We start from the raw sequence: 56,414 nt of genomic DNA on the forward strand, positions 1-56,414 counted from the left end.
CAATCAACCAGTAAGTCCAGGTCCAACCCCCCCCCCCCCCCCCCCCCCCCCCCCCCCCCCCCCCGTCCCCCCCCCCCCCCCCCCCCCCCCCCCCCCCACGCCGCCCAGCCTGGGCAGCTGGCGCAGGCGGCGCGCCAGCTCGTTGCCGTCCATGCCGGGCAGGCCGATGTCGAGCAGACAGATGTGCGGCTCGACCAGGCGCGCCCGCTCCAGCGCGGCGCTGGCGCTGAATTCCACGCTCACCTCGTAGCCCAGCAGTTGCAGGAACATCGCGACCAGCTCGGCCGCATCGACATTGTCGTCCACCACCAGCACCCGCAGCCTGCCGGGCGCGCCCTGCACCGCCGCCGCGCCGGCGCCGGCGGCAATGCTGTCGGCGCCGTTGCGCAGCGGCAGCGTCACGGTAAAGGTGCTGCCGCGCCCCTCCCCCTCGCTGGCGGCGACCACCTTGCCGCCATGCAGCTGCACCAGGCTGCGCACCAGGGCCAGGCCCACGCCGAGGCCGCCCTGCGAGCGGTCCGGGCTGCGCTGGCCCTGGTGGAACAGCTCGAAGGCGCTGGCCGCCAGTTCCGGCGCCATGCCGATGCCGTTGTCGCGCACCGCCACCAGGGCGGCGCCGTCGGCGATGCGGGCGTCCAGCACGATGTGGCCGCGCGCCGGGGTGTACTTGGCGGCATTGCCGAGGATATTGGCCAGCACCTGCACCAGGCGCTTGCGGTCGCCCGTCACGCTGGCGGCGCCGACGCTGTTGCGCACTTCCAGGTGGTGGCCGCGGCTCTCGACCAGCGGACGCGCCTGCTCGATGGCGTCGTCGATCACGCCCGCCAGCGCTACGGCGTCCTGCTCCAGCGTCACCAGCCCGCGGGTCACCCGCGAGACATCCATCAGGTCGTCGATCAGCCCGGTCATGTGGCTGGCCTGGCGCGAAATCACTTTGGCGATCTGCTGCACCCGCGCCGGCTCGCCGGTGGCCAGCGCCAGCAGCGAGGCGGCGGTGACGATCGGCGCCAGCGGGTTGCGCAGCTCGTGCGCCAGCATCGCCAGGAACTCGTCCTTGCGGCGGTCGGTCTCCAGCAGCGCCTGCTGCGTCAGCTTGTGCTCGTGGATGTCGGTGCAGGTGCCCATCCAGCGGATGATGGCGCCCTCCTCGCCGTACACGGGCAGCGCCCGGCCCAGCACCCAGCGGTAGTGGCCGGTGTGGTGGCGCAGCCGGTACTCGATCTCGTAGGGTTCGCCCGTCTGCAGCGAGTGGCGCCACCTGTCCCAGGCCAGCGGCTGGTCGTCCGGGTGGAACAAACCGTTCCAGCCGTCGCCGTCGGTCGAGCCGTAGGGCATGCCGGTAAAGCGGTACCACTGGTCGTTGTAGTAGTCGTGGAAGCCGTCCGGCCGCGTCGACCACACCGCCTGGGGCAGCGCGTTGGCGATCACGCGAAAGCGCGCCTCGCTTTCGCGCAGGGCGCGCTCGGCCGCGCGGATGCCGGAGATGTCGAGGACATAGGCGATGCCCTCGTCCTGTCTGCCCTCGGCATTGGCCGCGCCCAGGTAGACCGGCACCCGGCTGCCGTCGGCGCGCAGGAATTCCTTTTCATAAGGCGCGGTGGCGCCCTGCGCGCGCAACTGGGCCCAGGCGTGTTCGTCGGCCTCAAGCCATTCGGGCGGCGTCAGCGCGCGCCAGGACAGGCCGGTCGCTTCATACTCGGCGCGGGTGAGCTGCAGCAGGTCGAGGAAGGCGTCGTTCGGTTCGACCAGCGCGCCGTCGGCGCGGTACTGGTAGATGCCCAGCACGTTCGACTCGGCCAGGCGCCGGAAGCGCGCTTCGCTGCTGCGCAGCCGGTCTTCCGCTTCGCGCTGGGCGGTGACGTCGAGGGCCACCCCAGGCAGCCATTCGGGCCGGCCGTCTTCTCCCATGCGCACCCTGCCGCGCGCCTCGATGTAGCGGTAGCTGCCGTCGGCGCCGCGCACCCGGTAGCTGTCGCTGAAGGCCTCGCCGCTGGCCAGCGCGCCTTCGATGCGCGCTCCCACCTGCGCGACGTCGTCCGGGTGGATCGCAGCCAGGTAGGCGTCGATCGGGCCGCCGTCGGCATCCGCCGCCGACACGCCGTAGAGCTGGGCCAGGTTGGCGTCGGCATACACGCGGTTCTCGCGGATATTCCAGGTCCAGGTAGCCACCTGGGCCGCGCTCAGCGCGCCTTCCAGGCGCAGCCGGGCGTCGCGCAGCAGCTGGGCCGTGCGGTCGGCCCGCTCCTCGGCCTCGACGTGGTCGGTAACGTCCACGCCCTCGAGCAGCAGCGCCTGCCCGGCGCCGGCCGCGCCGTCGTACAGCGGCTGGATCGAAAAGTCCAGGTAGCGGACCTGCGCCGCGCCGCCCGGGCCGCGTCCCAGGGTCACGCGTGTCTTGCGGCGCGCCATCGGCGTGCCGCTCGCCAGCACGCCGGCCAGGTGGTCCAGGTAGCCCTGCTCCGCCAGCTCCGGCAGCGCTTCGCCCAGCGGCAGCCCGATCACGTCGCGCGCGCCGACCAGCGACAGGTAGGCGGCATTGACGCGCTCGTGCACGAAGTGGGGGCCGGACAGCACGGCGATGAAACTGGACGACTGCTCGAACAGCGCCGAGATGCGTCCCACCTCGTTGGACCGGCGCTGCTCTTCGCGCATGCGCGCGGTGGTTTCGGCCACGATGCAGTGCAGGCCAAGCACTTCGCCATCGAGGCGCCGCAGCGGCGAGTACGAGTAGGTGAACCAGGATTGCTCCTCGACGCCGTTGCGGGTGAGGGTGAAGGGCACGTTCTCGAAACTGAGCGACCGGCCTGCCATTACCTTCGCGACCGCCGGCTTCACGGCCGGGTAGGCATCCGGCCAGGCCGCCTCGAAGGATTGCCCCAGCGCCGCAGGATGGCGCCGGCCGAGGATGGGCACGTAGGCGTCGTTGTACAGGAAGGTCTCGCCGCTGCCCCAGGCCATGAATACCGGGGTGGCCGAGTCGAGCATCTGGCGCACCGCGTGCTGCAGCGCCGGCTCCCATCCGGCGCTCGCTCCCAGGGGCGTGGCGGCCCAATCGCGGGTGGCCATCAGGGATTCGAGGGAAGCTGGCGCGGGGGCGGCAAGAAAGATCACGGAGTCGGCATGGGTCGGAAGCGTCGGGCGCTGCCGGACAGGTCGTATTCGGGAGCGGAGGTCGAACCCTGCGCAGGCGCGCCAGCGGATCGAAGGCAGCAGTATAGCCGAGCTGATGAAAAAATATCGCCCGGACGGGCACAGGGATGGTGTCGCCAGCAGGAATCGAACCTGCATCTAAGTCTTAGGAGGACCTTGTACTATCCATTGTACTATGGCGACACTTTGCAAGACCGGGTCTTGCAGCCCGCTATTGTACCAGCGGTCCAGCCAAAGCAGAACAGCCGCCCCCGCTCCGGACAGTCGCCGTTTTTTTCCTGTCGAAAATCTTTACAGGCGTCTCCAAGGCCAACGGACGCCTTCCGCCAAGCCCTTGTATTTGCAACACTTATTTCCGCTGGCACACATTATGCTAGATAAGCAATACTTGTTGCTAAATGGGAAAATGTAATGACTTTTACTCAATCCGCTCCGCGCCTGGCTTCCTTGCTCTGCGCCCTCGCCATGGCGGCGGTGCCGACTGCGGCGCTGGCTGCGCCGATCGTCACTGACGTCAAGGTCGGCGAAGCGAAAATGGCCAACTCGTCCGACTCGGCAGAACTCGACATGCTGCGCCGGCTGTCGGGTGACAGCAGCCTGGTGCTGGACGACAAAGTCTCCGCCGGCAGCGGCGAAGCCGTGGCGACCGCGGTTGCCGGCATGCCCGGCACCTGGATGCTGACCGACCTGTCCGGTCCCGGCTATTTCGCCCTGAAATTCGGCACCGGCGGGACCAATGCCAGCGCCACTACCTTCTTCTTCCGCAACGCCGGCGACCTGACCCAGCTGGTCTGGACCAATGCCCAGGTCCAGTTCCTGACCGGCGGCGCCTGCGCCAGCAACCAGAACAAGTGCAATATCGGGCGCCTGAGCCACTATACGACCGCCGCGGTGGTCGACGATACGCCGCGTCCACCGGTGAAGGTGCCGGAGCCAGGCAGCATCGCGCTGCTGGGATTGGGTTTGCTGGCGGCGGGGGCGAACCGGGTGCGCAAGCTGCGTCGCCGCTGACCTGTAGGGTGGGCAAATTTTGCCCACGCGTTCACATCACGGTGCTGCAGCCTGCGCGCCTGTTCACACGATGACCGCGTGGGCGAGGAACTTGCCCACCCTACGAGGCGGCGCCCTGCCAGCTTGACTCACTAAGCGCCGGCACTTCCCTCGTCGATCTTCAGGCGCCGCTTCATCGACGCCAGTTGCGCTATCAGCTCCGCCTTGTCCTCGGCCGGGATATCCCCCAGCATCTCGTCGATCCAGCGCTCGTGCACGGCCGCCATCTCGGCAAAGGCGAACCGTCCCTCCGGGGTCAGGCGCACCGCCCAGGCGCGCCGGTCGCTTGGATCGGGCACCCGCACCACCAGCTTCTCGCGTTCGAGCTGGTCGGTGATGCCGGTGACATTGCCGCCGGTGACCATCATGCGCCTGGACAGCTCGCCCATGCGCAGCCCGTCCGGATAGCGCTCGAGCTGGGCCATCAGGTCGAAACGCGGCAGCGTGATGTTGAAGGTGGCGCGCAGCCGGCTGCGGATCTCGTTCTCGATGCGCACGGTGCACGACAGCATGCGCAGCCACAGCTTGAGCGACTGGTGGTGCTCGCTCGTCAGCCTGCTCGCCAGGTCCAGCCCGGCCACGCGCTCCTGCTCCGTGGGTGGGCTGCCCGGCTCCCGCCCCTTGCCGTGGTCCTGCTCGTCCAGATCCGCCATAGTTTCCTCACCCTGCATCGTTACGAAGTTTAAACCGCTGCAGTTTACCGGTTTCGGTGCGCGGCAGTTGTTCGCGGAAGCGCACCACGCGCGGATACTTGTAGGGGGCGATCGAGGCCTTGACGAATTCCTGCAGCGCCAGCGCCGTGTCGCCCGATGCTTCCACGCCGGGTTTCAGGACCACGTGGGCCTCGACCACCTGGCCGCGCTCCGGGTCCTGGCGCCCCACTACCCCGCACTCGGCCACCGCCGGATGGTGCAGCAGCGCTTCCTCGACCTCGGCGCCGGCGATGTTGTAGCCGGCCGAGATGATCATGTCGTCCAGCCGCGAGCGGTAATAGAAATAGCCGTCCGCATCCATCTCGTAGGCGTCGCCGGTGAGGTTCCAGCCGCCGTGCACGTAGTCGCGCTGGCGCGGGTCGTCCAGGTAGCGGCAGCCGGTCGGTCCCTTCACCGCCAGGCGCCCGATGGTCCCGGGCCCTACCGGCTGGTCGTCTTCGTCCAGGATGCAGGCCACATAGCCCGGCACCGGCTTGCCGGTGGCGCCTGGGCGCACCTCGCTGCCGGCGGCCGAAATGAAGATGTGCAGCATCTCGGTGGCGCCGATCCCGTCGATCATCGCCAGCCCGGTGGCCTCCTGCCAGGCTTCGCGCGTGGCCAGCGGCAGCGCCTCGCCGGCCGACACCGTGCGGGTAAGGCTGGCGAGGTCGAAGCGCGGCGCCAGCTGCGCCATCTGGCGATAGAAGGTCGGCGCCGTGAAGCACACCGTGGCGCGGTGCTGCTCGATGGCCGCGAGCAGGGTTTCCGGACCGAGTTTTTCGATGAGCACGGCGCGCGCGCCCACCCGCAGCGGGAACAGCAGCAGCCCGCCCAGCCCGAAGGTGAAGGCCAGCGGCGGGGTGCCGATGAAGATGTCGTCGCCCCGGGACTGCAGGGTATGGCGCGGGAAGCAGTCGCAGATCGCCAGCAGGTCGCGGTGGAAGTGCATCGTCCCCTTGGGCACGCCGGTGGTGCCCGAGGTAAAACTGATCAGGCAAACGTCGTCGGCGGCGGTGTCGGGCGCCGCGAACGGGGCGTCGTGGGCGGCCATGCGCGCTTCCAGCGAATCGGCCGCGCCGGGGTCGTCGAACAGCAGCAGCGGCAGGCCGGGACGCTCCATGGCGTCGATCTCGGCGCGCAGCGGGGCGGCGCACAGCACGGCGTCGACCTGCGCGCGCTGCGCGATCGTGCCCAGCTCGCGCGCGCGCAGCAGCGGCATGGTCGGCACCGCGATGCAGCCGGCCTTGATGACCGCCAGGATGCAGGCCGCCATCGTCGGGCAGTTGGCGCCGCGCACCAGCACCCGGTTGCCGGTGGCCAGGCCCAGGTCGCGGCGCAGCACGTGGGCGATGCGGTCGACCCGCGCGCGCAGCTGCGCATAGGTGAGGCTTTCGCGCGCCCCGACCAGGGCCGTGCGCGCGTCCCAGCCGCGCGGCGCGGCGCCGTCCAGCAGTTCGGCGGCGCAGTTCAGGCGCGGCGGATACTGCAGCTCGGGCAGCCCGAACAGGAATTCCGGCCATTCGCCCGGGGGCGGCAGCATGGCGCGGGCAAAGCCGTCGGCGTAGCCGGAGGGCTGGAGTGCTACGGATGCGGTCATCTCGGGTTCCTGTAGATATTCAGGCAACAGTCCGCAGGTACTTTAAATCTAAAGTAATCGACCGGCAAGCGGAATTCTCCTCAAGCCTGCGCGCGCGCCTGCAGCGCTTGCGCGGCGTCCAGGGCATGGCGCAGCGCGGCCCCGGCGGCCTGCAGGCCGGGCTGCGCGGCGGCTGCGCGCAGGCGCGCGGCGCTGGCATGCATGCCGAGCGTGGCGCAGCCTTCGGCCAGGCGCGCCAAGGGAGCGCCGGCGGGCTGCTGCCGCGCCTCGGCGAGCTGGCGCTGCAGGCCTGCAATGTAGACCAGCAGGCGTTCGGGCGCGATGCCCAGGCGCCGCGCCACCGCGTCGGGCGCTTCCTCGGCACCGGCCTGCGTGAGCCGCGCCAGCTGGGAGCGCACCTGCTCCAGTGCGAAGGGCTTCACGATATAGCCGTCGGCCCCCAGGCGCCCGGCTTCGGCCATGGTCCCGGCGTCCGACGCGGCCGACACCAGCACGAAGGGCATGGCTGCCAGCGCCGCATCGGCGCGCACGCGCGCCAGCAGCTCCATGCCGGAGAGCTTCGGCATGCGCAGGTCGCAGAACACCATGGCCGGCTTCGGGCCGACCGCGAGCTGGCGCCAGGCGTCCTCGCCGTCCTCCGCTTCCGCGATGAGGTATTGCCCGCAGCTGTCGACCAGATGCATCAGCATCATGCGCGAAACCACGTCGTCGTCCACCACCAGCACGCCCAGGTTCATGTCACCGCCCTTGCCAGTATCATGCCGCCATTATATGCAGGAGCGCAATCATGCTCCGGACGCCTGGAATGGAGCCAGCAGCATGCGCAGGCGCGCCATCCCGGCCAGCACCCGGGCGCGCTCGCCGGCATCGGCCGCCACCTCGAGGTCGCCGCACAGGGCTTCCAGCGCCGTGTCGCCCAGGTGGGCGGCGCTGCCGCGCAGGCCGTGCAGCACCCTGCCCGCGGCCTCCATGTCGCCCGCCGCCAGCGCCGCGTCGAGCTCGACCCGGCGGCGCGGCAGGTCGGCGCTGAAGGCTGCCTGCAGGCGCGCCTTCAGGTCGTCGGCGCGGCGGCCCGGGTTGCCCGGCGCCGCTGCGTCGTCGGCCGGAGCCACGCCGAACATCGCGTCCAGCGCCGCCATCGGCGCCTGCTCGGCATCCACGCCGGCGGGCGCCGGCGGCATCGGCGCCAGCGGCACGCCACGCTGGAGCTGGCGCTCGATGGCGCGCGAGATCTGCTGGTGCAGCGCATCCTCGTCGATCGGCTTGGTCAGGAAGGCGTCCATGCCGCAGGCCAGGTAGCGCGCCCGGTCTTCGTCGCTGGCATTGGCCGTGAGCGCAACGATCATCAGGTGCTGGTCGAGCACGCGCGCGTCCGGCGTGCCGCCGGCGCGGATCAGGCGCGTCGCGGTGGCGCCGTCCATCTCGGGCATGCGGCCGTCCATCAACACCAGGTCGTAGCGCGTGCGCGCGCAGGCCGCCACCGCTTCGAGGCCGTTGTCGGCGATATCGACCTGGTGGCCCATTTCCTCGATCATCACGCGCGCGATGATCTGGTTGGTCGGGTAGTCTTCCGCGCACAGGATGCGCAGCCTGTGGGTATGCGGGGCCAGCGCCGCATGCTCGAGGTGGGGCGGCTCGGCGCCGTCGGCCAGCGGCAGCACCACGCTGAAGGTGCTGCCCTTGCCTTCGACGCTGTTGACGGCGATCGACCCGCCCATGAGGGCGACCAGCTGGCGGCAGATCGCCAGTCCCAGCCCGGTGCCGCCGTAGCGGCGGGTGGTGGTGGTGTCGGCCTGCTCGAATTTCTGGAACAGGCGCGGCAGCGCATTGGCCGGGATGCCGATGCCGGTATCGCGCACCGTGAAGCGCACCATGTTCCAGCCGTCGCCGCGCACCTGGTCCTCCAGGCGCAGCTCCACCTCGACCGAGATGCTGCCCGAGCGGGTGAACTTGAAGGCATTGCCGACCAGGTTGACCAGGACCTGGCGCACCCGCGTCGGGTCGCCCAGCACGTAGCGCGGCAGGTTGCCGGCCAGGCTGACGTCGAAATCCACGCTCTTGCCCGCCGCCTGCTCTTCGAACAGGCTGGCCACGCCGCGGATGGCGCCGTGCAGGTCGAAGTCGATGTTCTCGATACTGAGCTTGCCCGCCTCGATCTTGGAGAAGTCGAGCAGGTCGTTGATGATCGCCAGCAGGGCCTGGGCATTGGCCTGGCCGCGCACGATCTGGTCGCGCGTGCTCTCGCGCAGCGCACTATCGCGCAGCGCGAAACCGAGCATGCCGATCACGCCGGCCAGCGGGGTGCGCATCTCGTGGCTCATGTTGGCCAGGAACTCGGACTTCTGGCGGGTCGCATCCTCGGCGCGCTGCTTGGCCTGGCGCAGGAATTCCTCGTTCTCCTGCAGCGCGCGGTAGGCGCGCGCCAGCTCGTTGGACTGCTGGCGCACCCGCATTTCCTGTTCGCGCAGCTCCTGGGTCTGGCGCTCGAGCACGCGGTTCTGCTGCTCGACCTGCTCGGTGCGCGCTCCTACCTGGCGCGCCAGCTGTTCCTTCTGGCGGCGCAGGCCCGACATGCGCATGCGCACCCCGGCATATACCGAGGTAATCAGGAGCAGCGCGGCGATGGCGCGGAACCAGGGCGTGCCCCAGGGCGGCGGCTCGATCGTGATCGCCAGCGCCGCGGCCTGCTCGCTCCAGACGCCGTCCTTGTTGGCGGCGCGCACCCGGAACACATAGGTGCCGGGATCGAGGTTGGTATAGGTGGCGAAGCGCTTGCCGGCGTCGGCCTGGACCCAGTCCTTGTCGAAGCCATCGAGGCGGTAGGCAAAGCGGTTGCGCTCGGGCGCGGCAAAGTGCAGCGCCGAGAATTCGAGCGAGAACACCGAGGCCCCGGCCGGCAGCGTGATCGCCTCGGCGTGCTCGATCGGGCCCGTGAGCAGGCCGGGCAGCTCCTGCTCGATCGGGCGGTTGAAGACCTGCAGCCCCGTAATGACCGGCCGCGGCGGCACCCGGTTGTTGCGGATCGCGCGCGGGTCAAAAGCCGTGATGCCGTTGAAGCCGCCGAAATACAGCGTGCCATCACGCCCGCGCAGGGCCGAGCCGTCGAAGAAGGCGCCTTCCGTGATGCCGTCGGCCGCCGCATAGCTGCGCCAGCGGCTGTTGACCGGGTCGAAGCTGGACAGGCCATTGGTGGTGCTGATCCACAGGCGGCCATCGCCGTCTTCCTGGATCCCGGCCACGGCATCGTCGACCAGGCCGTCGCGGGAGGTATAGCGCACGAAGCTCACCGAGCCGTCGGCGGCAGTCACCATGCGGTTCAGGCCGACCGCGGTGCCGACCCAGACGTCGCCGCGGCTGTCCTCGAACAGGTAATGGACTTCGTCGTGGCTCAGGCTGGCCGCGTCGAAGGGATCGTGGCGGAAGTGGCGGAAGCGCCCGCTGGCGCGGTCCATCAGGTCCAGGCCGTCGAAGGTGCCGACCCACATCCGGCCGCGGCGGTCGTGCAGCACCGGGCGCACGGTGTCGTCGGCCAGGCTGGTGGACTTGGCCGGGTCGTGGCGGTAGCTCTCGACCTTGCGCGTGAGCGGGTCGAGCCGGTGCAGGCCGCCGCGCGTGGCGATCCACATGAAGCCGTCCGGCCCGGCCGTCACCCCGCGCACGTGGTTGGCGTCGGCGTCGCCCGGCAGCAGCTGGCGCACGAAGCGGCGCGTTAGCGGATCGAAGGAAGTGATGCCGGTACGGCTGCCGATCCACAGCAGGCCGTTGCGGTCGCGCGCCAGCGCGGTGGCCGGCCTGTCGACCAGGCTGTTGGGATTGTCGGGATCGTGGCGGTAGACGGTGGCCTGGCCGGTGGCCGGGTCGACGTGGTTCAGCGCGGTGCCGGTGCCCACCCACAGCTTGTCGCCGTCGGCCAGCAGGGCCTGCGCCTTGTTGTCGGCCAGCGCGTCCGGGGCGTCGTCGCGCCGCACGATGCGGGCGAAGCCGCCGCTGCCCAGGTCCACGCGCGAGACGCCCGCGTACCAGGTGCCGACCCAGAAGGTGCCGAGGCGGTCGCGGTACAGCGCCGAGACCTGGTTGTCGCCCAGGCTGTGGCGGTCGGTGACGGCGCGCCGGTGGCTCTCGAAGCTATCCTCGGGGCCGCGCCAGCGCAGCAGGCCGTTGTCGTGGGTGCCGATCCAGATCTCGTTGCCCGCGTCCTGGTACAGCGCCGTGATCCACCACGGGCCGACGCCGTCGGCCTGGCCGAAGCGGCGCACGGTGCCGGCCGCCTTGCCGGCCAGCTCGCGCCGTTCCAGTCCGCCCAGGCGGCCCACCCACAGGCGCTGCGCGCCGTCGATCATCAGCGCGCGTACCGGGTTCTCGCGCGGGCCCAGGCTGGAGGGATGGCGCTCGAAGCGCTCGCGCCCGGGTCCCATGCTGTCCAGGCCCGCGCCGGTGCCGATCCACAGGCGCCCGGCGGCATCCAGCGCCAGTGCGTTGACGCTGTCGTCGCTCAGGCTGCGCTCGTTGCCCTTTTCATGGTGCCAGGTCGTGAAGCGGCGCAGCACCATGTCGAAATGCTGCAGGCCGTCGCTGGTGCCGATCCACAGGCCGTCGCGGCCGTCGCCGACGATGGACGTGATATGGCGGTTGCCGTTGCCGCGGCGCGCGGTTTCCTGCGGCACGAACAGGGTGAAGCTGCGCGTGACCGGGTCGTACAGGTTCAGCCCCCCGTCCGTGCCCAGCCACAGGCGGCCATGGCGGTCGAGGTGCAGCACGCGCACCCAGTTGTTCGACAGGGTGCGCGCCTTGCCCGGCACGCTGCGGTAATTGATGAAGCGGTAGCCGTCGAAGCGCGACAGCCCGTTCTGGGTGCCGAACCACATGAAGCCGTCGCGGTCCTGGACCACGGCCAGCACCGATTCCTGGGTCAGGCCCTCGGCCACCGACAGGTGCTCGAAGCGTAGCGTCAGGCGCGGCGTGGCGGCAAAGGCGTTCGCGCACAGGGCCAGCAGCAGCGCTGCCGCCAGCATCCGCGTCAAGGCCCTCATTGCGGGAAGAACGCCAGCACGTCGTCGCGCCGGGCCAGGGTATCGTGTTCGCCGAGCCGGATCAGCTCGCGCGTATAGCTGCCCTCGAACAGCAGGTAGGACGCCAGCGCCGAGCCGCGCGATTCCAGCGCGCCGATCCCGGCCAGCAGCGTGCGCACCGGCGCCGGCAGGCTGTGGACATGGCGGCTGGCGATGTCGTCGAGCCGCTCGGAGGGAGAAATCACCAGCAATTCCATGCGCCGCAGCGGCAGCGCGGCGCGCGCTTCCAGCGGTATGCGCTCGAGGGTCTGGTTCACGCGCTGCAGGCGCTCGATGTCGGCCGCCAGGCTGTCCAGGAAGATCGAGGACAGCGCGTGGCCGGCGATCTGCGCCAGGCTCGGGTAGCCGGAATTGGGCGCCGGGTCGTTGGCCGCCTCGCTCATGCGCCCTCCCCCCACCACCAGCACGCGCGTGGCGCCCAGGTGGATGGCCGGCGCGATCGGCGCCAGCTGGCGCATCGAGCCGTCGCCGCAATATTCGCGGCGTCCGCCCAGGTAGAGCGGCACGGCCGGGAAGATGAAGGGGATCGCGCTCGAGGCCAGCAGGTGCTCGACGCTGATCTGGGTCGACAGCGCCACGCGCTGGGGCCGGGTCCAGGGCGCAATCTCGCGCGCCGACTGGTAGAAAGTGATGTGGTGGCCGCTGCTGTACGAGGACGCCGTGATCGCCAGCGCATGCAGCACGCCGTCGGCCAGCGCGGCATCGAGGCGCGGCAGGTCGAGCGCCCGGTGCAGCAGGCCGGCCAGCGGAGTGTTGTCGAGCAGGGACTGGGGCGGCGCCGCATGCCATTTGCGCAGCAGCCAGCCGAACGAGAGCAGCGACATCCAGCGCGCGCCAGAGCGCAGCACGGACAGCGAATCGGCGCGGTAGACCTGGTGCGCCGCCATCCCTTCCCACACGCCGAGCAAGCCGCGCACGGCGCTGGAAAAGTCGTCGGCGCGGCAAGCCAGCGCGGTCGCGTTCAGGGCGCCGGCGGAAGTGCCGCAGATGATGTCGAAGGGGGAACGCAGGGCCGGACGGCCCGCGTCGGCAAGAATGCGCGCGATCGCATGCATCACGCCGGCCTGGTAGGCGGCGCGTGCTCCACCGCCTGTGAGGACCAGGCCTGTTTTCTCTTTACTGTCCACCTGCCAAGCTTAGCAAAAACCGAGGTTCTCTAGGGAAATAAATACGGTGGAGTTGCGTTTGTGCCGACAAGCGCTACGGACGCGGTGTGCGGAATTGTCCCGCTAATGTTGTCGAACAGCAAGAAGTTACTTTGAAGAAAAAGTAGCTGCTGCTATAACGATGGACTGTACTACTCACCCCACCAGGCAGCTTGCCTACCCTAATTCACGGATACCACATGTCGATCAACCAACTCGTCTACGTCAGCCAAGCAACCCGGAAAATGTCGGAAGAGGACCTGCGCGCCATCCATGCCACCGCGCGTTCGAACAATGAGCACATCGACGTAACCGGCAGCCTGTTCTACAACGGCGGCTGGTTCCTGCAGGTGCTCGAGGGTCCGGCCCCAACCCTGGCCGCGCTGTACAAGAAAATCGAGCTCGATCCGCGCCACAAGAATTCGCGGGTGCTCTACAACGAGCCGGCCAGCTTCCGCACTTTCCCGCGCTGGAACATGAACATGACCAACCTGGACGACCGCCAGGCCGACAAGTACGCGGAACTGGTCGAGGTGATCGACGCCGCCCGGGGCAACCGCAAGATCGGCAGCGCCTCTCCCGCGGTCACCCTGCTGAAGATCTTCAAGGCTTGAACTAGTCGCCCTTGGCCACGCCCTCGCGCCGCGGATCGGCCCCGCCATACCACAAGGGCACGCCATGCACTTCGATGCGCTGGATCCCGTGCAGGCCCGAGGTCTGCTCCCCAAGTCGCAGCTTGTGCCCGCGCGCGCTGAGCGCCTCGATCGTGGTCGACGGGAAGCGCCCCGCTTCCAGCTCGGTCGGGCCGTTGCGGCTGCCGAAGTTGGGCAGCGCAATCGCCTGCTGCACGTTCAAGCCCCAGTCGAGCGTCCCGACCAGCACCTTGGCGACGTAGTTGATGATGGCCGGCCCGCCGGGCGAACCCACCGTCAGCACCAGCCTGCCGGTTTTCTTGTCGAACACCACGGTCGGCGACATCGCGCTGCGCGGGCGCTTGTTCGCTTCGACGCGGTTGGCGACCGGGCCGTCGGCGTCGCGCGAGGCAAACGAGAAATCGGTGAGCTGGTTGTTCAGGATGAAGCCGTCGACCATCTGGCGCGAGCCGAAGGCGTCCTCGATGGTGGTGGTCATGGCCAGGCCCATGCCGTAGCCGTCCACCACCGCGACGTGCGAGGTGGACGCGGTTTCGATGGCATTGTCCGTGCCCCATGCGACGTCCATGCCGGGCGGCTTGCCGGCCGGGGCTTCGCCCATCGAACGCTGGCCGACCAGCCTGGCGCGCTGGGCCAGGTAGCCCTTGTCGAGCAGGCTCGGGATGCCGCGGCCCGGCAGCGGCACGAAATCGGTGTCGGCGGCATAGCGGTTGCGGTCGGCATAGGCCAGGCGCCCTACTTCGCTGAACACATGCAGGGCGTCGGGCCCGGGCACGCCGTTCGCTGGGGCCAGTGCGCGCATGTCGAGGGTCTCGAACATGCCCAGCATCTGGGCCACGGCGATGCCGCCGGACGATGGCGGCGGCATGCCGCAGACCGTGTAGCTGCGGTAGTCGCTGCAGACCGGCGTGCGGACCTTGGGCTGGTAGGCGGCAATGTCGGCGGCGCTGAGCAGGCCCGGATTGGTCGGGTGGCCGGCTACCTTGGCCGCGATGTCGCGCGCGATACGGCCGGTGTAGAACACCTCGGCGCCGCCTTCGGCGATCTCGCGCAGGGTCGTGGCCAGCGCCGGATTCTTCAACAGGTGGCCGACCGGCCAGGGCTGGCCGCCGTTGCCGTAGAAATAGCGCGCCGCTTCCGCATCCTTGCGCAAGTGTACGTCGCCGGACAACAGCGCATGCAGGCGCGGGCTGACCTTGAAGCCGTGTTCGGACAGGCGGATGGCGGGTGCGAACAGGGTTTTCCAGGGCAGCTTGCCGTGCTGCTGGTGGGCCAGCGCCAGCATGCGCAGCACGCCGGGCGCGCCGGTCGAGCGCCCGCCCACCACCCCTTCAGTGCGCGACACCGGGCTGCCGTCCGGGCGCTGGAACAGGCGCTCGTCGGCCTTCGAAGGCGCGGTCTCGCGGCCATCGAAGGCCTGGGTCTGCTTACCGTCGTAATGCACCAGGAAGGCGCCGCCGCCGATGCCGGACGATTGCGGCTCGACCAGGGTCAGCACCAGCTGGGTGGCGATTGCGGCGTCGATGGCGCTGCCGCCTTTTTGAAGGATCTGGTAGCCCGCTTCCACCGCCAGCGGGTTGGCCGCGGCCACCATGTAGTTCCTGGCCGGCCAGCCGGCTTTTTCGGCATACCCGGTGGCCGCTTCGGGGGCGGCCTGGCGCGTGTCCTGCGCGTACAGGGCCGGGGCGGCGGCAAGGGCCAGCGCCAGCGCCAGCGCGAGGACAGCGCCACGCATCGTCGTATTGTTCAATCGTTTCTCCAGAAAGCAAAACGGGCACGCGGCTTGCGCCGCGCGCCCGACTACTAGCCATCGTACAACAATTGGTCAGCGCTTTCAGGAATGGCTTATTTCGGCTGCATGCGGATCGCGCCGTCCAGGCGGATCGTCTCGCCATTGAGCATGACGTTTTCGATGATGGCCTTGGCCAGGTGCGCGTATTCCTTCGGCATGCCAAGGCGCGGCGGGAACGGGACCATCTTGCCCAGCGACTCGCGCACCTCTTCCGGCATGCCCATCAGCATCGGGGTCTCGAAGATGCCCGGGGCGATGGTCATGACGCGGATGCCGCTGCGCGCCAGGTCGCGCGCCATCGGCAGGGTCATGCCGGCGACCGCGGCTTTCGAGGAACCGTAGGCGGCCTGGCCGATCTGGCCGTCGAAGGCTGCCACCGATGCGGTATTGATGATGATGCCGCGCTCGCCGTATTCGGCGCCCTCGAGCTTGCCCATGGCGTCTGCAGCCAGGCGGCACATGTTGAAGGTGCCGACCAGGTTGATGTTCACCGCGCGCTGGAAGGCTTCCAGCGGGTGCGGGCCGTCCTTGCCGACGGTCTTGATGGCCGGCGCGACGCCGGCGCAGTTGACCAGGCCACGCAGCGTGCCCAGCTTGGCTGCCGCCGCGACGGCCGCCAGGCCATCGGCCTCAAGGGTGACATCGCACTTGACGAATTCGCCCTTGAGTTTAGCCGCCAGCGCGGTGCCGGCCTCGACTTGCACGTCGGCGATGACGACCTTGCCGCCCGCTTCGGCGAGCATGCGTGCCGTGGCTGCTCCAAGCCCCGACGCGCCACCGGTCACGATGAACACATTGTTCTGAATTTGCATGGTTTTCCCTTATAGAAGTTCTAGTAACCGTTGTTCATGACGTTAACGTAAACGTCAAACAGCGGCATTGTAGCGAACTTTTCGCGAGAAAAACCAGGCTGGCGCCAAGGCGCCGTCAAAAGCACTGCATGGTGGCGCCGCTGCGGGTGCAGAGCTGGCCGCTGCTGCTCACCGCCGCATTCCCGGGTCCGGCGGCGTTATAGCCGGCGCCGCTCGTGTCGGTGCAATTGCCGCCGATGCAGCCCACAACCTGGGTGGACGAGGGACCGACCGGCCGCGGCGCCGCCTGGGGCTCGGCGCGCGGCGCCGGCGCGGGCGTCGGGGCCGCGATGCGCGGCGTGCTCTCGATGCGCTGGTCTACCGAACGCCGCAGCGCCTGCTTGCCCTTCCTGGTGGGCGGCTTGCGCTTGGCCGCGTCCTGGCTTTGCTGGCCCTGCTGGGGCTGGGCGGCTTGCGGCGCGGGACGGGCCGAGGGATCGACCTCGAGATGCTTGCTGGCCGGCGGCTGGCCGGCGCGCTCTTCCTGCGCCTGCGGCCGCGCCTCGCCGGAGGGCTGCGGCGCGGCGGCCGGCGCCGGGGCCGGGGCTGCCTGCGGGTTGAGCACCGGGCCATAGGTGGCGCTGTCGGCCGGCTTGCTCGGCGTCGGCGTCAGGCTCGGCTGGTTCTGGGCCAGCGCGCTCGCGGAACCGAGCGCGAACAGCAGGGCAATGGTGGACTGGATGGGACTCATGGCGCACCTCGGGCAATTCGAATGGTCAGGCGTTCATTATCGGCCTGCGCTTTCGAGGAGGGCGCACACGACGGCTTGTCTACCGGTAACGCGCGGCAGCCAGCCGGGAGCGCATGCGAAGATTGGCACATCGATCATGAGGAGAGCAAGGATGAACCAGGTGCAGATCCAGGACGACGACCATGTGCGCGGCAACCGCGATGCCGATGTCGTCATTGTCGAGTATGGCGATTTCCAGTGCCCGTATTGCGCGCGGGCCCGCACGACCCTGCTCGAGCTGCAGCAGCGCCACGGCGAGCGCGTCGCCCTGGTCTACCGCCACCTGCCGCTCGGGATGCACCCCAATGCCGAGCCCGCCGCCGAGGCCGCGGAAGCCGCCGGCGCGCAGGGCAAGTTCTGGGAAATGCACGATGCGCTGTTCGAGCACCAGGCCCAGGTGACGCCGGGGCAGCTGCCGCTGCTGGCGCGCGAGGTCGGCGTGGATGCGGCGCGCCTCGAGGAGGAACTGGCGCAGCGGCGCTACCGCGAACGCATCGCGGCGCAGGCGTCCGAAGGCAAGTCGCTGGGGGCGCGCGGGACGCCGAGTTTCTTCATCAACGGCGAGCGCTATGAAGGGGATTCGGACCGCGAGTCGCTTACCGCAGCGGTCGAAGGGTATTTGTAGGATGGATGGCGTCGCGGTCCGTGCGGTCGGATCGACGATGAACGATGCTGCGTGACTTCGTCCAGTCCACACGGCCGCGCAGGAGAGACGATGAGCAACTGGATTAGCGCCTGTCAGCGCGGATATATCGGCGGTAGCGTCGCCAGCATCCTGTCGACTGCCGCGCTTGCAGCGCTGGGAAAGTGGGAAACCGGCTCCGGCTACGCGCCGACCAACGCCATCAGCCACTGGTTTCATGGCGACAAGGCGGCCTTGCAGGACGGGCCGTCCATGAAATACACCGTGACCGGCTTCGCGATCCACCATGGCAGTTCGCTGTTCTGGGCGGTACTAGCCGAACGCTTCCTTGGCAAGGTGCTCGACCGTGGAGAGCCGCTGACCACGCTCCAGGTCGGGGCCGCCACCGCTGCGGTGGCGTGCTTTACCGATTACCAGTTGACGCCCCGGCGTCTGCATCCCGGATATGAAATGCGGCTATCGAAACCATCGCTGGCAGTCGTTTACGCGACGTTCGGCCTGGGGCTTGCGCTGGGAGCGATGCTGTGCCGGCGCAAGTCCTGACATCAGCCGCCCGGGATACGGGATCGAGGCCCGGGCGAGCGCATGTGCGCCGCGTGACCGGGGTCATGCAATGAGCCCTTGGGTGTACGCGCTGATCGTCCATGGGGTGCTCGGCGGCCTCGATATCGTCATCAACCATGAAATCATTGCGCGCCTGCCGAAGCAAGCTTCCTTGTGGCTGGAAGTACGCCTGCACAGCATTCGCGAACTGATCTTCGCCACGGTCTTCCTCGGCCTGGCATGGTTCGAGTGGCATGGCGCCTGGGCCGTCGTGCTTGGCCTGCTGTTCGTGGGCGAAATCCTTGTCTCGACAGTGGACACCGTGCTGGAACCCGATGTGCGCCAGTTGCCTGTCACCGAGCGCATCATGCACCTGCTCATGTTTGTCAACCTGGGCGTCGTCATGACCCTGCTGGCCCCCGTTGCAGGCGCCTGGCTCGACCAGCCCACGGCCCTGGTGCCTGCCGATCATTCCCTGCTCAGCTATGTCCTTTGCGGGCAGGGGATCCTGGCGCTAGGCTGGAGCATCCGCGATGCCCGCGCCCAGCACCGCCTGCACCAGGCGCATCGAAGGGTGATTCGGCACGCGTAGTGCGCTGCCGCATACACGAGCCGGGCTCGACCTTTACTGAGGATCGGAGGGACCCGGCGCGGTAAGGCAAGCCCGGCGAATCACCTGCATAGGCCCAGACGGCCTGCCCGATGACCGCGCAAACCTGGCAGCGCAGTGTCGCCATCGCCGATGGCGAACGGCCGAAGCAGCCCAGTCCGTGCCCTTGCCTTGTTCAAGGCAACCGAGGGTTTGCCGGACCTTCTCATCGAGGTTAACGAAAAACGGCCCCTCGGGGCCGTCTCGCTTTGATGCTGAGCTGAAGGATTACTCCGACAGCGCCGCGAAGGCGGCATCGCGCACCTGCTCGACCGGGCCAACGCCGGTGATCTTGCGGTATTTCGGCGCGCCAGGCAGGCCGGACTGGGCCCACTTGTTGTAGTAGCCGAGCAGCACTTCAGTCTGGTTGTGGTAGACCGTAAGGCGCTTGACGACGGTTTCTTCCTTGTCGTCGTCGCGCTGCACCAGCGGCTCGCCGGTGACGTCGTCGATGCCCTCGACCTTCGGCGGGTTGAACTTGACGTGGTAGACGCGGCCCGAGCCCGGGTGGGTGCGGCGGCCCGACATGCGCTCGACGATCAGGTCGTCCGGCACGTCGATTTCGAGCACGTAGTCGATGGTCACGCCGCTGTCCTTCATGGCGTCGGCCTGCGCCACGGTGCGCGGGAAACCGTCGAACAGGTAGCCGTTGGCGCAATCGGTTTCTTTCAGGCGCTCTTTCACCAGGCCGATGATGATGTCGTCCGACACCAGCTGGCCCGCATCCATCACCTTCTTGGCAGCCAGGCCCAGTTCAGTCCCGGCCTTGATCGCGGCGCGCAGCATGTCGCCGGTGGAGATCTGGGGGATGTTGAACTTTTCCTTGATGAAGTTAGCCTGGGTGCCCTTACCGGCTCCCGGTGCTCCTAGCAGAATGAGACGCATGAGTTTCCTAGATTCCTAGAGGATGTTGATGATTATTATGTTTGCCGACGGTCGGGCTTGATGCATATCTGGTTACCTTGACACGAAAGTTACCACAAAAGTTGGCATTAACGCCAATCCAAAGGCCGCCTGAGAGCAACTTTTGATCTGGCGCAGAAGGCCTGGAATGTGACTTTCCGCGCGGTCAGCTTGGGTAGTGGCGGCGCACCCGCGCCAGGTCGTTCGGCGTGTCCACGCCGCCCGGCGGCGCGCTGTCGGTGACATGCACGGCGATCGGATAACCGTGCCACAGCACACGCAATTGTTCGAGCGCCTCGATGGTTTCGAGCGGCGCAATTTCCAAAGCCGGATATGCCTGGAGGAAGGCATTGCCATAGGCGTACAGGCCGATATGGCGCAGGGGTGCGTAACCCTGGGGCAGTGAATCCTGCGTCGCGGCGAAGGCGTCGCGGTGCCAGGGAATCGTGGCGCGCGAGAAATACAGCGCCCTCCCCGCCTTGTCGAGCACGACTTTCACGACGTTCGGGTTGAACACATCGGCCACGTCAAGGATCGGATGGGCGCAGGTGGCCATCGGCACGCCGTCGCGAATGCGTGCGGCGCAGGCCGCCAGCAGGCCTGGATCGATCAGCGGTTCGTCGCCCTGCAGGTTGACCACGACCTCGTCCGGCCCCAGGCCAAGGGCCAGTGCGACTTCGGCGATGCGGTCGGTGCCGGACGGGTGGTCGGCGCGCGTCATGCGGGCGTCGATGCCGTGCGCGGCGCAGGCCGCCAAGATATCAGGATGATCGGTGGCGACGACGATGCGCGCGGCACCGGATTCGCGCGCGCGCTCGGCCACGCGCACGACCATCGGCTTGCCGCCCAGGTCGGCCAGCGGCTTGTTCGGCAGGCGGGTCGAGGCCAGCCGGGCCGGGATGATGACGGTGAAGCTCATGCCGGCCGCTTAGACCGGCTCGATCTTGCGCGCCTGGTCGGCCCACATGATCGGGATACCATCGCGAATGGGGTAAGCCAGGCGGTCCGGGCTGCAGATGAGTTCCTGCGCCTTCTTTTCGTACTGGAGGGGGCCCTTGCACAGCGGGCAGACCAGGATATCAAGCAGTCGAGCGTCCACGACATTTCTCCACGATTTGTTCGGCCAGCGCAGGATCGATCCGCGCCGTCACCGGTACGACCCACAAGCGCGGATCGTCCTTCAGGTTATCAAGTTGCCGACATTTTACTGCATCCTTCTCCGTGATCAGGATGACATCGGCGTCCAGCGCGTCGAAGGGACGGTCGAGGAAGTCGTGGTGATCGGGCAGCGGCAGCTCGTCGACCGTCAATCCGGCCGCGCGCAGCATGGCGAAGAAGCGCCCCGGATTGCCGATGCCGGCGGCCGCGACGATGCGCTTGCCGATCAATTGCGTCAAAGGCAGCCGTTCGCCCGGACGGCCCAGCGGTTCGGCAAACCCGCCCGCCAGCTGCATCTGGAAGGGCTGGCCGCCGACCGACTGCGCCAGCGCCGGCGTGATCGTTGGGGCATTGATGACGGTAAAATCGCGGCGCCGCGCAGGCGGCTCGCGCAAGGGCCCGGCCGGAAGCAGCCAGCCATTGCCGACGCCGCGGCCGTCGAACAGGACGATCTCGATGTCGCGCGCCAGGGCGTAATGCTGCAGCCCGTCATCGGTGATCAGGACGTCGACTTCGGGGTGAAGCGCCAGCAGCGCCCTGCCCGCTTCGACACGCTTGCGTCCGACCACCACCGGACAGCCGGTGCGCGCGGCGATCAGCAGCGGCTCGTCGCCCACGTCAAGCGGGCTCGACATTGGCCTGACCTCGCGCGGATTGGACTGCGCACCGCCGTGGCCGCGCGAAATCACGCCCGGTCGCATGCCGGCCGCACGCAGCGCCTCGGCCAGCCAGATCGTCAGCGGCGTCTTGCCGGTGCCGCCAATAAAGATATTGCCGACCACGATGACGGGCACTGGCAGCCGCGCACTTTCCTTGATGCCGAGGCGGTAGAGCAGCGCGCGGATGGCGGACAGCAGCCGGAAGACGAGCGCCAGCGGCAGCAAGGCGAGCGCCAGCGGGCCGCGGCGCAGCCAGGCGCGGGTCAGGGTCGATTCGAGGAAGGGTGATGCCATGCTGGAGGCGGCGGGCGCGCGTCAGGCGCGCCCGGCCCGCTTACTTCTTGGCGCCGGTCTGGGCGGCGAAGGTCAGCTTCTCGAAGCCGGCCACGCGCGCCGCTTCCAGCACGTTGATCACCATCTGGTGCATCGCGAACTGGTCGGCGTTGACGATGACGACCGGGTCCGTTGCCGGCTGGCCGCCGGGGCCGCTGCTGGCGGCGGTCTTCAAGTCTTCGGCCAGGCCGGCGACGCTGTGGAAAGACACCGGGACATTGTTCACCGTGTAGTTACCCTTGGCGTCGATGGTGACATTGATCTCGAAGGGGCGCTGCTCGACCTTGGCCGCGTCCGCCGTCGGCAGCGTGATCTGCAGCTCGGTGAATTTGCTGTAGGTGGTCGAGACCATCAGGAAGATCAGGACGACCAGCAGCACGTCGATGAACGGGATCAGGTTGATCTCCGGTTCCTCGCGCTGGCGGCCGCGGCGGAAATTCATCATTTGCGGGTCCCGTGGACGACGTCGACGAATTTCACCGATTGCAGCTCCATCTCGACGATGAAGCTGTCGACCAGCGCGCGGAAGTGGCGATAGAACACCAGCGCCGGCATGGCGATGGCCAGGCCGAAACCGGTGTTATACAAGGCCACCGAAATGCCGTGCGCCAGTTGCGCCGGGTTGTTGCCGCCGGTCGGGCTCTGGGCGCCGAAGATCTCGATCATGCCGACCACCGTGCCGAACAGGCCCATCAGCGGCGCAAGCGAAGCGATGGTGCCGAGCGTGGTGAGGAAGCGTTCCAGGCCGTGGGCGACGCCGCGGCCGGCCTCCTCGATGGATTCCTTCATGACGTCGCGCGGGGCGTCGACATTGCGCAGCGCCGCGGCCAGCACGGTGCCGAGCGGCGAATTGTGTTCGAGCTTGTCCACGACGTCGGGCGTGACCTTGCCGGCGCGGTAGACGCGAATGACTTCGTCCAGCAGTTGTTTAGGGAGGATCTTTTCGCGGCGCAGGTAGATCAGGCGTTCCACGATCAGGGCGACAGCGACGATCGAGGCGATCAGCAAGAGCCAGATTGGCCAACCTGCAGCTTGGAAGATAGCGAGCAAAACGAACTCCTGGACGGTGAGAAAGCAATTCAGCAATGTAACTTGTTGCTAGCACTGCGGCAAGTGCATTACGCCTGAGGTTCTGCACATCTTCTGTGGATAAAAATGTGTGCAAGGCTCTGCGTTCGACCAAAGAACCTTGATTTCAAACGGTATTTCAGGCGTGCGCAAGAAAACGGCATGGGTCGGAGCGGGTCGCTTCCTCTCAACTCTACTGACGAGCGAGCGTATTGAGCCAGCTCAAACATCTGTAGTTACGAACACATTCTGTGGACAAAATTGTGCGCAATGGGCTTTTGCACCCCTTAAGCCATTGATTATTAAAGACAAATCTCCCTAGCACAAAAAATGAGCATGGCTGAGCTTTGCGTTCTCCACGACGACTCTGTGAGCTTCCTCACACTTTTTGTGGACAATAATGTGATCAACCCGCTTTTCTAAGCATTAAGCCATTGATTTTTAACGAAAAAATGATACTGCACGAAATTTAATCACTCAGCCATTCGACCGGTGTTTCAATGCAAAAACAGCGATCCATGCATCAGTTGTTCAGCGCTTCAGTGCTGGATGCAGAGAAAGTTCAGCTCTGCACAGATTTTGTGGATAACAATGTGATGAAGGAACTGGACTCTCCCTTAAGTACTTGATTCTAAACGAGCTAAGCTGTCCTGCCACGCAAACGGGCAAACCCAAGAAAACGCGCCGTTCGACTTGTGCCGCCGGGGCCGGCTGTCCTTTCCCTGCGTTGCGACTTGTTCCCCGGAACCTCGTCCTCCACCCGCCTAGCATCGACAGGCGCTTGTGCACAATTTGTGTGGACAAAATTGTGAGCAAGCCAGCGCCCGATCGATTAAGTCCTTGATCTAGAACAATATACTTTCCTAGCAACATTTTTAAGCAAGACGAACGCCATGTCGCCGGATCCCACAGTTTGTTGTTTGGCTACTTCCTATACACAGCTTCTGTGGACAACAATGTGATCAAACGCCGCGTATGCATGCCAAGTGCTTGACGCATAAGGAAAGAATGCAGCAAGCCACAAAATGTCGCAGTCTTGTGTCTTATGGATGAGTTGCCCACAGATTGTGTGGATAAGATCAAGGTTCAGAGGCGGTTCGCGCTTGCAAGTCCTTGATTCCACAGTACTTCAATAGAATGCATTGAAAAAAGGCAACATCGGCGTCTTGAAGATAATCTGCACCCATGCATGCGCACGGCTGCCGCCGGCACTTGTCGTTTTCGACCAGATGTGACATAAGCATCACCTTTGTCCGTTATCCCTCGCACCCCATGGAACGTCCAGCTGACGCCGACCCCGCCTACACCGCACCGCCCGTCATGACCGTGACGGCCCTGAACCAGCAGGTTGCCCGCCTGCTCGAGCGGAGTTTTCCACTGGCCTGGATTAGCGGCGAGATTTCCAACTTCACCCGGGCCAGCTCGGGCCACTGGTATTTCACGCTGAAGGACGATGCGGCCCAGGTCCGGGCCGTGATGTTCCGCAGCCGCGCGCAATATGTCGGGTTTAATCCGCGCGAAGGCGACAAGGTGGAAGTGCGCGCGCTGGTGACGCTGTACGGCGCGCGTGGCGACTACCAGATCAATGTGGAGACGATCCGCCGCGCCGGCGTCGGCGCCCTGTACGACGCCTTCGTGCGCCTGAAGGAAAAGCTCTCCAGCCAGGGCCTGTTCGACCAGGACCGCAAGCGCGCGTTGCCGCTGTTCCCGCGCACGATCGGCATCGTCACCAGCCCGCAGGCCGCCGCCCTGCGCGACGTGCTCACCGCCCTGCGCCGCCGGGCGCCGCATGTACGCGTCATCCTCTACCCTGCCCCCGTGCAGGGACAGTTCGCCGCCGACAAGATCGCCGAAGCCATCATGACCGCTTCCCGCCGCGGCGAAGCCGACGTGCTGCTGGTCTGCCGCGGCGGCGGCTCGATCGAAGACCTGTGGAGCTTCAACGAGGAATGCGTGGCGCGCGCGATCGACGCCTGCACCATCCCCGTGATCTCGGGCGTGGGCCACGAAACCGACTTCACCATTGCCGACTTCGCCGCCGACGTGCGCGCCGCCACGCCGACCGCCGCCGCCGAACTGGCGGCCACCCCGCGCGCCGATTGGCTCGGGTCGCTGGCGAGCGACGCCCAGGACCTGCGGCGCGCGATGCGGCGCAGCCTGTCGGAAGCGAGCCAGGGCCTGGACAGCACCAGCCGCCGCCTGCTCAGCCCCTCGGCCCAGATCCGCCACCAGCGCGTGAAACTGCTGTCGGTGGCCGCCGCCATGACCCACGCCGTGCGCACGCCCTTGAACCGCCAGAGCCTGGTGCTGTCCCAGCTGCAGCAGCGCTGGGGGCGCTACCGGCCCGACCTGCGTACCCTGCGCGCCCAGCTGCTGTCCGAGGGACGCCACCTGAACGCCAGCCTGGCCAATGCGGTCAAAGGAAGGCGCGACGCGCTGGGCGCCCTGGCGGCCCAGCTCGAGCTGCTGAACCCGCAACGCACGCTCGAGCGCGGCTATGCGATCGTACGCAATGCCAAGGGCGAGGTGCTGCGCGACCCGGCCCAGATCAAGGCGCGCAACAAGCTGACCGTGCGCCTGGCCGGCGGCAGCGCCGAGATTGGCGTGTCCAGCGTGCAAGCCGTGCTCGACAATGCGCCTGAGTGACATGCCAAGCCTGCAACAACGCGCCATCCGGTTTAGAATAACGGCGCTCTGGAACAAAACCCGTCCAACCCAATAAGGAAGAAAACATGGAACATACCCTGCCGCCACTGCCATACGCCAAAGACGCCCTGCAGCCGCACATCTCGGCCGAGACGCTCGAATACCACCACGGCAAGCACCACCAGACCTATGTCACCAACCTGAACAACATGATCAAGGGGACCGAGTTCGAGAACATGTCCCTCGAAGAGATCATCAAGAAGTCGTCGGGCGGCATCTTCAACAATTCGGCCCAGGTGTGGAACCACACCTTCTTCTGGAACTGCATGACCCCGAACGGCTCGGGCGCGCCAAGCGGCAAGGTCGCGGACGCGATCAACGCCAAGTGGGGCTCGTTCGACAAGTTCAAGGAAGAGTTCAACAAGGCCGCGCTGGGCAACTTCGGTTCCGGCTGGACCTGGCTGGTGCAAAAGGCCGACGGCGGCGTCGACATCGTCAACACCTCGAACGCCGGCACCCCCTTGACCACTTCGGACAAGGCCCTGCTCACCGCCGACGTCTGGGAACACGCCTACTACATCGACTACCGCAACGCCCGCGCTAAGTTCCTGGAAGCCTTCTGGAACGTGGCCAACTGGGAGTTCGCCGACAAGAACATGGCCTGAGCCATACGCTTGCCGTCTTGACCGGTTCGATACCGGCCAGGCCCGAAGCCCGCTTGTGAGCGGGCTTTTTATTTGTCTCGCCAGGACCACGGGGCGCGATCCCGGCGCCGGGCCGCGCTGCTATAATCCCCGCATTCCCCGGGGTCGACTCTTGCGCCGAATCTTCTACCTTCTCCTGCTGCTCTGTTTGCCCCTGTATGGCCTCGCCATGCAGGACGGCCTGCCGCATGCGGATGCGTCCGCATCGCTCGCGCACGCGCTGGAGCACGAGAAGGGTGTCTACCACCATCACGACCAGGACGGGTCCGTGCACTACGACCTGTCCGACGAGTCGATCGAGCACGTGCAGGACCATTCCTGCTCCTCCCAGCCGGCCGGCTCCAGCATGGCCGCGCTGGCCGTCCCTCCCGAACAGCAGATCGTGGGACGCACGCCTTTCCTCGCCCAGGCGGTCAGCGAACCCTACCTGGACGGACCGCGAAAACCGCCTCGCCACGCCCTCGGCCACGCCGCCGGGGGAACATCGCACACCTGATCCAGTCCTGAAGGCGCGACACAGTCGCGTCCGTGCGCCCTCCCGGTGAATCGCTACCTCACCCGATGGAGAAACCATGCGCACCTGCCGCCTGTCCTTTTACCTTGTCGGCGCCCTCCTTTGCCTGCCATGCCAGGCCGAAGCGGCGCCGCCAGCCACACTGCCACACGCCGTCGAACAAGCCTGGCTGCGGGCGCCTGCCGCCCGTACCGTCGAAGCGCGCCAGGACGAAGCCGCCGCGGCGCGTGCGCTGGCCGGCTCGTGGCTGGCATCCAATCCCACGCTGGGCCTGTCGCAGCGCACCGACCAGGGCGCCTCCCAGCGCGAGCAACGCGAATCCGAGCTGTCGGTGTCGTCCTCGTTCTGGCTCCCGGGCCAGAAGTCGGCACGCGAAGCAATGGCCGCGCGCAGCGGCGACGAAGCCGCGGCCCAGCTGGGCGCCACCCGCCTTGCGGTTGCAGGACTGGTGCGCACCCGCATGTGGGAAGCGGCCGCCGCGCGGGTGACGCTGGACGAAAAGCGCGACCACCTGCATCACCTCGAGGGCTTGGCCGACGAAGTGCAGCGCCGCGTGAAGGCGGGCGACCTGGCGCGCAGCGACGGGCTGCTCGCCCAGCAGGAAGTGCTGGCGGCGCGGATCGAGGTCGGCAAGGCCCGCACGGCCGCCGCCGAGGCACTGGCCCGCTATCAGGTCCTGACGGGCTTGCCGGAACTGCCCGCGCTCGAGCCGGAGCGCTTGCGCGAACCCGCGGCGCCCGCCAATCCCCGCCTGGCCGCCGCGCAGGCGTCCGAGCAGCGCGCCCGCGCCGCCCTGCGCCTGTTTGCAGCCACGCGCGCGGCGCCGCCCACCATCGCCATGTCGGTGCGCCGCGAAGACGAGCGCACGCTGCGCGAACCGGTACGCAGCATCGGCCTCGCGCTGCAGGTGCCGCTCGGCAGCGCGGCGCGCAACCGCGGCGTCGAAGCCCAGGCGCAGACCGCCCTTGCCACCGCGGCCGCCGAAGCGTCCGAGGCGCAGGCCAGCGCCGCGGCCGAGATCGAGACCGCACGCGAGCGCCTGGCCAATGCGCGCACGGCGCTGGCCGACGCGACCGCGCGCGCGGCCGCCCTGCACGAACACACCGCCTTGTTCGACAAGGCCTTCCGCCAGGGTGAACGCGGCCTGGCGGATCTGCTGCGCTCGCGCGCCCTGACCCACGAGGCCGACGTCGCCGTGTCCCAGCAAAAAGTCGCCCTCGGCTACGCCCATGCGCAGCTCAACCAAGCTTTAGGAATCCTTCCATGAAAATCCTGTCCCTGCTGTTCGCCATCATGCTCGCCATGCCGGCGGCAGTCGCCGGCCCCGGCGCCCACGGGCCGAACGGCGAACATCTCGACGGCCAGCCCAAAGCGGGCGGCGCTGCGGCCCCGCGCATCGAGACCTTCACCGAATCGTTCGAGCTGCTCGGGCACCTGTCCGGCGGCGAGCTGTCGGTCATGATCGACCGCTACGAGACCAACGAGCCGGTCCTGAACGGCATGCTGGAAGTGCAGTACAAGAACCTCAAGGCCAAGGCCACCTTCCACAACGACGCGGGCGACTACGCCATCGACGACCCGGCCTTCCTCGCCGCGATTTCCAAACCCGGCACCCATGCGCTGTTGTTTACCCTGGTCGCCGGCGGCGAAAGCGACCTGCTCGAAGGCAGCCTGCAAGTGGGCGCCGCCGACGAGCACGACCACGAAGACGGCGCCTGGCGCCCCTGGCTGCTCGCATCCGGCGCAGGCCTGGCGATCATCGCCGCGGCCTTCGCCCTGCTGCGCCTGCGCCGACGCAAGAAAGCCACCACATGAACAAGACCTACCCGATCCTCGCGGGCCTGGCGGCCGCGCTGCTGGCCACCTCCCTGTTCGCCTCGCCCGGCGCACACGGCCCCAACGGCGAACACCTCGACGACCCTGCGGCCGGCGCTGCCGGCGGCCTGGCGCGCCTGCCCGACGGCAGCGTCAACGTGCCCAAGCCGGCGCAGCGCCGCATGGGCGTGCGCACGCTGATGGCCCGCGAAGGCGAACACGCGCACACCGTCCTGCTCAACGGCCGCGCCGCGATCGACCCGAATGCGGGCGGCCGGGTCCAGGCCCCGTTTGCCGGGCAGGTCGCGCCCGGCCCGGATGGCCTGCCGGTGGCCGGCCAGCGCGTCGCCAAGGGCCAGGTCCTGGCCCGCCTGCGCCCGGCCGGCGCGGCCATCGAACGCGGCAACCAGGCGGCCGAGCTGGCCGACTTGCGCGCCAGGCGCGCGCTGCTGGCCAAGCGCGTCGCGCGCCTGGAGTCGCTGGAAGGCGTGGTGCCGGCCAAGGAGATCGAGGCGGCGCGGGCGGAGCTGGCCGGCGTCGTCGGCCGCGAGCGCGCCGTCGCCAGGTCGATCGGCGGCGTCGAGGCGATCGTCGCGCCGGCCGGCGGCATCGTCGCCAGCGCATCGGTTGTGAACGGCCAGATCGTCGAATCGCGCGACGTGCTGTTCGAGATCGTCAATCCGCAGCGCATGCTGGTCGAAGCCCTGTCTCCGGACGCCTCGCTCGCGCGCAGGATCGGCACGGCGAGCCTGCTCGACCATCCCGGGGTTGAGCTGACCCTGCTCGGGGGCGGGCGCAGCCTGCGCGAGGGCGCGGTTCCGCTGAACTTCCGCGCACGCGCGGCAGTGCTGGACCTGGCCGTGGGCCAGCCGGTGACCGTGCTGGCCAGGCTCGACACCAAGGTAAAAGGCATCGCCTTGCCGGCTGCGGCACTGGCGCGCAACCAGGCCAACGAGACCGTGGTCTGGATCAAGTCCGGCGCCCAGCGCTTCATCGCCCTGCCGGTGGAGGCGACCGCGCTCGACGCCCGCACCGTCGTGGTGACCCGGGGCCTGAGTCCCGACAACAGGGTGGTGGTGGTCGGCACCTCCCTGATCAACCAGATCAGGTGAGCGGCCCATGTTCGATTCGATAGTGCGTTTCAGCCTGCGCAACCGCCTGTTCGTGCTGGCGGCGGCGCTGATGCTGATGGTCTACGGCGCCGTGACGGCATGGCGCACGCCGGTGGACGTCTTCCCCGACCTGAACAAGCCGGTGGTGACGGTGCTGGCCGAAGCCGGCGGCATGGCGCCGGAAGAAGTCGAGCAGCTGGTCTCGTTCCCGATCGAGACCGCGCTCAACGGCATGCCGGGCGTGACGCGCGTGCGCTCGGTCTCGGGCGTCGGCCTGTCGATCGTGTATGCGGAGTTTGACTGGGGCACCGATATCTACCGCAACCGGCAGCAGGTGGCGGAGCGGATCGCGCTGGTCAAGGAGCAGCTCCCGGGGAACATCGCGCCGGTCATGGGCCCGGTGTCGTCGATCATGGGCGAGATCATGCTGATCGCGCTGCCGATCGACGTGGCCCGGACCGACCCGATGAAGGCGCGCGAGTATGCCGACTTCGTGCTGCGCCCGCGCCTGCTGTCGATCCCGGGCGTGTCGCAGGTGATCCCGATCGGCGGCGAGGTGCGCCAGCTGCGCGTGGAGCCCGATACCGCCAGGATGGCGCAGTTCGGCGTGTCGCTGGAACAGCTCACCGCGGCGCTGCGCGGCTTTGCCGCCAATACCAGCGGCGGCTTCGTCGACCTGAACAACCGCGAATACCTGATCCGCAACCTGGGCCGCACCAACCGCCTCGAGGACATCCAGGGCCTGGCCCTGGCCTACCGCAACGGCGCGCCGGTGGTGCTCGAGCAGGTGGCCAGGGTGCGCTACGCCCCGGCCTTCAAGCGCGGCGACGCCGGCTTGGACGGCAAGCCGGCCGTGATCCTGAGCGTGCAGAAGCAGCCGGCGAGCGATACCGTGCGGCTCACGCGCGACATCGAAACCGCGCTCGCGGAACTCAAGCAGGGACTGCCATCGGGCATCGCCCAGCCGGTGGTGCTGTTCCGCCAGGCGAACTTCATCGATGCGTCGACCGGCAACGTGGTCGAGGCGCTGCGCGACGGCGCCATCCTGGTCGCCATCGTGCTGTTCGCCTTCCTGCTCAGCGTGCGCACGACCCTCATTTCGCTGGTCGCCATTCCGCTCTCGCTGGCCGTCACGGCCCTGGCCTTCCACCTGCTCGGGCAGTCGATCAACGTGATGACGCTCGGCGGCCTGGCCATCGCCATCGGCGAACTGGTGGACGACGCGGTGGTAGACGTCGAGAACATCGTGCGCCGGCTCAAGCAGCGCGCGGAAACCGGCCGGTCGGTCATCGACGTGATCTGGCATGCCTCGGTCGAGGTCCGCTCGGGCATCGTCTATGCCACCGCGATCGTGGTGCTGGTGTTCGTGCCGCTGTTCGCCCTGCCCGGCATCGAGGGCCGGCTGTTCGCGCCGCTGGGCATCGCCTACATCGCCTCGATCCTGGCCTCGATGCTGGTGTCGATGACGGTCACGCCCGTGCTGGCCTACTACCTGCTGCCCAGGATGAAGCGCCTGCACCGCGCCGACAGCCCGATCGTGCGCCGCATGAAGCAGTGGGACACGGCGGCCCTGCACTGGTCCTTCGCGCGCATCCGGCTGCTGCTGGCGGCGGCGCTGATCCTGGTGCTGGCCGCCGCCGTCTCCGTGCCCTTCTTCCCGCGCGCGTTCCTGCCGCCGTTCAACGAAGGTTCGCTGGTCATGGGCATGACCTTTACCCCGGGCACCTCGCTGGCCGAGGCGAACCGCATGGGCGCGCTGGCCGAAACCCTGGTCCGGCAGGTGCCCGAGGTGACCCGGGTCGGGCGCCGCACCGGCCGCGCCGAACTGGACGAGCATGCCGAAGGCGTGCACTCGTCCGAGCTCGACGTCGACCTGAAGCCGTCCGCGCGCAGCCGCGAGGAGATCATGGCCGGCATCCGCAGCCAGCTAGTGGTGATCCCGGCCGCGGTGGCGATCGGCCAGCCGATCTCGCACCGGCTCGACCATCTGCTGTCGGGCGTGCGGGCGCAGGTCGCCCTGAAGATCTACGGCGACGACATCGACACCCTGCGCGGCCTGGCCGACGGCCTGCAGGCACGCCTGAAGGCGGTGCCGGGACTGGTCGACCTGTCGGTGGAGCGCCAGGTCCTGATCCCGCAGATCAAGGTGCGCATCGACTACCGCAAGGCGGCCCAGCATGGCCTGGCCCCGGGCGAGGTGCTGGGGGCGCTGCAGGCGCTGGCCGAAGGCAGCCGCGTGACCCAGGTGATCGACGGCGCGCGCCGCTACGACCTGGTGGTGCGCCTGAGCGACGTCGACCGCTCGCCGCAGGACCTGGCGCGGGTCATGCTTGCCAGTCCGGCCGGCCCGGTCGCGCTCTCGACGGTCGCCACGGTCGAAGAGGGCGATGGCCCGAACCAGATCGGCCGCGAGAACGGGCGGCGCCGCATCGTGGTGTATGCCAACACCGACGGCACCAGCATGTCGCAGGTGATCGGCGAAGTGCGCAGGACGCTTGCGGCCAGCGCGCTTCCAGGCGGGTATTTCGTCAGCATCGAGGGCCAGTTCCAGGCCCAGGAGCAGGCGCAGCGGACCATTGTCGGCCTGTCGCTGGCCTCGCTGGTGCTGGTGTTCCTGGTGCTGTATGCGCGCTACCGCTCGACCACGCTGGCGCTGGTCATCATGGGCAATATTCCGTTTGCCCTGGTCGGCAGCGTGGCGGCGATGTGGATCGCCGGCGTGTCGCTGTCGGTGGCGTCGATGGTCGGCTTCATCACGCTGGCCGGCATCGCCACCCGCAACGGCATCCTCAAGATCAGCCACTACATCAACCTGTGCAAGTTCGAGGGCGAGACCTGGGGCTGGCCGATGATCGTGCGCGGTTCGATCGAGCGCCTGACGCCGGTGGTGATGACGGCGCTGGTCGCGGCCTTCGCCCTGACGCCGCTGCTGCTGGCGGCCGACGCGCCGGGCAAGGAAATCCTGCATCCGGTCGCGGTCGTGATCTTCGGCGGCTTGATCAGTTCCACGCTGCTCGATGCGCTGCTCACGCCCCTGATTTTCTGGAAGGTCGGGCGCGGCCCGCTCGAGCGGCTGCTGGCCGAGCAAGGCAAGGACAGTTATTGAGACGTCGGGCCGAGTGGCGGCGCCCATCCCGAGCCGCCCCATGTTCGAGGACGATGAACGAAATGAAGACGATGTATGCAGTAGTGGTCCTGGGCGCGAGCCTGGCCTGGTCGGGCCAGTCGCTTGCGCACGGCGCCAAGCCCGTGCACGGCGGCATCGTGCAAAGCGCGGGCGACCTGGCCTTCGAACTGGTGGTCAAGGACAGCGGCGCGACGATCCATGTCGACGACCACGGCAAGGACAAGCCGACCCAGGGCGCGTCGGGCACCCTGACCGTGTTGAAGGGAACGAAAAAGACCGCGTTGCCGCTGGCGCCGGGTGGCGGCAATACCCTGGTCGCCAAGGGCGCTGCCGGCCTGGGGCCGGGCAGCAAGGCCGTCGCGACGGTGACCTTCGCCGACAAAAAAGCCGTCAGCGTGCGCTTCTCGGTCAAGTAGGCCGCGCTGGAGTCGCCTGGCCTAGTACGCCAGGTACCGGCGCAGGAACTCCACGCACACCCGCACCCTGCCCGACCCGGCTAGCCGCTGCGGATACACCGCCCACACGCTCGCCGGCTGGGTGTACTCGGGCAGCACCTGCACCAGCGCGCCGTTGTCCAGGTAGCCGCGCGCATCCCACTGCGAGCGCAGCACGATGCCGGCGCCCTCCACCGCCCACTTCAAGGCGATCTCGCCATGGTTGGTCGACAGCGCGCCCGCCACCCGCACGGTTTCTTCGCCCTGCCTTCCATGCAGGCGCCAGGTCCCCAGCGGATGGTCGCGCTCCTTGATCGCCAGGCACTGGTGGCCGGCGAGGTCCGCCAGCGTCTTCGGCGTCCCGTGCCGGGCCAGGTAGGCCGGCGCGGCGCACAGGATGCGGTGGTTGTCCATGAGCTTGCGGGCGACGAGCTGCGGCGGGATGCTGTCGCCGATGCGCACGTCCAGGTCGAAGCCCTCGGCCACCTGGTCGACCAGGCGGTCGAATACCTCGAAGCGGATCTGCAGGTTGGGATGCGCTGCGGCCAGTCTCGCAATGACGGGCGCCACCAGCTTGCGCCCGAAGCCGAAGCTGCTGCAGATGCGCAGCCGACCGGCCGGCTCGCGGCGGCGCTCGGAGAGCTCGTCGACCATGTCGTCGAGCTGCTCGAGTATCACCTGGGCGCGGCCGTACACCTGGGCCCCGTCGTCGGTGATCACGATGCGCCGCGTCGAGCGCTCGAACAGGCGCACGCCCAGCGCGTCTTCCAGCATGCCGATGCGCTTGCTGACGAAGGCGGCCGACATGCCAAGGTCCTCGGCCGCGCCGCTGAAGCTTCCCTTGCGCACCACGCTCACCAGCACCCGCAAGTCGCCATTCTCCACATTATTCACGATTCGTGTTCCATGAACGCACAATTGCCAGGATTATAAACACTTCGTTTCTTTGCTAAGCTTGATGTCGATATCAACATGCCATTGAGGAAAAACGATGAACACCCATAGAATCGCCGTCATCGCCGGGGATGGCATCGGCAAGGAAGTCATGCCCGAAGGCCTGCGCTCCCTGGAAGCGGTGGCCAAACGCTTCGGCCTCAAGTTCGACTTCGTCAGCTTCGACTGGGCCAGCTGCGACTATTACGCGCAGCACGGCCAGATGATGCCGGACGACTGGAAAGAGCAGCTGGCGGGGTGCGAGGCGATCTTCTTTGGGGCCGTCGGCTGGCCCGACATCGTCCCCGACCACATCTCGCTGTGGGGTTCGCTGTTGAAATTCCGGCGCGAGTTCGACCAGTACGTCAACCTGCGCCCGGTGCGCCTGATGCCGGGCGTGCCCTGCCCGCTGGCGAACAAGCGGCCGGGCGACATCGACTTCTACGTGGTGCGCGAGAATACCGAAGGCGAATACTCGGCCGTCGGCGGGCGCATGTTTGAAGGCACCGAGCGCGAACTGGTGCTGCAGGAAGCGATCTTCACCCGCCACGGTACCGACCGCATCCTGAAGTATGCCTTCGAGCTGGCCCAGCGCCGGCCCAAACAACACCTGACGGCGGCCACCAAGTCGAACGGCATCGCCATCTCGATGCCCTACTGGGACGAGCGCGTGGCCGCAATGGGAGCGTCCTACCCGGAAGTGCGCTGGGACAAGTACCACGTCGATATCCTGGCGGCGCGCTTCGTGCTCTCGCCCGAGCGCTTCGACGTGGTGGTGGCCTCGAACCTGTTCGGCGACATCCTGTCGGACCTGGGCCCGGCCTGCGCCGGCACGATCGGGATCGCGCCCTCGGCCAACCTGAACCCCGAGCGCAGCTTCCCTTCGCTGTTCGAGCCGGTGCACGGCTCGGCGCCTGATATCTACGGCAAGAACATCGCCAACCCGATCGCGATGATCTGGTCGGGCGCGATGATGCTGGAATTCTTGGGTCATACCGAGGCGCACGATGCCGTGATGGCGGCGGTGGAGCATTGCCTGGTGCAGGGGCTGCGCACGCCGGACATGGGCGGGACGGCCAATACGACGCAAGTGGGTGTGGCGATCAGCGAGCGGATCGCGGCGCAAGCCTAGCCGCATGTCGCAGGGTGGGCAGGTGCTCCTGCCCGCGCGTTCAACCAACAAATGCATCCTCGCGACGCATGCACTGGGCGAACGCGTGGGCAAAATCTGCCCACCCTGCGGGTAGCTGGCTATTTCAACAGGTAGGTATTCAGGAAGTCCACCCCCGCATAGAACAGGTAATCCGCATTCGCCTTCTTGGCGAACCCGTGCCCTTCGTCGTTGGCCGTCATGTACCACACCGGCGTGCCGTTCTTCTTCACGGTCGCGACGATCTGGTCGGCCTCCTGCCAGGGCACGCGCGGGTCGTTCTTGCCCTGCACGACGAACAGCGGCTTCCTGATTCTTGCCGCGTTGTTGGCCGGCGCCATCGCCTCCATCCACTTGCGCATGTCGGGATCGCGCTCGTCGCCATACTCGACGCGGCGCAGGTCGCGCCGGTAGCTCTCGGTGCGTTCCAGGAAAGTGGCGAAGTTCGAGATGCCGACGATGTCGATGCTTGCTGCGATCCGCTCGGGATACATGGTCGCAACCGCCAGCGTCATGTAGCCGCCGTAGGAGCCGCCCACCACCGCCACGCGCGAGGCGTCCATGTCCGGCTGGGTGGCGATCCAGTCGAGCAGCGCGCCGATGTCGCGCACCGAATCCTCGCGCAGCTTGCCGTTGTCGAGCTTCAGGAAGCTCTTGCCGTAGCCGCTGGAGCCGCGCACGTTGGGATAGATGACCGTCAGGCCCATCTCGTCCATGTAGTAGTTGTTACGGCCCAGGAAGCCCGGCGTGGACTGCCCTTCCGGCCCGCCGTGGATGTTGATCACGACCGGCCGCTTGCCCGGGAATTTGTCATTTGGAGCGCGGTAGACGAAGCCGGAAATGCTGCGCTTGTCGAAGGACTGCCAGCGCACCAGCGAAGGCTCGACGAAGCGGTGCATGTCGACCTCCATCTTCTCGTGCTCGGTCCAGCGCGTGAGCGCGCCGCTCCTGGCATCGACGCTGTACACCTCGGACGGGCTGCGCGCCGAGGACAGCGACAAGGCCAGGTTGCGGCTGTCGCGATGCCACTCGATGCGGCCGATGACGCCCATCGGCAGCTTCGGTTGCGCCAGCAGCGTGCGGTCGCTCGTGCGCATCAGGCGCAGCACGCTGGTGCCGTCCTCGTTGGCCACGAAGGCCAGCAGCTTGCCGTCGCGCGAGAGGTCGATGCTGTCGATGTCCCAGGGGATGTCCGGGCTGAGCACGGTTTCCTTGCCGCTGGCCAGGTCGATGTAGACCAGGCGCGCGAATTCCGATCCGCGGTCGCTGGTCGTGTAGACGCCCTTGCCGTCGCGCGCGAACAGGGCCCTGCCGTAGGCGACCTTCTCGGCCCCTGTCTTGTCGGTCAGGCGGCGGCTCTTGCCGCTGGCGACATCCATCAGCCACAGGTAGCTCTCGTTGGCCGAGACGTATTCGCTGTACACCAGCTGCTTGTCGTCGTGCGAGAACGAGAACGCATTCCAGCCTCCGCCGGGCAGCTCGGCCAGGACGCGCGCCTGCTCCGGCTGCTGCGGATCGACGATGCTGATGGTGGACTGGATCTGGTCGTTCGAGCCCTGGCGCCCCACCGGCACCGTCACGTACAGCAGCTTGCCGCTCGCCTCGGCCCAGGCGGTGTCCTGCACGCGCCGGTTGTCGGGCGTGATCGGAATCGCGTCCGTGCTGGCTGCCTTGCTGCCGGCATCGCGGCGGTAGGCGCGGAACACTTCGTTGCCGCCCGTGTCGCGCCCGAACACATAGAACTTGCCGTGGCGCGGCTCGTACTGCGCGCTGCGCACCGGCTCGGGATAGTCCGTCATGAGCTCCAGCTTCGCACCGGGTTTGGCCACGCGGAACAGCTGCGGCGTGTTGTTGTGGCGGCGCGAGACGATCATCTCGAACTTGCGTGGATGCCAGGCGGCGTAGGACGTCGGCTTGAACTCGTTGTATTTCGCGATCTTCGCCGCCAGGCTGGCCGCCACGGGCGGCACGTTTTCCAGCACCATCGCCGCCGGCGGCGCGACGGTGGCCTCCTGGGCCAGGGCCGGCGCCGGGACAGCGCCAAGCAGGCTTGCGACGATCAGGGTCAGCCCGAGCGGGCGGCGTACAGGATTCATCCGGAGCTCCTCCAAGGTCAGTGATGTACAGCTTGCAACTGTACACCCAATCGCCGCCCGGCAGGCAGGTGCGGGCAAGGGTAAGATGGCCGCACCCGGATTGGTTTCATCGCGCATCAAGTGTCATCAAACTGTACGCAAATGTCCCCTCTTTGTAGGGACTGTGCTTTTAGACAAGTGGTCTTATACAATCTTGGACCAAGGAGAAAATGAGCATGTACCGAGTGATGTTGGTGGAAGACGATGCGCGGCTGGCCGAGCTCGTCACGGAATACCTGTCCGGCTATGAATTCGCGGTGGACCTGGTCACGCGCGGCGACGCAGCGCTCGAGCGCTTCAAGGCGCTCTCGCCCGACGTGGTGGTGCTGGACCTGATGCTGCCCGGGCTGGACGGCATGGTCGTGTGCCGCCAGCTGCGCGAGATCTCCGAGGTGCCGATCCTGATCCTGACGGCGCGCGAGGACTCCTACGACGAGGTCTCGGTGCTGGAACAGGGCGCCGACGATTTCGTGAACAAGCCGGTGCAGCCGCGCGTGCTGCTGGCGCGGCTGCGCGCCCTGATGCGGCGCACCCAGGCCCGGGGCGGCCTCGATGCGCGCGTGCTGGAGTTCGGGGCGCTGCGCATCGTCACCACCGACCGCAGCGTGACCTGGCGCGGCGAAGCCTGCGTGCTGTCCAATACCGAATACAAGCTGCTGCTGGTGCTGGCCGAAGCGGCCGGCCGCGTGCTCTCGCGCGACGCGCTGCTCAAGAAGATGCGCGGGATCGAATTCGATGGGCTGGACCGCAGCATCGACAACTGCATCTCCAAGCTGCGGCGCAAGTTCGACGATGCGGAGTCGGAGAAGATCAAGACGGTGTGGGGGGAAGGCTACCTGTTTTCGCCGTCGGCGTGGAATTGATCACCGCAAGGTGCTTGGCCACTAGCTCGTAGGGTGGGCAGATTCTGCCCACGCGTTCAAATCACGTATGGAATGACGCGCCGCGATGTAGCTACCGTCCGTTGACCGCGTGGGCAAGGAACTTGCCCACCCTACGGGATGACGATGATGCTAAACGCGCGGCTTACTCGAACAGCGGCACGATCGCCAGCGGTGCACTATACGTAATGAGCTGTCCGCTCTCGCTTCCAAAGCGGTAGGTCGCCGCCGGAAAATCGTTATCGATATCCCCCGCGAACGCCGGCCCCGCCACCAGCTGCAGCGGCTGCTCGCCATCCGGGCGGCGCAGCTTGACCGACACGTCCCCGCTCTTCTTGGCGAACACCATGCGCACGCCCACGCACTGGCGCGCGCGCGCCGTGGCGTCCACGTGCCTGGCAAAGGCGAGCGCCTGCTCGCAGCCCGCGCGCAGGCCGGCCGTGTCGTAGGTATTGTCCAGTTGCGGCGCGATCGATACGCGTGCGCGCAGCGCGAAGCCGCCCAGCCGGCGGTTGGGCGCCAGCACCGCGTTCTCGTCGTAGGCGGCCTTCACCAGCGGCAGCACGCCGCGTCCCAGCGCATCGAGCGCGAGGCTGGTCTGCACCGTCTTGCCGGTCAGCGCCAGCTGCAGGCCATCGCCCAGCACGCCCCGTTCGCGCGGCACCAGCTGCAGGTGGTGGCTGAGCAGGTTCTTGGCGCCGCCATATTTTTCGAACACCACCATGGCGCGGTAGGCGTCGCGGTAGCTGGCCCATTCCGGCGCGTGCGGCTGCGCCTGCGCCAGGGCCAGGGAGGCCGTGGACAGGAGGCATACGCTAGCAGTGGCGTGGGCGAGGCGCATGATCAGAAACGGTAAGCCAGTGCGGTCGAAACCGTCAGGTTGGTGGGCCGCTCGACGAGCGGGCTGCGGCGTGCGTCGCCGGCCAGGCGGGCTGCCTGCACGGTCGAGGTCACGATCCAGGACGGCGACACGGCCCAGTTCCAGCGCGCGCCCAGGTAGACGTCCTTCATGCCGCCGCGCGGGCGGTATTCCAGGTTGCCGCTGGCCGATGCCTCGGCCGGGCTCACGCCGAAGTAGGCGCGGTTGTAGGCGCTGTTGACGAAGGTGGCGCCGGCCGACAGCGACACCGCGTGGTGCGGCGCAACCTGCAGCGCCAGGCGCTGGATCCCGAGCTGGGCGCGCACGCCGTTGCGGTCATTGCCGGAACCGGCCAGGATGCTGCTGGTCAGGCGCCACTCGGGCGCGACGTAGTAATTGAAGAAGCCGCCGCCTTCCAGGCGCAGCCTGATCTCGTCCATGCCTTCGAGCCGGTTGCCGCCGAACAGGGCCTCGCGCGTGGACACCGGCGCCAGGGTCGCGCCCTGGATGTCGCCGATGCGCCCGCCCGTCCCGGACAGGCTGCGGCGCGGATGGAGCGAGACCAGCGGGCCGTATTCCACCGTCGGACGCTCCGACAGGTGGATGCCGGCGCTCATGCCGGAAACGAAGGCGCCGCCGCTCCACTGCATCTGCAGCACCGGCAATGCGGACACCTTCCTGTCTTGCGCCCCTTCGTACCGCGGCGCCGAGACGGCGCCCAGCCCCGCATACATGTCGCGGCTGCCGTCGGGCATCGGATTGGTCGTCGGCGTCTGGGCGCTTGCAGCGCTTCCAGAGAAGACCAGGACCAGGGCGAAAAGCTTTTTCATGTCGTGACAACCGGGGAGTTCGCGTGCCGATATTTTACGTCGAGCAAGACAAACTCTCACGGATTGTTACCCTATGAGATGAATTTTCTTGGCGAAGACGACCGGTGCGCTGCTGCGGTCGACCACCACCAGGTGCGCGGGCGTGGTGATCGCCATCGTGCAGACTACGCCCGGCCCCGGCTCGGCATCGAGGTGCAGCACCTCCAGCCTGCCTTCGTTCGGCACGATGCTCGACACCGCGGTGGCGTAGCAGCCGTTCGGGCGTGCACCCAGGAACACGCCGACCACCATCTGGCGCGAGAAATCCACCGCCGGCAGGGGCAAGCTCGCTCCCGCATGTTCCTGCCACAGCGCGGCCCAGGCGTCGGCGTCGCGCACCACGACCTCGCGCGGCGCATCGACGCCGGAACGGGTGGTCTGGGACAGGGTCTGGAACGCCAGCGGTGCGCCGGGCGCCGGCAGCAGGTCGATCGTTTCGACCTTGTGCGCCGCGCCCAGGCCCAGGTCGGGCTTGTCGAGGTGCTGCAGCATGGTGTCGAACAGCGGGCGCAGGCTGGCGTCGCTGCAGGTGGTACGCGGGCCGGCGATGGTCTGGCCGGCGCTGCACAGCACGGCCTGCGGCGTCGGGCCCATCAGGGTCTGGGCGTAGGATGCGTCGGCGCACTGGCCGGCGCGGTCCCACAGCACGTATTGGCTGTCGATGACGAACAGCTTGTTGCGGGTGCCGGCGCAGGAAGCCTCCTGCGCCATCTTGATGTACTCGGAAACGACCGGCACGCCACCATTCGGCTCGCCCACGGCGATCCCCTGCCCCGCCGTGCGGTCGGAAGGCGTCGATACGGAGTCGCCCCCACCACAGGCAGCCAGGGTCACGCCGATCACGGCGGCAGAAAGCAGGACGCGCCCAGCCATGTTCATCTTGTTCTTCTCCTGCTGGCCTGTCGCCGCCAGTCGTTTCCTTGGAATAAAAAAACCCGCCGACACTCGCATATCAGGCGGGCAAACGGAAAACCAGATAAACCAGATACCTGATGTTGAGTATCTTAAGGATTGTGCATGATTGATTCCCCCCTAAACTGTCGGCGAATTGTCATCAATTTGTAAGGCCTGCCCAACCATACGCTTAAGCACCCTGCATGGCCTCCCCCAAAAGTTTTGTTTTTTGCACACTGTTCCAGCGGCCGGTTGCTCCTATACAATGCCTGCAAGGAGAAACTATGTATTGCGCAGCGTCCAGTAACCGTAAGTCATGCAGGATGGGTACGTGAACCGGATCTTCTTCCGTTTCTTCGTGCTGGTCATGCTGTCGATCACGGCCGCCACCTTCGTGATCTATTTTGCGTTCAGCCGGCTGTTCGGCGATCCGCTCGAGGACATCGCGCGCAGCCAGGCCGCGGCGCAGATCTTTTTGCTCGAGCAATACGTCGACAAGGCGCCGGCCGACGAATGGCTCACGCGCCTGAACAACGTGCGCGTGGTGTCGGAGGTGCGCTACGACCTCATCACCCTGGCCGAGGCCAGGGCGTCGCTCGGCCGCAGCGGGCGCACCGCGCTCGACCGCGGCGAGATCGTGCTCGACCCGACCGGGCGCGCCCTGTTCCGCCGCGTCGACCTGACAGGCGAGCGCTATATCGGCAGCCATGAGGAAGTGCTGCGCGCCCAGAATTTGCCGATCGACATCGGACAGGCCCTCAAGCGGGAAGCGCTGCGCTACGTGATCGTCGCGATCGCCCTGCTGCTGCCGATCGCGCTGTGGTCGCGCTCGCACTGGCAGGGCTTGCAGGCGCTCTCGCGCGTGGCCGACGAATTCGGCAGCGGCAAGCTGGGCGTGCGCGCCCACATGACACCCTCCGAGGCCGTCTACCCGCTGGCCGAGCGCATCAACCACATGGCCGGCCGCATCGAAGCGCTGCTGGAATCCCAGCAAAGCCTGCTGCATTCGGTGTCGCACGAGCTGCGCACCCCGATCGCGCGGCTCGAATTCGCGCTGGAACTGCTCGACGCGCGCGCCAGGGACCCCGACCTGAGCCGCCGCATCGCCGCCATGGAGGGCGACCTGCGCGAACTCAACGCCCTGGTCAACGAGCTGCTCGACATGAGCAAGCTCGACAGCAGGCGCAACCTGCAGGCCGAGCTGACGGCCGTCGAACCGGTGCTGCGCGACTGTACGGAAATGCTGCCGCCCTCCCCGCACCGGCTCGACTGCACGCTGGCCGCGGACCTGGGCGAGCTGGAAGTCGACCGCCGCCTGCTGGCGCGCGCCGTCTGCAACCTGCTGCGCAATGCGCAGAAATACGCCGGCGGCCGCATCGTGCTGGCGGCCACGCGCGGCCCGCAGGCGCTCGAGATCACGGTCGACGACGACGGCCCCGGCATCCCCGAGGACGAACGCGAAAAAATCTTCGAACCCTTCTACCGGCTCGACCGCAGCCGCGACCGCGCCACCGGCGGCTTCGGCCTGGGCCTGTCGATCGCGCGCAAGGCCGTGGCGCTGCACGGCGGCAGCCTGCGGGCGGAAGCATCCACGCTCGGCGGCGCGCGCTTCGTCATTACCCTTCCCGTCTGAGCCTCTCGGGACATCCACGAAGCGCGGCCCTGCAGGCAAGGTCAGGCTGCCGCTCGCCTTCCCGCCCGGCGCGCATTACACTGGTTTCATATAACGGAGAACCACCATGACGATGCGCTTGCGCTGCCGCTGCGGCAAACTACAGGGACAGGTCGACCCGGCGCGCGTGGTTGCGCGCGCGGTCTGCTATTGCAAGGACTGCCAGGCCTACGCGCGTTTCCTCGGCACGGACGTGCTCAACCCGGCCGGCGGCACCGAAGTAGCGGCCACCCTGCCTGCCGCCGTGCGCTTCGACACGGGCCTGGAGCACCTGGCCTGCATGTCGCTCAGCCCCAAGGGCCTGTACCGCTGGTATGCCGGCTGCTGCCGCACGCCGATCGGGGCCACGCCGCGCGACCTGCATACCTCGTATATCGGGCTGGTGCGGGCCTGCCTGGATGCGTCGCCGGACGAGATGGATCGCCAGCTGGGCCCGCTCAAGTCGCACGTGAACACCGAGTCGGCGACCGGGCCCGTGAAGTCCAGCAGCCTGGCAACGGCCCGGGTAGTGGCAAAGGTCGGAATGATGATGTTGAAAGCGCGCCTGGGAGGCGGCTACCGCGACAACCCCTTCTTCGACCCGCAAACGGGCCAGCCCGTGAAAACGGTGCGGGTGTTGCCTTTGGAGGAAAGGAAAGCGCTGACCCGGCCGGGCCAGCGCTAGCACGGGATCAGCGCTGGCTGGTCTCGGGCACGGTGCGTACGTGGGTGATGCCGTACCAGAGGTGTTCCCACCAGTGGTCGCGCGAACGGACGGTGACAAGGCAGGCCTTGTCGATGCCGCCCTTGAAGAGCGGATCGGGGCACTTGTTGGTCATCAGGGCGTAGCGCTGGTTCTCGGCATTCACCAGCGCGATGGCGAGCCAGATCGCCAGGCCCGCGCAGAAAGCCGCCAGCGACCACGCGATGTGGTTCACATGGCTGGTCTCAAACAGGTCGTCCTCGTTGGGCCGGGACCCATCGTACATCTTGAGGACTTCGCGTTCGACGTCCTTGCTCATTTGCTCTTGGCTGCCTTCGCAACGAGTGCGTCCATGACCTGGGCGGTCGCCTGCAGCATCTGGCCGACGTCCTGGATCTTGTTCGCTTCGGCCACCTGGCCTGGCGAGACCACGTACTTGCCGTCGATGACGATGGTCGGGGTGCCGGTAACCTTGTAGGAAGCCTGCACCTGGCCGAGGCGGCGCAGCTTGGTGGTCACGCCGAACGAGTTCCAGGTTTCCATGAACTTGGCCTTGTCCAGGCCGTTCTTGACGGCCCAGTCGATGATCGCGTCATCGGTCATCAGGCGCTTGCGCTCGACGTGCACGGCGCGGAAGATCTTCGGGTGGAATTCTTCCAGCTTGCCCATCGCTTCGAGCGTCAGGAACAGGTGCGCTTCCGGATCGGCCGGGCCCTGGAACGGCAGGTGGACGCGGCGCACGACGATGTTGTCGCCCTGCTTCTTGATCCAGCCGTTGAGCATCGGCTCGACCATGTTGCAGGCCGGGCAGTGATAAGCGAAGAATTCGATGACTTCGACCTTCTTGCCCGCCGCCTGGACCGGCTGGGGAGCGCTCAAGGTCTGGTAGTCCACGCCGTTCTTCGGATCCGCGGGCGACGCAAAGGCAGTGCTGGCGACCATGGTGGCGGCGATGAGGGCAAAACGCAGGGAACGCATAGATTTCCTTCCACAAGTGATTGAGCAAACGCCGGGAGATTACCACCTTTTTACGCTTCCCTCGAAGCTGGGGCGGCAATTTTGCATTTGCTTACGGATTTAACGGTTTGATGTTGAGTTAGTGGCAGCGGAACTGACCTGGATCCCGGCCTGCGCCGGGATGACGGTGTTAAAGCCGCCCGCCGAACTCACCGTGGCCGCCGTTGCCTCACCTTGTCCAGCGCCTCGCACAAGGCGGCCGCTCCTTCGACCGTGCGCGGCCCGGGGCGCGTCAACAGCTCGCCATCGACCGTGATCAGGTTTCCCCGTTTCACCGCCGTCATGCCCGGATACGGCGCCCACACCTTCAGCCCCGGATTGGCCGGGTCGTGGCGCTTGCCCGCCAGGATCGCCTCGGGGTCGGCCGCCAGCACCGCCTCGACGCCCACTTCCGGCGCCACCACCTTGAGCGCACCGAACACATTGCGCCCGCCGCAGAGGCGGATCGCGTCGCTGGCGATCTGGGCGTCGTTGAGCGTGTAGAGCGGCTGGTCCCAGATCTGGTAGAACACCGTCACCGGCGAACGCTTGCCGTAGCGCGCTGCCAAGGCGTCCAGCTTCCTGCGCAAGGCCGCTGCCGCCGCCTGCGCGGTGGCCTGGGTCCCCAGCAGCTGCCCGAGCCGCTCGATATTGGCTGGGACCTGCGCCAGCCTGGTGGGCTCGCTGTGGAAGATCGGGATCCCGAGCGATTCGAGCTGGGCGATCTGGCGCGCCGTGTTCCCGGTATGCCAGACCACGATCAGGTCGGGCTTGAGGCTGAGCACCCGCTCCATGTCGATCTGGCTGTTGCTGCCCACCAGCGGGATGGCCTTGGCCGCTTCCGGGTAGTCGCTGTAGTTCATGGCGCCGACCACGCGCGCGCCGCCGCCGGCCGCGAACAGCAGCTCGGTGGCATGCGGCGCCATCGAGATGATGCGCTTTGCCGGCGACTGCACGGTGACGCGGCGGCCGGCGTCGTCGACCACGCTGACCGCCGCCGCGGCGCTCCCTTGCGCCAGGGCCAGCAGCAGCGCCGGCAGCATGCGGTTCAGCGTGCGCATCAGAACTCGTAGCGCAGCGACAGCTTCAGCTGGCGGCCATCGCTCGGGTAAATGCCCGAGCGGCAGCCGTAGGCGTTGCTGTAGTACTGGCGGTCGGCCAGGTTCAGGCCGGTCACGGCCGCTTCCCAGGCGCCCACGCGGTAGGCGTAGCGCGCATCGAACGTGGCGTACGAAGGGATGCGGGCGCCGCAGGTATTGGTGAAGTCGTTGCCGTAGCGCTGGCTGTCGACCCACTGGGCGCCGATGTCGGCGCTGTGGGCGCGGTTCGGCGTCCAGGCCAGGCGCGCGGTGACGACGTTCTTCGGCACCAACACCATCTCGCGGCCTGCGTTCGGTCCGTCCGTGAACTCGGCCTCGACGCGCTGCCACTGGCCGGTGAAGCGCCAGGCCTGCCCCAGCGCCAGCTGGCCTTCGACTTCGACGCCCTGGCGGCGGGTCGGGTCGAGGTTGGTGTTCGCGCCCCAGCCGCCGGAGAGCGTCGGGTCGAAGAAGATCTCGTTGCGCAGGCGGTGGCGGAACACCCGCGCCGCGATGCGGCGCGCGTCGCTGCCCGCGCTCACACCCAGCTCCAGGTCGCGCGAGGTCTGCACGTCCAGCAGCGCGCCGCTGGAACGGTAGCCGTTTTCGTCGGCGTTCGGGATGCGGTAGCTATGGCCGGCCTTGGCATGCAGGGTCAAGCCCGGCGCGGCATCGATGCTGCCCTCCACGCTCCAGCCGTTCTGCGATTGCTCGCCTGCCGGCACGCCCAGTGCCGCATTGGCCTCGTCCTTCTCGAAGCGCTCATGGCGTCCGCCCAGCGCCAGGCGGGCGTTCAGCGGGCCGGCAAAGCGCATCTCGTCGCGCAGGTAGATCGCTTTCGAGTCCTGGCTCGCGCTCGAGCCGAAGCTGGTGTCGCGTTCCCAGCGCACCAGGTCGATCCCGGCCACGAATTCGTTCTGCAGGCCATTCCAGCGCGCGCTCTGGCGCAGCCGCGGCGAGAACTGGGTCTGGCGCGAGCGGTAGGTCGCTTCGGACAGGAAGCCGCCGAAGTCGTAGGCCGACTGCACTTCGCGCTCGCGGTGGCCCAGTTCGGCGGCCAGTTCAAGGTTGCCGATGCGATGCTCGGCAAACGCGGTCACGCGGTCGCTGTCGGTGGAACCGAAGTCGTTCGGCGTCAGGGTCCGGCGCGGATTGGTTTCGAACTGCGCTTGCGTCAGCGAGCCCGGGAAACGCATGTGCTGGCGCGCGCTGTCCACGCGCAATCCCAGGCGGGTCGCATCCTGCGCCCACTGGAAACCGCCGCTGATGCTCTTCTGGCGGAACTCGTTATTGTCGCGGTAGTTGTCGGTGCCCTGGTGGGCCGCGGCCAGGTCGAACGAGAGCGGGCCGGCGCCGTGGCGCACCGAGGCGCGCACATCGTGCTGGTCGAAGCGCCCGCCTTCCACGCTGACCGAGCCGTGGTAACCGGGCGCGGCGCCGCGCTTGGTGATGACATTGATGACGCCGCCGGTGGCGCCTTCGCCATACAGCACGCTGCTGCCGCCGCGCGTGATCTCGATGCGCTCGACGGTATCGACCGGGATCGAGGCCAGGGTCGCGCCGGAGAGTTCGTTCTCGTTCATGCGCACGCCGTCGACCAGGATCACCAGGTTCTGGCTGCTGTTGGAGCCGAAGCCGCGCAGGTCCAGGCCGAAGTCGGGCGAGCCGTCCAGGCTCTGGCGGCCGTAGACGCCGCCGATCTTGCGGATCGCACCGTTCACGTCGGTGGCGCCGGCGCGGCGGATCTGGTCGGCGGTGATGACGGTGGCGGCGATCGGCGCGTCCGCTTGCGCGGGGAAGCGCGCGCCGGTGATGACGATCGGGGCCAGTTCAGGGACCTGGGCGCCTTGTTCCTGGGCCAGGGCGTTCGCAGCGAGGATGGAAGACGACAAGGCGCAAGCCAGCGCGAGCGGCGTGAGGGCCGGCGCGCTGCGTGGTACGGCAGCAAATTTCATGTGATGGTTCTCGGTAAAAGCACCGGCCTGCGTCCCCGCACACCGGAGTCAACGGAAGACGCGACGGGCATGCGGGCCCATGGCGCTTCCACCTGTCCTGGCCGGTATCCGGGCTTGCAAGACCGACCGCCTCACCTTCCTATGCATGTGCACAGTGGTTGTCGAGGCGGCCTGCCGTCTGCAGGAGAGTCCTGCGGGACGGCGCTTGTTGACCGTTGCGGGGGCAGCACATCCCGGCAGCAGCGCGCAGCACTGTTGCCTCGTGTTTCCCGTTTAACTGCGCTCGCTGATCGCGGGCGCGGGCACCAAAACGCGGTGATTATAACCTAGCCAGTCTGGCAAGGCTTCCGTCGGCGCTTTCGCCTTCCTGTCGCAAAAGCTTGGCTTTTCGACCACCCTCTCGCTATAGTCGGGCCGGGTACAAGAACAACATCGACAAGGAGTGCCGTATGCCCCTGCAAGGAACACATCGACGCCTGCGCGCCGCCGCGCTGGCAGCGCTGCTGGTCACTGGCGCGGCCAGCGCCTGGTTCGCGCAAGCCGACACGCCCGCGCGCAGCGTGCCGCCATCGCTCGACGGCATCGCCCTGGCCGCGCCCGATGCCGCCGCCGTGACGGTGCCCAGCAGCCCGGCCGCCTGGGGCGGCATCCGCGGGCCTGGAAAGGCCACGCTGTCGGACCGCGTCGCGAATTACCGCATCGAGGCCACGCTCGATCCGGTCAGGCACGTGGTCACGGGCCGCCAGCAGCTCACCTGGCGTAACCGCAGCGCCGTGCCGGTGCGCAGCGTCTACGTCCACCTCTACATGAATGCCTTCGAGGGCGAAGGCAGCACCTTTCATACCGAGCAGCGCCAGCGCGGGGAGCGCTTCCGCAGCGGCCAGGCCAGCGGCGACGGCGAATGGGGCCATATCGCCCTGCGCAGCGTGACGCAGGGCGGCGCGCAGGTCGCCTGGCATTTCGTCCAGCCCGACCGGGGCCCGGCCACCGACCACACGGTGGCGCGCCTGGACCTGCCGCAGGCCGTGGCGCCGGGCGCCACCACCACGCTCGACATGGCCTTCACCACCCAGCTGCCGCGCGTGACCGCGCGCACCGGCTATTTCGACAGCTTCCACCTGGTGGCGCAGTGGTTCCCGAAGATCGCGGTGCTGGAGCTGCCGGGCGAACGTGGGGCCACGGCGCCACGCTGGAATGCCCACGAATTCCACATGGAGTCCGAGTTCTACGCCGACTTCGGCAGCTACGACGTGAGCCTCACGGTCCCGAAAGGCTATCTGGTGGGGGCCACCGGCGAACTACAGGGCGCACCCAGCGAGAACAAGGGCCTGCTCACCCACCGCTACGTGCAGCACGACGTGCACGATTTCGCCTGGACCGCCGACCGGCGCTCTGCTGCCCCGCTGGTCGACACCTGGACCGGGCCGGGCAGCCCGCCCGTCAGCATCCGGGTGCTGTACCCGCCGGAATACGCGGCCAGCGCCCGCCCCGCGATGAAGGCGGCCAAGGACTCGCTGGCGTACTTCTCGCGCACGCTCGGGCCCTATCCCTACCGCACGCTCACCGTCGTGATCCCGCCGTACAACGCCCAGGAGGCGGGCGGCATGGAATACCCGACCTTCATTACCGCCTCCGGTTACGCCGAGGTGCCGCCGGACTCGCTGGCCGAGTATGAACTCGATGGCGTGACCATCCACGAATTCGGCCACGGTTATTTCTACGGTATCCTGGCCAGCAACGAGTTCGAGGAACCGATGCTGGACGAAGGCCTGAACGAATACTGGAGCAACCGCATGCTGCGCGAGCGCGGCCAGCACGTGAATCCGCTGCCGCCTTTCCTGCAGCGGATCGGCGTGGCGCCGGCCTTTGCCCCCTTCGACACCCTGCGCATGGCCTCGCCGCGCGACCGGCCGGCCGATGCGCCGGGCCAGAACGCCTGGCAGCGCCTGCAGGGCCTCGGCCCCGTCTACACCCGCAGCGCGACCGTTCTGCGCGACCTCGAGGCGCGCATCGGCAGCGCCGCCATGGAGCGCGGCTTCAGGGAATACTACCGCCGCTGGCAGTTCCGCCACCCGAGCATCGCGGACTTGCGCGAGGCGCTGGCCGACGGCAGCGGCGCCCGTGCCGCGGTGGAAGACGTCTTCGCCAGACAGGTGTTTGCGACCTCGCGCGTGGACGACCGCATCTCCGACCTGTCGAGCGAGGAAGAGCTGCCCCTGGCGGGCACGCGCATCGTGGACGGCCGGCGCGTCGAAGAGACCGCGGCGGCGCTGGACAAGCGCATCGCGGCCATCCGCAGCCAATGGGAGAAAGCCCATCCGAAGGCGAAGAAAGGCACGGGGCCCTTCGCCTGGCGCACCCAGGTGACAGTGCGGCGCGAAGGCGCGAACGTGCCGCAGACGCTGGTGGTGAAGTTCGCGGACGGCAGCAGCGAGACCGTCCTGTGGCATGCCGATGAAAAGTGGCGCAGCTTCAGCTGGAGCAAGCCTGCGCGCGCCGTCTCGGCCGAGCTCGACCCGCAGCGCCGCCATTACCTCGACGTGAACAAGCTCGACGACAGCCGCAGCATCGAGCCCGATAGCCGCGCATCGACCCGCTGGGCGAGCCAAGCCGCGGCCCTTGTCCAACTCATCCTGAGCTTGATCGCTACCGTATGACGACCATGAACACACCTGTCGCTACGTCCCGGGCGCCGCAAGCGGCAGCGCCGCTGGTACGCCGCTCCGGCCTGCTGCGCGCACTGCGCCCTGCCCTGCAATGGCGCCTGATGCTGCTCTGGCTGCTGGCGCTGCTGCTGCCGGCCATGGTGGCCTCGCTGCCCTTGTGGCGCATGCTGGGCGCCGCCTTCGACCGCTCGGTGCACGCGCCGGTCCTGGCGCGGCGGCTCGACCTGGTCGCCATCACCGACGTCCTTGGCCTGCACGCCCAGCATGCCTCGGCCCTGGCCAGCGGCGGCCTGGTGGCGCTGGCGATGACGCTGCTGCTCTCGCCCCTGCTCACCGGCGCGGCCATCACGGCGGCGCGTGCCCCGGCCCCGGTCGGGTTTGCGGCGCTGGCCGCCGGCGGCGTGCACGAATACGGACGGCTGCTGCGCATGATGCTGTGGGCGGTCGTCCCGCTCGGCCTGGCGGCCTTCCTGGGCGCCATCGCGGTCGGCGCGGCGGACGAACATGCCGCCAGGGCGGTGCTGGAATCGTCGGCCGGCAATGCGCAGCTGGGAGCGGCGATCGTCACCGGGATCCTGGTGCTGCTGGCCCATGCCACGCTCGACGCGGGGCGCGCGGTGCTGGCGCTGGACCGGCGCCGCAAGTCGGCCGTGCTGGCCTGGCGCGATGGGCTCGTGCTGCTGGCGCGGCAGCCGCTGGCGATGCTCGGATTTTATCTGGCGGTGACGGTGATCGGATTGGGCGTGGCCGGTGCGCTGTCGGTGGCGCGGCTGAACCTGCCGGCGCTGGGTGCGGGCAGCCTGCTTGGCGGGCTGCTGCTGGCGCAGCTGGCGGTGCTGGCGCTGGCGTGGATGCGCTGTGCGCGCTTGTTCGGCTTGATGGAGCTGGCGCGCGGGGTGCGCGCCAGTTGACGGGCACTCAGGTGCCGCGCTTGCCGCGCGCGGCTTCTTCGGCCTTGCGCGCCGCTTTCTCTTCGGCGATGCGCGCTTTTTCCGCTACCTCGGCCGCATGCTGCGCCAGGGCCGCGGCGCGGCTTTCCGGCGTCTCCAGGCTGATGCGGCCGAGCGCGCCGGTGCGGTAATCCTGCAGCAGCGTGTGCGCGCCCTTTTCGTAATCGAACTCGCCGCCGCGCACGCGGAAACCCCGCCGCGCCGCCACGCCTTCGATCACCGAAATGCCGTCCATGCCCTCGGTCTTGAAGCCGTAGCGGGCCGTGAGCAGGTTCGGATAGCGCTCGAGCAGCAGGTTGCCCAGGAATTCCGCCACTTCTTCCTCGATCAGCGCATTGGTGCCGATCGCATGGCTGGCGGCGAGCATCAGGCCGTCGCTGGCCATGGCGATCTTCGGCCACAGCATGCCGGGGGTGTCGACCAGCACGGTGTGCTTGCCGAGGTAGAGCTTTTGCTGGACCTTGGTCACGGCCGGCTCGTCGCCCACCTTGGCCACGCGCTTTTTCAGCAGCGCGTTCATCAGGGTGGACTTGCCGACGTTCGGGATCCCCATGATCATGATGCGCAGCGGCTTGGTCGGCACGCCGCGGTGCGGCGCCAGCGACAGCGCCAGGTCCGGGATGCGCGCAACATCCGCCGGCTTCTTGGTCGTCATCGGGTAGGCAGTCACGCCCTTTTGCGCTTCGTAGAAGGCTTTCCACGCGGCGGTGGCGACCGGGTCGGCCAGGTCGGTCTTGTTCAGGATTTTCAGGCAGGGACGCTGGCGGAACTTGCGCAGCTGGTCTACCAAGGGGTTGCAGCTCGCCTCGGGCAGGCGGGCGTCGAGGACTTCGATCACCAGATCGATGTTCTCCATCTGCTCGGCGGCTTCTTTCTTGGCCGCATTCATGTGCCCCGGGAACCATTGTATCGACATGCTCTGCTCTCTCAATCTTCAATCAGGGCGCTATTTTACGCTGCTGTTGCGGCATCGAAGCAACAGACCAGCCGTTCCGGCCAGTCTGTTGATGCATTGCAACGCATTTATCGACGGTCTCGCCACACTCAGGGCTTTCAGTCACCCGGAGCCGCCCATGCGCACAGTCCCTGTTCACGGATTCAAGAAAACCTTTGCCCGCTGGTTCGCTTTCGGGATGCTGTGCGGCGCCATCGCCGGGGCATGCCTGGCCGATCGTTTGCCCCTGCTGCCGGCCTGAATGTTGCACCACGCAGGCGCGCCCGCAACAAATTACCACGGTGCAATTTCATTGGTATATGCTCCGGATTTGGCTGCCGTTCCAGGAGCATCGTCATGCAAACCGCTTCCCTTCCGCCGCACGCGAGGGCCACGCGCCACGCGCTGGCGCCATTCCAGCGCAACGCATTGATTGCAGCGGCCGTCATCGGCGTGATCACCACACTCCTGATGCCCTTCGCGGCCGACAAGTGGCCGAACATCCCGGCCTTCGTCCCTGCCTACCAGACCGCCCTGATCGGCGCCTACCTGATCGCCGCCTACCTGATGTACGGCTACTTCATGCAGCTGCGCGCCCGCGCAGTACTGTGGCTATGGGGCGGCAGCGTCTATACGGCCGGGGTGCTGCTGGCGCAATTCCTGTCGCTGCCGAACGCATTCGTGGCCGAAACACGCCTGCTCGGCGGCGCCCAGAGCACCATCTGGCTCTGGTTCTTCTGGCATGTCGGCGCCAGCGGCATGCTGTTCGCCTATGCCTGGTGCGAGCTGCGTGCGCCCGGCGCGCTGGTGGAACAGCCGCGCCCCGCCTTTGCCCGCTGCGCCGGCCTGACCGCCGCCTGCCTGGCCGCCACCCTGGCCGCGGTCACCTTCCTGCACGACCTGCTGCCGCCGATGGACGCCGCGGGCGACTTCAGCCGCATCACCACGACCGGCTACGCGCCGCTGATCCAGGCCATCATCATGGCCGCACTATATATGCTGTGGCGCGCGACCCGCTTCGCCACCCCGATCAGCGCCTGGATCGGCGTGGCCATGGTGGCCCTGGCCCTCGACAACGCCATCACGATGGCCGGCGGCTCGCGCCTGACGGCCGGCTGGTATGTGGGACGCATCAACGCCCTGCTCTCGGCGCTGGTCATGCTGATTTTGTACATCAAGGAAGTCAACCGGGTGTACCTGAAGGCGGCGGCCAATGCCGGCCAGCTGGCGGTGGCCAAGGCCGAACTCGAACGCCACCAGGAGCATCTCGAATCCCTGGTCGCCGAGCGTACCCGGTCGCTGGAAGAAACCAAGGACGCGCTGATGCACGCGCAGAAACTCGAGGCGATCGGCAAGCTGACCGGCGGCGTGGCGCACGACTTCAACAACGTCCTGCACATCATCAACGGCAACCTCGACCTGATCCGCCTGTTCTCGCCCGGGAACGAGAAGATCCTGCCGCGCTGCGCCTCGGCCCAGGAGGCGGTGCGGCGCGGCGCCAAGCTGTCCTCGCAGCTGCTGTCGTTTGCGCGCAAGCTGCCGCTGCAGCCGGCGCCGACCAGCCTGGCGGCGGTGTTCTCGAACATGGACCTGCTGCTCAAGCGCGCCGTCGGCGAGCGCATCGAGATCGAGATCGACATCGCCCCCGACGCCTGGAACGTCAAGGTCGACCCGCAGCAGCTGGAGAACGCGGTGCTCGACCTGACGCTCAACGCCAGCGACGCGATGCCGCATTCCGGACGCTTCAAGATCGCCGCGGCCAACGCGGCCATGCCCGAGGGCGACTTCGTGCGCATCGCCTTCATCGACACCGGCGCGGGCATGAGCGCGGACGTCAAGGCGCGCGCCTTCGAGCCCTTCTTCTCGACCAAGGACGTCGGCAAGGGCACTGGCCTGGGCCTGTCGATGGTGTACGGCTTCGTCAAGCAAAGCGGCGGCCATATCGAGATCGACAGCCAGCCGGGACAGGGCGCGTCGATCGTGATCCTGCTGCCGCGCAGCCTTGATTCGGCGGTGGAAAAACGCGTGGCCCAGGGCGGCGATGTCACCGGCGGCAGCGAAACGGTGCTGGTGGTGGACGACGAAGCAGACATCCGAGAGAACGTCGGCGTGATCCTGGCCGGCCTGGGCTACCGGGTGCTCAAGGCCGCCAGTGCGGACGAGGCGCGCGGCATGCTGGGGCAGCATCCGCGGATCGACCTGCTGTTCACCGACGTGATCATGCCCGGCACGACCAGCAGCACCCAGCTGGCGGCGCTGGCGCGCACGGCCCATCCCGCCATGCGCGTGCTGTTTACCTCGGGCTATTCGGAAGACGCCGTGATCCACGACGGCCGTCTCGACGAGGGCATCAGCCTGCTCAACAAACCGTACAGCCGCGACGACCTGGCGCGCGCGGTGCGCGCCATGCTGGCGCCGGCCCAGCCGCAGCCGGCCTGATTCGCCTTCAAGGCGCGCCCAGGGGGCAGGCAGGCGGCGGCAGCGGCTGATCCGGCGCGAAGCCGGCAAGGCGCTCGCGCGCCGCGATCCGGTCTTTCGCATATTCGGCCAGGTAGCGGTCGCGCTCCTCGCTCTGCCATTCCGCGTTCGACACCCCGTTCATCGACTTCGTACGGCTGGCAAGCACGCGGCCCTGCAGGCGCGGCATCAGGAGCCGGTCCGGATCGGCGTTCTCGCGCAGCAGGTAGCCGTCGACGTCGCGCAAGCTCAAGGGCAAGGCCGGCGCTTCGTCGGTCATCAGCTTGCCGAACACCGTCAGCTTGATCTCGCGCGGGCCGGTTTCCAGCACCTCGTTGAAGGTCGCCACCGCGAACGGCCGGCCGCGGGCGTCGTCGACCCGCCCCGTGACGACATAGCGTCCAGCCTGGCGCACGTCCGCGCGCAGGTAGAAATGCAGCGACCCGTTCTCGACCGCTTCGCGCACCTGCCCGCTCCAGGTGGCCGGCAGGGTCGGCGTGTAGATGACGTCGAACAGCGCAAAGCCATTGCGCCCGCCCGCCGTGTAGCGCACTTCGGTACGGATGGTGCCGTGAAAGCCCGCCAGCCCGGTCTGGCCCGGCGCCAGCACGCCGGCAAAGGCATTGTCGCCCGCCACCGGGTCGGCGCCGGCGCCGTCGTCCGCGAAGGCCAGCGCCACCTGGCCCGTGGCGCGGCTGGCGCCATAGGTCATGCCCTGGGCGACCGCGCGCGTGACCACCAGCGGCACGGTCTCGCCCTGGGCATTCACGGCCCGCAGCGAAAAGGCGGCCGATTCGCCGGCCGCCAGGTAGACATGGGATTGCGAGGTCTGCAGCAGCACGGTGCTGTTCGCGCCACCGCCTTCGACCCGCATCGGGTGCATCTCGGTAACCGGCTGGTTCGGGTGCAGCTGGTCCGGGTTGTGCGCGGCAGGGCGCGACTCCATCGGGTATTTGCTGCCTTCGCGGTAGCTGCAATAGGTGTGGTCGGTGAGCTGGACATGCTCGAGCAGCTGGCGGCGGCGCTCGGCGCGCTCGCCCGGGATGGCCAATCCATCGTTGCCGCCGACCTGGCCGAAGAACTGGGGCCCGGATGGCGGCGGCGCGGTGACGGCGGCGGGAGCCGCGTGTTCCGCGCCTTGCATCCACAGTCCGATGGCGGCCAGCGCCGCCACGCCGAGCCCCAGGGGCCAGGCATGGCGGCGCCAGCCGCGCGGACTGTCAAGCGTTCGCCTAGTAGGCACTGTTGACGACGGCGTTGCGCACGACGCCCACGATGCCGCCCCAGTTGCCGTTCGCGTAGTGGTTGTAGGCCTCGCTGTCGTCGCGGAAGATCACCGAGTGGTAGCTCCACTTGGCGCTGCCGCCCTCGTTGGCGGCGGTGCCCAGCGCCAGGTCGTTGCAGAACCAGTCGCTCGGGTTGCAGTAGGAGCCGCCCGAACTGCCGGACACGCCGCCGGTGCTGTGGTAGGCCACGGCTTCGTCGTCCTGGCCCGGCAGGATGCCCGAATAGGCGGTGCCCTTCGAGGCTGCGTACATGTAGAACCAGACGTTGCGCGTGGTGTTGTGGTTGTACATGGCGCGCGCGGTGGTGGTCTTGAGGTCCTGCACCAGCGGTTCGGAGGTGGTCCAGGAACCGGCGTCGGACAGTTCGGAGCCGCCGGCCGCGCCGGAGGCGGCGCGCACCCACTTGATGTTCCAGCCGGTTTGCGACGTGCCGTCGCTGTTGCCGCAGACGCCGCTCGTAGCGGGGCTGGCGTTCTTCTTCAGGCGCGCCGAGCCGCCGTAGTTGGCCAGGGTGTAGCCCATCATCAGGTCGCCCGCGCTATGGGTGACGACATAGCACCAGTTGGTGCCGGTGCAGAAGCAGTCGAGCGCATCGCGCACCTTGCCGCTCTGCGAGGCGATGCTGCTGCGGCCGTCCCAGTTGACGGCCTTCTTGTTGACGCCCGCCGCGGTCGTGGACGGGCCCCAGTAGGTGAAGTCGTTGTAGTTGCCGATGGCCCCACCGCCGGTACGGCCGTTGATCCACAGGGTGTAGTTGGCGGCGGCTGCCATGCTTGACGCGAGTAACAGGCACAGCGCGCAGATGATGCGTATTTGTCTCACTGTCTTTCTCCTTTTGTCGTCGTTGTCGGCCGTATGCACGGCTGAGTTCGACTCTATGCCTGACATTTACCCGTGTCAATTTGCACAATTGGAAAAAGAGTGGACTGTCGCTTTATCGCCCGGCCCGCTCACAGCGCGGTGGCCACCGCGCTGCGCA

48 protein-coding genes, 1 tRNA gene and 1 riboswitch are annotated in these 56,414 nt (G+C 67.8%); of the genes, 21 read left to right on the forward strand and 28 right to left on the reverse strand.

Features of this window, described 5'->3' with window-relative positions:
- Positions 1-3: 3 nt before the first annotated feature.
- Together AC3XQU_RS09495 and AC3XQU_RS09500 are read right to left on the reverse strand one after the other, a co-directional pair.
- Complete coding sequence (locus AC3XQU_RS09495) at positions 4-3,066, reverse strand: PAS domain-containing protein (protein ID WP_489873916.1); 3,063 nt, start codon at positions 3,064-3,066, stop codon at positions 4-6.
- A 192-nt stretch (positions 3,067-3,258) separates the two neighbouring features.
- Positions 3,259-3,333 (reverse strand) — tRNA-Arg (locus tag AC3XQU_RS09500).
- A gap of 228 nt (positions 3,334-3,561) precedes the next feature.
- Here AC3XQU_RS09500 and AC3XQU_RS09505 point away from each other — a divergent pair.
- A complete protein-coding gene (locus AC3XQU_RS09505; protein WP_489873917.1) occupies positions 3,562-4,161 on the forward strand; it encodes a PEP-CTERM sorting domain-containing protein in 600 nt (199 codons plus the stop codon).
- Between the two features lie 131 nt (positions 4,162-4,292).
- Here the strand turns inward: AC3XQU_RS09505 and AC3XQU_RS09510 are convergent, their stop codons facing one another.
- The 5 genes from AC3XQU_RS09510 to AC3XQU_RS09530 all read right to left on the reverse strand — a co-directional run bounded on the left by AC3XQU_RS09510 (position 4,293) and on the right by AC3XQU_RS09530 (position 12,685).
- Positions 4,293-4,853, reverse strand: coding sequence for a MarR family winged helix-turn-helix transcriptional regulator (locus AC3XQU_RS09510; protein WP_489873918.1), 561 nt, complete (start codon positions 4,851-4,853; stop codon positions 4,293-4,295).
- Positions 4,854-4,860: 7 nt separating this feature from the next.
- On the reverse strand, positions 4,861-6,489 hold the full coding sequence (locus tag AC3XQU_RS09515) for an AMP-binding protein (RefSeq protein ID WP_489873919.1): 1,629 nt from the start codon (positions 6,487-6,489) through the stop codon (positions 4,861-4,863).
- Positions 6,490-6,569: 80 nt separating this feature from the next.
- Positions 6,570-7,226 carry a response regulator gene (locus AC3XQU_RS09520; RefSeq protein ID WP_489873920.1) on the reverse strand — a complete coding sequence of 219 codons (657 nt, stop codon included), beginning with the start codon at positions 7,224-7,226 and terminating at the stop codon, positions 6,570-6,572.
- 48 nt (positions 7,227-7,274) lie between these two features.
- Positions 7,275-11,519: a hybrid sensor histidine kinase/response regulator gene (locus AC3XQU_RS09525; protein WP_489873921.1), complete on the reverse strand. Its 4,245-nt coding sequence runs from the start codon at positions 11,517-11,519 to the stop codon at positions 7,275-7,277.
- On the reverse strand, positions 11,516-12,685 hold the full coding sequence (locus tag AC3XQU_RS09530) for a patatin-like phospholipase family protein (RefSeq protein ID WP_489873922.1): 1,170 nt from the start codon (positions 12,683-12,685) through the stop codon (positions 11,516-11,518). Before AC3XQU_RS09530 ends, AC3XQU_RS09525 begins: the two co-directional genes overlap by 4 nt.
- Before the next feature lie 218 nt (positions 12,686-12,903).
- Between AC3XQU_RS09530 and AC3XQU_RS09535 the strand changes: the two genes are divergently transcribed.
- Positions 12,904-13,317, forward strand: coding sequence for a BLUF domain-containing protein (locus AC3XQU_RS09535; protein WP_489873923.1), 414 nt, complete (start codon positions 12,904-12,906; stop codon positions 13,315-13,317).
- Between the two features lies 1 nt (position 13,318).
- On the opposite strand, the gene ggt is transcribed toward AC3XQU_RS09535, so the two are convergent.
- The 3 genes from ggt to AC3XQU_RS09550 form a co-directional block, all read right to left on the reverse strand.
- Positions 13,319-15,091 carry a gamma-glutamyltransferase gene (gene ggt / locus AC3XQU_RS09540; protein ID WP_489874177.1) on the reverse strand — a complete coding sequence of 591 codons (1,773 nt, stop codon included), beginning with the start codon at positions 15,089-15,091 and terminating at the stop codon, positions 13,319-13,321.
- A gap of 110 nt (positions 15,092-15,201) precedes the next feature.
- Positions 15,202-15,960 carry a 3-hydroxyacyl-CoA dehydrogenase gene (locus AC3XQU_RS09545; protein WP_489873924.1) on the reverse strand — a complete coding sequence of 253 codons (759 nt, stop codon included), beginning with the start codon at positions 15,958-15,960 and terminating at the stop codon, positions 15,202-15,204.
- 115 nt (positions 15,961-16,075) lie between these two features.
- Complete coding sequence (locus AC3XQU_RS09550) at positions 16,076-16,690, reverse strand: hypothetical protein (protein ID WP_489873925.1); 615 nt, start codon at positions 16,688-16,690, stop codon at positions 16,076-16,078.
- Between the two features lie 151 nt (positions 16,691-16,841).
- Between AC3XQU_RS09550 and AC3XQU_RS09555 the strand changes: the two genes are divergently transcribed.
- From AC3XQU_RS09555 to AC3XQU_RS09565, 3 genes are all read left to right on the forward strand, one after another.
- Entirely contained in the window at positions 16,842-17,354 is a 513-nt protein-coding gene (locus AC3XQU_RS09555; RefSeq protein ID WP_489873926.1) for a DsbA family protein, read from the forward strand.
- A gap of 90 nt (positions 17,355-17,444) precedes the next feature.
- Positions 17,445-17,915 carry a hypothetical protein gene (locus AC3XQU_RS09560; protein WP_489873927.1) on the forward strand — a complete coding sequence of 157 codons (471 nt, stop codon included), beginning with the start codon at positions 17,445-17,447 and terminating at the stop codon, positions 17,913-17,915.
- 70 nt (positions 17,916-17,985) lie between these two features.
- Positions 17,986-18,507, forward strand: a complete 522-nt coding sequence (locus tag AC3XQU_RS09565) for a hypothetical protein (RefSeq protein ID WP_489873928.1) — start codon at positions 17,986-17,988, stop codon at positions 18,505-18,507.
- A gap of 285 nt (positions 18,508-18,792) precedes the next feature.
- Here the strand turns inward: AC3XQU_RS09565 and adk are convergent, their stop codons facing one another.
- From adk to AC3XQU_RS09595, 6 genes are all read right to left on the reverse strand, one after another.
- The gene (gene adk / locus AC3XQU_RS09570) at positions 18,793-19,449 is read right to left on the reverse strand and encodes an adenylate kinase (RefSeq protein ID WP_489873929.1); all 657 of its coding nucleotides are present in this window, start codon (positions 19,447-19,449) and stop codon (positions 18,793-18,795) included.
- A 184-nt stretch (positions 19,450-19,633) separates the two neighbouring features.
- Complete coding sequence (gene kdsB, locus AC3XQU_RS09575) at positions 19,634-20,386, reverse strand: 3-deoxy-manno-octulosonate cytidylyltransferase (RefSeq protein WP_489873930.1); 753 nt, start codon at positions 20,384-20,386, stop codon at positions 19,634-19,636.
- A gap of 9 nt (positions 20,387-20,395) precedes the next feature.
- Positions 20,396-20,566, reverse strand: coding sequence for a Trm112 family protein (locus AC3XQU_RS09580; protein ID WP_489873931.1), 171 nt, complete (start codon positions 20,564-20,566; stop codon positions 20,396-20,398).
- Positions 20,547-21,578, reverse strand: a complete 1,032-nt coding sequence (gene lpxK, locus AC3XQU_RS09585; protein WP_489873932.1) for a tetraacyldisaccharide 4'-kinase — start codon at positions 21,576-21,578, stop codon at positions 20,547-20,549. The genes AC3XQU_RS09580 and lpxK overlap by 20 nt, the downstream gene beginning before the upstream one ends.
- A 40-nt stretch (positions 21,579-21,618) precedes the next feature.
- Positions 21,619-22,059, reverse strand: coding sequence for an ExbD/TolR family protein (locus tag AC3XQU_RS09590; RefSeq protein WP_489874178.1), 441 nt, complete (start codon positions 22,057-22,059; stop codon positions 21,619-21,621).
- Positions 22,059-22,667: a MotA/TolQ/ExbB proton channel family protein gene (locus AC3XQU_RS09595; RefSeq protein ID WP_489873933.1), complete on the reverse strand. Its 609-nt coding sequence runs from the start codon at positions 22,665-22,667 to the stop codon at positions 22,059-22,061. The genes AC3XQU_RS09590 and AC3XQU_RS09595 overlap by 1 nt, the downstream gene beginning before the upstream one ends.
- Before the next feature lie 1,290 nt (positions 22,668-23,957).
- Here AC3XQU_RS09595 and xseA point away from each other — a divergent pair.
- From xseA to AC3XQU_RS09635, 8 genes are all read left to right on the forward strand, one after another.
- Positions 23,958-25,331, forward strand: a complete 1,374-nt coding sequence (xseA, locus tag AC3XQU_RS09600; RefSeq protein WP_489873934.1) for an exodeoxyribonuclease VII large subunit — start codon at positions 23,958-23,960, stop codon at positions 25,329-25,331.
- A gap of 86 nt (positions 25,332-25,417) precedes the next feature.
- Positions 25,418-25,996: a superoxide dismutase gene (locus tag AC3XQU_RS09605; RefSeq protein ID WP_489873935.1), complete on the forward strand. Its 579-nt coding sequence runs from the start codon at positions 25,418-25,420 to the stop codon at positions 25,994-25,996.
- 151 nt (positions 25,997-26,147) lie between these two features.
- A complete protein-coding gene (locus AC3XQU_RS09610) occupies positions 26,148-26,531 on the forward strand; it encodes a hypothetical protein (protein WP_489873936.1) in 384 nt (127 codons plus the stop codon).
- A 76-nt stretch (positions 26,532-26,607) separates the two neighbouring features.
- Entirely contained in the window at positions 26,608-27,816 is a 1,209-nt protein-coding gene (locus AC3XQU_RS09615) for a TolC family protein (RefSeq protein ID WP_489873937.1), read from the forward strand.
- Positions 27,813-28,364 (forward strand): hypothetical protein, encoded by a 552-nt coding sequence (locus AC3XQU_RS09620; RefSeq protein ID WP_489873938.1) that lies wholly within the window; start codon positions 27,813-27,815, stop codon positions 28,362-28,364. Before AC3XQU_RS09615 ends, AC3XQU_RS09620 begins: the two co-directional genes overlap by 4 nt.
- On the forward strand, positions 28,361-29,476 hold the full coding sequence (locus AC3XQU_RS09625; protein ID WP_489873939.1) for an efflux RND transporter periplasmic adaptor subunit: 1,116 nt from the start codon (positions 28,361-28,363) through the stop codon (positions 29,474-29,476). Before AC3XQU_RS09620 ends, AC3XQU_RS09625 begins: the two co-directional genes overlap by 4 nt.
- 7 nt (positions 29,477-29,483) lie before the next feature.
- The gene (locus AC3XQU_RS09630) at positions 29,484-32,582 is read left to right on the forward strand and encodes an efflux RND transporter permease subunit (protein WP_489873940.1); all 3,099 of its coding nucleotides are present in this window, start codon (positions 29,484-29,486) and stop codon (positions 32,580-32,582) included.
- 53 nt (positions 32,583-32,635) lie between these two features.
- On the forward strand, positions 32,636-33,019 hold the full coding sequence (locus tag AC3XQU_RS09635) for a hypothetical protein (protein ID WP_489873941.1): 384 nt from the start codon (positions 32,636-32,638) through the stop codon (positions 33,017-33,019).
- Positions 33,020-33,040: 21 nt separating this feature from the next.
- Here AC3XQU_RS09635 and AC3XQU_RS09640 read toward each other — a convergent pair whose 3' ends face one another.
- Complete coding sequence (locus AC3XQU_RS09640) at positions 33,041-33,931, reverse strand: LysR substrate-binding domain-containing protein (protein WP_489873942.1); 891 nt, start codon at positions 33,929-33,931, stop codon at positions 33,041-33,043.
- 97 nt (positions 33,932-34,028) lie between these two features.
- Here AC3XQU_RS09640 and AC3XQU_RS09645 point away from each other — a divergent pair, with 97 nt between their 5' ends.
- Positions 34,029-35,102, forward strand: coding sequence for a tartrate dehydrogenase (locus tag AC3XQU_RS09645; protein WP_489873943.1), 1,074 nt, complete (start codon positions 34,029-34,031; stop codon positions 35,100-35,102).
- A gap of 119 nt (positions 35,103-35,221) precedes the next feature.
- Here the strand turns inward: AC3XQU_RS09645 and AC3XQU_RS09650 are convergent, their stop codons facing one another.
- Positions 35,222-37,216 (reverse strand): S9 family peptidase, encoded by a 1,995-nt coding sequence (locus AC3XQU_RS09650; protein ID WP_489873944.1) that lies wholly within the window; start codon positions 37,214-37,216, stop codon positions 35,222-35,224.
- Positions 37,217-37,431: 215 nt separating this feature from the next.
- Between AC3XQU_RS09650 and AC3XQU_RS09655 the strand changes: the two genes are divergently transcribed.
- Positions 37,432-38,118 (forward strand): response regulator, encoded by a 687-nt coding sequence (locus tag AC3XQU_RS09655; RefSeq protein WP_489874179.1) that lies wholly within the window; start codon positions 37,432-37,434, stop codon positions 38,116-38,118.
- A 163-nt stretch (positions 38,119-38,281) separates the two neighbouring features.
- On the opposite strand, the gene AC3XQU_RS09660 is transcribed toward AC3XQU_RS09655, so the two are convergent.
- The 3 genes from AC3XQU_RS09660 to AC3XQU_RS09670 all read right to left on the reverse strand — a co-directional run bounded on the left by AC3XQU_RS09660 (position 38,282) and on the right by AC3XQU_RS09670 (position 40,743).
- A complete protein-coding gene (locus AC3XQU_RS09660) occupies positions 38,282-38,977 on the reverse strand; it encodes a hypothetical protein (protein WP_489873945.1) in 696 nt (231 codons plus the stop codon).
- A 2-nt stretch (positions 38,978-38,979) separates the two neighbouring features.
- Positions 38,980-39,825 (reverse strand): MipA/OmpV family protein, encoded by an 846-nt coding sequence (locus AC3XQU_RS09665; protein WP_489873946.1) that lies wholly within the window; start codon positions 39,823-39,825, stop codon positions 38,980-38,982.
- Between the two features lie 66 nt (positions 39,826-39,891).
- Positions 39,892-40,743, reverse strand: a complete 852-nt coding sequence (locus tag AC3XQU_RS09670; RefSeq protein WP_489873947.1) for a protease complex subunit PrcB family protein — start codon at positions 40,741-40,743, stop codon at positions 39,892-39,894.
- A gap of 346 nt (positions 40,744-41,089) precedes the next feature.
- On the opposite strand from AC3XQU_RS09670, the gene AC3XQU_RS09675 reads away from it, so the two are divergent.
- Both AC3XQU_RS09675 and AC3XQU_RS09680 read left to right on the forward strand, forming a co-directional pair.
- A complete protein-coding gene (locus tag AC3XQU_RS09675; protein ID WP_489873948.1) occupies positions 41,090-42,391 on the forward strand; it encodes an ATP-binding protein in 1,302 nt (433 codons plus the stop codon).
- A gap of 106 nt (positions 42,392-42,497) precedes the next feature.
- Entirely contained in the window at positions 42,498-43,094 is a 597-nt protein-coding gene (locus AC3XQU_RS09680) for a DUF6151 family protein (protein ID WP_489873949.1), read from the forward strand.
- A gap of 7 nt (positions 43,095-43,101) precedes the next feature.
- On the opposite strand, the gene AC3XQU_RS09685 is transcribed toward AC3XQU_RS09680, so the two are convergent.
- The 4 genes from AC3XQU_RS09685 to AC3XQU_RS09700 form a co-directional block, all read right to left on the reverse strand.
- Positions 43,102-43,431 (reverse strand): hypothetical protein, encoded by a 330-nt coding sequence (locus tag AC3XQU_RS09685; RefSeq protein WP_489873950.1) that lies wholly within the window; start codon positions 43,429-43,431, stop codon positions 43,102-43,104.
- Positions 43,428-44,090 (reverse strand): thiol:disulfide interchange protein DsbA/DsbL, encoded by a 663-nt coding sequence (locus AC3XQU_RS09690; RefSeq protein ID WP_489873951.1) that lies wholly within the window; start codon positions 44,088-44,090, stop codon positions 43,428-43,430. The genes AC3XQU_RS09685 and AC3XQU_RS09690 overlap by 4 nt, the downstream gene beginning before the upstream one ends.
- 188 nt (positions 44,091-44,278) lie before the next feature.
- Positions 44,279-45,169: a cobalamin-binding protein gene (locus tag AC3XQU_RS09695; RefSeq protein ID WP_489873952.1), complete on the reverse strand. Its 891-nt coding sequence runs from the start codon at positions 45,167-45,169 to the stop codon at positions 44,279-44,281.
- Positions 45,169-47,142, reverse strand: coding sequence for a TonB-dependent receptor (locus tag AC3XQU_RS09700; protein WP_489873953.1), 1,974 nt, complete (start codon positions 47,140-47,142; stop codon positions 45,169-45,171). Before AC3XQU_RS09700 ends, AC3XQU_RS09695 begins: the two co-directional genes overlap by 1 nt.
- 82 nt (positions 47,143-47,224) lie before the next feature.
- Positions 47,225-47,467: riboswitch (cobalamin riboswitch) on the reverse strand.
- Positions 47,468-47,591: 124 nt separating this feature from the next.
- On the opposite strand from AC3XQU_RS09700, the gene AC3XQU_RS09705 reads away from it, so the two are divergent.
- On the forward strand, positions 47,592-49,799 hold the full coding sequence (locus AC3XQU_RS09705) for a M1 family metallopeptidase (RefSeq protein WP_489873954.1): 2,208 nt from the start codon (positions 47,592-47,594) through the stop codon (positions 49,797-49,799).
- A 5-nt stretch (positions 49,800-49,804) separates the two neighbouring features.
- Positions 49,805-50,719 carry a hypothetical protein gene (locus AC3XQU_RS09710; RefSeq protein WP_489873955.1) on the forward strand — a complete coding sequence of 305 codons (915 nt, stop codon included), beginning with the start codon at positions 49,805-49,807 and terminating at the stop codon, positions 50,717-50,719.
- A 7-nt stretch (positions 50,720-50,726) separates the two neighbouring features.
- On the opposite strand, the gene ylqF is transcribed toward AC3XQU_RS09710, so the two are convergent.
- A complete protein-coding gene (gene ylqF, locus AC3XQU_RS09715; protein WP_489873956.1) occupies positions 50,727-51,674 on the reverse strand; it encodes a ribosome biogenesis GTPase YlqF in 948 nt (315 codons plus the stop codon).
- Between the two features lie 157 nt (positions 51,675-51,831).
- On the opposite strand from ylqF, the gene AC3XQU_RS09720 reads away from it, so the two are divergent.
- Positions 51,832-51,954 carry a hypothetical protein gene (locus tag AC3XQU_RS09720; protein WP_489873957.1) on the forward strand — a complete coding sequence of 41 codons (123 nt, stop codon included), beginning with the start codon at positions 51,832-51,834 and terminating at the stop codon, positions 51,952-51,954.
- 95 nt (positions 51,955-52,049) lie between these two features.
- Entirely contained in the window at positions 52,050-54,131 is a 2,082-nt protein-coding gene (locus AC3XQU_RS09725; RefSeq protein ID WP_489873958.1) for an MASE4 domain-containing protein, read from the forward strand.
- Between the two features lie 7 nt (positions 54,132-54,138).
- On the opposite strand, the gene AC3XQU_RS09730 is transcribed toward AC3XQU_RS09725, so the two are convergent.
- The gene (locus AC3XQU_RS09730) at positions 54,139-55,392 is read right to left on the reverse strand and encodes a hypothetical protein (RefSeq protein ID WP_489873959.1); all 1,254 of its coding nucleotides are present in this window, start codon (positions 55,390-55,392) and stop codon (positions 54,139-54,141) included.
- Positions 55,382-56,257, reverse strand: coding sequence for a hypothetical protein (locus AC3XQU_RS09735; RefSeq protein WP_489873960.1), 876 nt, complete (start codon positions 56,255-56,257; stop codon positions 55,382-55,384). The genes AC3XQU_RS09730 and AC3XQU_RS09735 overlap by 11 nt, the downstream gene beginning before the upstream one ends.
- Positions 56,258-56,414: the final 157 nt, after the last annotated feature.

This window comes from Telluria sp. AZSoR62 (assembly GCF_058111565.1).

Bases quoted from the DNA above. Each gene is read 5' to 3' on its own strand.
- AC3XQU_RS09495 (WP_489873916.1), bottom strand. From the start codon at position 3,066: ATGGCCACCCGCGATTGGGCCGCCACGCCCCTGGGAGCGAGCGCCGGA.
- AC3XQU_RS09670 (WP_489873947.1), bottom strand. From the start codon at position 40,743: ATGAACATGGCTGGGCGCGTCCTGCTTTCTGCCGCCGTGATCGGCGTG.
- AC3XQU_RS09685 (WP_489873950.1), bottom strand. From the start codon at position 43,431: ATGAGCAAGGACGTCGAACGCGAAGTCCTCAAGATGTACGATGGGTCC.
- AC3XQU_RS09650 (WP_489873944.1), bottom strand. From the start codon at position 37,216: ATGAATCCTGTACGCCGCCCGCTCGGGCTGACCCTGATCGTCGCAAGC.
- adk (WP_489873929.1), bottom strand. From the start codon at position 19,449: ATGCGTCTCATTCTGCTAGGAGCACCGGGAGCCGGTAAGGGCACCCAG.
- AC3XQU_RS09655 (WP_489874179.1), top strand. From the start codon at position 37,432: ATGTACCGAGTGATGTTGGTGGAAGACGATGCGCGGCTGGCCGAGCTC.
- AC3XQU_RS09620 (WP_489873938.1), top strand. From the start codon at position 27,813: ATGAAAATCCTGTCCCTGCTGTTCGCCATCATGCTCGCCATGCCGGCG.
- AC3XQU_RS09590 (WP_489874178.1), bottom strand. From the start codon at position 22,059: ATGAATTTCCGCCGCGGCCGCCAGCGCGAGGAACCGGAGATCAACCTG.
- AC3XQU_RS09515 (WP_489873919.1), bottom strand. From the start codon at position 6,489: ATGACCGCATCCGTAGCACTCCAGCCCTCCGGCTACGCCGACGGCTTT.
- kdsB (WP_489873930.1), bottom strand. From the start codon at position 20,386: ATGAGCTTCACCGTCATCATCCCGGCCCGGCTGGCCTCGACCCGCCTG.
- AC3XQU_RS09550 (WP_489873925.1), bottom strand. From the start codon at position 16,690: ATGAGTCCCATCCAGTCCACCATTGCCCTGCTGTTCGCGCTCGGTTCC.
- AC3XQU_RS09725 (WP_489873958.1), top strand. From the start codon at position 52,050: ATGCAAACCGCTTCCCTTCCGCCGCACGCGAGGGCCACGCGCCACGCG.
- AC3XQU_RS09720 (WP_489873957.1), top strand. From the start codon at position 51,832: ATGCGCACAGTCCCTGTTCACGGATTCAAGAAAACCTTTGCCCGCTGG.
- AC3XQU_RS09560 (WP_489873927.1), top strand. From the start codon at position 17,445: ATGAGCAACTGGATTAGCGCCTGTCAGCGCGGATATATCGGCGGTAGC.
- AC3XQU_RS09625 (WP_489873939.1), top strand. From the start codon at position 28,361: ATGAACAAGACCTACCCGATCCTCGCGGGCCTGGCGGCCGCGCTGCTG.
- AC3XQU_RS09565 (WP_489873928.1), top strand. From the start codon at position 17,986: ATGAGCCCTTGGGTGTACGCGCTGATCGTCCATGGGGTGCTCGGCGGC.
- AC3XQU_RS09605 (WP_489873935.1), top strand. From the start codon at position 25,418: ATGGAACATACCCTGCCGCCACTGCCATACGCCAAAGACGCCCTGCAG.
- lpxK (WP_489873932.1), bottom strand. From the start codon at position 21,578: ATGGCATCACCCTTCCTCGAATCGACCCTGACCCGCGCCTGGCTGCGC.
- AC3XQU_RS09510 (WP_489873918.1), bottom strand. From the start codon at position 4,853: ATGGCGGATCTGGACGAGCAGGACCACGGCAAGGGGCGGGAGCCGGGC.
- AC3XQU_RS09630 (WP_489873940.1), top strand. From the start codon at position 29,484: ATGTTCGATTCGATAGTGCGTTTCAGCCTGCGCAACCGCCTGTTCGTG.
- AC3XQU_RS09660 (WP_489873945.1), bottom strand. From the start codon at position 38,977: ATGCGCCTCGCCCACGCCACTGCTAGCGTATGCCTCCTGTCCACGGCC.
- AC3XQU_RS09680 (WP_489873949.1), top strand. From the start codon at position 42,498: ATGACGATGCGCTTGCGCTGCCGCTGCGGCAAACTACAGGGACAGGTC.
- ylqF (WP_489873956.1), bottom strand. From the start codon at position 51,674: ATGTCGATACAATGGTTCCCGGGGCACATGAATGCGGCCAAGAAAGAA.
- xseA (WP_489873934.1), top strand. From the start codon at position 23,958: ATGGAACGTCCAGCTGACGCCGACCCCGCCTACACCGCACCGCCCGTC.
- AC3XQU_RS09545 (WP_489873924.1), bottom strand. From the start codon at position 15,960: ATGCAAATTCAGAACAATGTGTTCATCGTGACCGGTGGCGCGTCGGGG.
- AC3XQU_RS09615 (WP_489873937.1), top strand. From the start codon at position 26,608: ATGCGCACCTGCCGCCTGTCCTTTTACCTTGTCGGCGCCCTCCTTTGC.
- AC3XQU_RS09535 (WP_489873923.1), top strand. From the start codon at position 12,904: ATGTCGATCAACCAACTCGTCTACGTCAGCCAAGCAACCCGGAAAATG.
- ggt (WP_489874177.1), bottom strand. From the start codon at position 15,091: ATGCGTGGCGCTGTCCTCGCGCTGGCGCTGGCGCTGGCCCTTGCCGCC.
- AC3XQU_RS09635 (WP_489873941.1), top strand. From the start codon at position 32,636: ATGAACGAAATGAAGACGATGTATGCAGTAGTGGTCCTGGGCGCGAGC.
- AC3XQU_RS09520 (WP_489873920.1), bottom strand. From the start codon at position 7,226: ATGAACCTGGGCGTGCTGGTGGTGGACGACGACGTGGTTTCGCGCATG.
- AC3XQU_RS09645 (WP_489873943.1), top strand. From the start codon at position 34,029: ATGAACACCCATAGAATCGCCGTCATCGCCGGGGATGGCATCGGCAAG.
- AC3XQU_RS09705 (WP_489873954.1), top strand. From the start codon at position 47,592: ATGCCCCTGCAAGGAACACATCGACGCCTGCGCGCCGCCGCGCTGGCA.
- AC3XQU_RS09525 (WP_489873921.1), bottom strand. From the start codon at position 11,519: ATGAGGGCCTTGACGCGGATGCTGGCGGCAGCGCTGCTGCTGGCCCTG.
- AC3XQU_RS09700 (WP_489873953.1), bottom strand. From the start codon at position 47,142: ATGAAATTTGCTGCCGTACCACGCAGCGCGCCGGCCCTCACGCCGCTC.
- AC3XQU_RS09505 (WP_489873917.1), top strand. From the start codon at position 3,562: ATGACTTTTACTCAATCCGCTCCGCGCCTGGCTTCCTTGCTCTGCGCC.
- AC3XQU_RS09555 (WP_489873926.1), top strand. From the start codon at position 16,842: ATGAACCAGGTGCAGATCCAGGACGACGACCATGTGCGCGGCAACCGC.
- AC3XQU_RS09695 (WP_489873952.1), bottom strand. From the start codon at position 45,169: ATGCGCACGCTGAACCGCATGCTGCCGGCGCTGCTGCTGGCCCTGGCG.
- AC3XQU_RS09690 (WP_489873951.1), bottom strand. From the start codon at position 44,090: ATGCGTTCCCTGCGTTTTGCCCTCATCGCCGCCACCATGGTCGCCAGC.
- AC3XQU_RS09665 (WP_489873946.1), bottom strand. From the start codon at position 39,825: ATGAAAAAGCTTTTCGCCCTGGTCCTGGTCTTCTCTGGAAGCGCTGCA.
- AC3XQU_RS09710 (WP_489873955.1), top strand. From the start codon at position 49,805: ATGAACACACCTGTCGCTACGTCCCGGGCGCCGCAAGCGGCAGCGCCG.